Annotated in this window: 61 protein-coding genes, 1 pseudogene and 2 riboswitches (1 of these 64 only partly in view); of the genes and pseudogenes, 43 read left to right on the top strand and 19 right to left on the bottom strand. The window is 51.8% G+C overall.

Annotation, left to right across the window (positions count from 1 at the left end; translation table 11 throughout):
• A protein-coding gene (locus ACQ4N8_RS04970; protein WP_430703241.1) for a GntR family transcriptional regulator crosses the window boundary here: on the bottom strand, nucleotides 1-147 show its 5' portion. 501 nt of this gene lie to the left of the window's left edge; only the first 147 of its 648 coding nucleotides appear in the window; its start codon is at nucleotides 145-147; its stop codon lies beyond the left edge, outside the window.
• A 182-nt stretch (nucleotides 148-329) separates the two neighbouring features.
• Here ACQ4N8_RS04970 and ACQ4N8_RS04965 point away from each other — a divergent pair, with 182 nt between their 5' ends.
• From ACQ4N8_RS04965 to ACQ4N8_RS04945, 5 genes are read left to right on the top strand one after another with little or no spacing between them, the layout of a single operon-like run.
• Nucleotides 330-1262 carry a phosphate/phosphite/phosphonate ABC transporter substrate-binding protein gene (locus ACQ4N8_RS04965; protein ID WP_430703240.1) on the top strand — a complete coding sequence of 311 codons (933 nt, stop codon included), beginning with the start codon at nucleotides 330-332 and terminating at the stop codon, nucleotides 1260-1262.
• A 41-nt stretch (nucleotides 1263-1303) separates the two neighbouring features.
• A complete protein-coding gene (gene phnC / locus ACQ4N8_RS04960; protein WP_430703239.1) occupies nucleotides 1304-2104 on the top strand; it encodes a phosphonate ABC transporter ATP-binding protein in 801 nt (266 codons plus the stop codon).
• Nucleotides 2101-2898 carry a phosphonate ABC transporter, permease protein PhnE gene (phnE, locus tag ACQ4N8_RS04955; RefSeq protein WP_430703238.1) on the top strand — a complete coding sequence of 266 codons (798 nt, stop codon included), beginning with the start codon at nucleotides 2101-2103 and terminating at the stop codon, nucleotides 2896-2898. Before phnC ends, phnE (ACQ4N8_RS04955) begins: the two co-directional genes overlap by 4 nt.
• Nucleotides 2899-3732, top strand: a complete 834-nt coding sequence (gene phnE / locus ACQ4N8_RS04950) for a phosphonate ABC transporter, permease protein PhnE (RefSeq protein ID WP_430703237.1) — start codon at nucleotides 2899-2901, stop codon at nucleotides 3730-3732. It abuts the gene before it with no gap.
• Between the two features lie 32 nt (nucleotides 3733-3764).
• On the top strand, nucleotides 3765-4790 hold the full coding sequence (locus tag ACQ4N8_RS04945) for a tyrosine-protein phosphatase (RefSeq protein ID WP_430703236.1): 1026 nt from the start codon (nucleotides 3765-3767) through the stop codon (nucleotides 4788-4790).
• A gap of 125 nt (nucleotides 4791-4915) precedes the next feature.
• Here ACQ4N8_RS04945 and ACQ4N8_RS04940 read toward each other — a convergent pair whose 3' ends face one another.
• Complete coding sequence (locus tag ACQ4N8_RS04940) at nucleotides 4916-5161, bottom strand: NifU family protein (protein ID WP_155606181.1); 246 nt, start codon at nucleotides 5159-5161, stop codon at nucleotides 4916-4918.
• Between the two features lie 78 nt (nucleotides 5162-5239).
• Here ACQ4N8_RS04940 and ACQ4N8_RS04935 point away from each other — a divergent pair, with 78 nt between their 5' ends.
• Nucleotides 5240-5479 carry a YuzB family protein gene (locus ACQ4N8_RS04935; RefSeq protein WP_430703235.1) on the top strand — a complete coding sequence of 80 codons (240 nt, stop codon included), beginning with the start codon at nucleotides 5240-5242 and terminating at the stop codon, nucleotides 5477-5479.
• A gap of 27 nt (nucleotides 5480-5506) precedes the next feature.
• On the opposite strand, the gene ACQ4N8_RS04930 is transcribed toward ACQ4N8_RS04935, so the two are convergent.
• A complete protein-coding gene (locus tag ACQ4N8_RS04930) occupies nucleotides 5507-6568 on the bottom strand; it encodes an NAD(P)/FAD-dependent oxidoreductase (protein WP_430703234.1) in 1062 nt (353 codons plus the stop codon).
• Between the two features lie 57 nt (nucleotides 6569-6625).
• The gene (gene mqnE / locus ACQ4N8_RS04925; protein ID WP_430703233.1) at nucleotides 6626-7732 is read right to left on the bottom strand and encodes an aminofutalosine synthase MqnE; all 1107 of its coding nucleotides are present in this window, start codon (nucleotides 7730-7732) and stop codon (nucleotides 6626-6628) included.
• A 382-nt stretch (nucleotides 7733-8114) separates the two neighbouring features.
• Here mqnE and ACQ4N8_RS04920 point away from each other — a divergent pair, with 382 nt between their 5' ends.
• Nucleotides 8115-8471: a HesB/IscA family protein gene (locus tag ACQ4N8_RS04920; protein WP_430703232.1), complete on the top strand. Its 357-nt coding sequence runs from the start codon at nucleotides 8115-8117 to the stop codon at nucleotides 8469-8471.
• A gap of 409 nt (nucleotides 8472-8880) precedes the next feature.
• Here ACQ4N8_RS04920 and ACQ4N8_RS04915 read toward each other — a convergent pair whose 3' ends face one another.
• Nucleotides 8881-10080, bottom strand: coding sequence for an AI-2E family transporter (locus tag ACQ4N8_RS04915; protein WP_430703231.1), 1200 nt, complete (start codon nucleotides 10078-10080; stop codon nucleotides 8881-8883).
• Between the two features lie 173 nt (nucleotides 10081-10253).
• On the bottom strand, nucleotides 10254-10478 hold the full coding sequence (locus tag ACQ4N8_RS04910; RefSeq protein WP_430703230.1) for a hypothetical protein: 225 nt from the start codon (nucleotides 10476-10478) through the stop codon (nucleotides 10254-10256).
• Nucleotides 10479-10673: 195 nt separating this feature from the next.
• Between ACQ4N8_RS04910 and ACQ4N8_RS04905 the strand changes: the two genes are divergently transcribed.
• Together ACQ4N8_RS04905 and ACQ4N8_RS04900 are read left to right on the top strand one after the other, a co-directional pair.
• Entirely contained in the window at nucleotides 10674-11336 is a 663-nt protein-coding gene (locus tag ACQ4N8_RS04905; protein WP_430703229.1) for a YheC/YheD family protein, read from the top strand.
• 224 nt (nucleotides 11337-11560) lie between these two features.
• Nucleotides 11561-11704, top strand: a complete 144-nt coding sequence (locus ACQ4N8_RS04900; RefSeq protein ID WP_430703228.1) for a sporulation histidine kinase inhibitor Sda — start codon at nucleotides 11561-11563, stop codon at nucleotides 11702-11704.
• A 377-nt stretch (nucleotides 11705-12081) separates the two neighbouring features.
• Here ACQ4N8_RS04900 and ACQ4N8_RS04895 read toward each other — a convergent pair whose 3' ends face one another.
• Nucleotides 12082-13083 (bottom strand): NAD(P)/FAD-dependent oxidoreductase, encoded by a 1002-nt coding sequence (locus ACQ4N8_RS04895; RefSeq protein WP_430703227.1) that lies wholly within the window; start codon nucleotides 13081-13083, stop codon nucleotides 12082-12084.
• Between the two features lie 418 nt (nucleotides 13084-13501).
• Between ACQ4N8_RS04895 and ACQ4N8_RS04890 the strand changes: the two genes are divergently transcribed.
• Nucleotides 13502-14695 (top strand): NAD(P)/FAD-dependent oxidoreductase, encoded by a 1194-nt coding sequence (locus ACQ4N8_RS04890; RefSeq protein ID WP_430703226.1) that lies wholly within the window; start codon nucleotides 13502-13504, stop codon nucleotides 14693-14695.
• Nucleotide 14696: 1 nt separating this feature from the next.
• Nucleotides 14697-14948, top strand: a complete 252-nt coding sequence (locus tag ACQ4N8_RS04885; protein ID WP_430703225.1) for a hypothetical protein — start codon at nucleotides 14697-14699, stop codon at nucleotides 14946-14948.
• Between the two features lie 260 nt (nucleotides 14949-15208).
• Here ACQ4N8_RS04885 and hemQ read toward each other — a convergent pair whose 3' ends face one another.
• Nucleotides 15209-15955: a hydrogen peroxide-dependent heme synthase gene (gene hemQ, locus ACQ4N8_RS04880; RefSeq protein ID WP_430703224.1), complete on the bottom strand. Its 747-nt coding sequence runs from the start codon at nucleotides 15953-15955 to the stop codon at nucleotides 15209-15211.
• A gap of 781 nt (nucleotides 15956-16736) precedes the next feature.
• Here hemQ and ACQ4N8_RS04875 point away from each other — a divergent pair.
• Entirely contained in the window at nucleotides 16737-17030 is a 294-nt protein-coding gene (locus ACQ4N8_RS04875) for a YuiB family protein (RefSeq protein WP_430703223.1), read from the top strand.
• Between the two features lie 69 nt (nucleotides 17031-17099).
• Here the strand turns inward: ACQ4N8_RS04875 and ACQ4N8_RS04870 are convergent, their stop codons facing one another.
• The 4 genes from ACQ4N8_RS04870 to ACQ4N8_RS04855 form a co-directional block, all read right to left on the bottom strand.
• Nucleotides 17100-17435: a helix-turn-helix domain-containing protein gene (locus ACQ4N8_RS04870; protein ID WP_430703222.1), complete on the bottom strand. Its 336-nt coding sequence runs from the start codon at nucleotides 17433-17435 to the stop codon at nucleotides 17100-17102.
• 151 nt (nucleotides 17436-17586) lie between these two features.
• Entirely contained in the window at nucleotides 17587-18180 is a 594-nt protein-coding gene (locus ACQ4N8_RS04865; RefSeq protein ID WP_430703221.1) for a TasA family protein, read from the bottom strand.
• Between the two features lie 95 nt (nucleotides 18181-18275).
• Nucleotides 18276-18860, bottom strand: a complete 585-nt coding sequence (gene sipW, locus ACQ4N8_RS04860) for a signal peptidase I SipW (RefSeq protein ID WP_430703220.1) — start codon at nucleotides 18858-18860, stop codon at nucleotides 18276-18278.
• Between the two features lie 2 nt (nucleotides 18861-18862).
• On the bottom strand, nucleotides 18863-20344 hold the full coding sequence (locus ACQ4N8_RS04855) for a hypothetical protein (protein WP_430703219.1): 1482 nt from the start codon (nucleotides 20342-20344) through the stop codon (nucleotides 18863-18865).
• Between the two features lie 458 nt (nucleotides 20345-20802).
• Nucleotides 20803-20887: riboswitch (cyclic di-GMP riboswitch) on the top strand.
• 38 nt (nucleotides 20888-20925) lie between these two features.
• On the opposite strand from ACQ4N8_RS04855, the gene ACQ4N8_RS04850 reads away from it, so the two are divergent.
• The 3 genes from ACQ4N8_RS04850 (at nucleotide 20926) to dnaI (ending at nucleotide 23888) form a co-directional block, all read left to right on the top strand.
• Nucleotides 20926-21099, top strand: coding sequence for an anti-repressor SinI family protein (locus ACQ4N8_RS04850; RefSeq protein WP_430703218.1), 174 nt, complete (start codon nucleotides 20926-20928; stop codon nucleotides 21097-21099).
• Between the two features lie 258 nt (nucleotides 21100-21357).
• Nucleotides 21358-22884, top strand: a complete 1527-nt coding sequence (locus ACQ4N8_RS04845; RefSeq protein WP_430703346.1) for a helicase DnaB — start codon at nucleotides 21358-21360, stop codon at nucleotides 22882-22884.
• 50 nt (nucleotides 22885-22934) lie between these two features.
• Entirely contained in the window at nucleotides 22935-23888 is a 954-nt protein-coding gene (gene dnaI / locus ACQ4N8_RS04840) for a primosomal protein DnaI (protein WP_430703345.1), read from the top strand.
• Nucleotides 23889-24012: 124 nt separating this feature from the next.
• Here the strand turns inward: dnaI and ACQ4N8_RS04835 are convergent, their stop codons facing one another.
• Nucleotides 24013-24168, bottom strand: a complete 156-nt coding sequence (locus tag ACQ4N8_RS04835) for a YqzM family protein (RefSeq protein WP_430703217.1) — start codon at nucleotides 24166-24168, stop codon at nucleotides 24013-24015.
• Nucleotides 24169-24442: 274 nt separating this feature from the next.
• Between ACQ4N8_RS04835 and trxA the strand changes: the two genes are divergently transcribed.
• Together trxA and uvrC are read left to right on the top strand one after the other, a co-directional pair.
• Nucleotides 24443-24760: a thioredoxin gene (gene trxA / locus ACQ4N8_RS04830; RefSeq protein WP_430703216.1), complete on the top strand. Its 318-nt coding sequence runs from the start codon at nucleotides 24443-24445 to the stop codon at nucleotides 24758-24760.
• A 106-nt stretch (nucleotides 24761-24866) separates the two neighbouring features.
• The gene (gene uvrC / locus ACQ4N8_RS04825) at nucleotides 24867-26891 is read left to right on the top strand and encodes an excinuclease ABC subunit UvrC (RefSeq protein ID WP_430703215.1); all 2025 of its coding nucleotides are present in this window, start codon (nucleotides 24867-24869) and stop codon (nucleotides 26889-26891) included.
• On the opposite strand, the gene ACQ4N8_RS04820 is transcribed toward uvrC, so the two are convergent.
• Nucleotides 26848-28596: a CPBP family intramembrane glutamic endopeptidase gene (locus ACQ4N8_RS04820; RefSeq protein ID WP_430703214.1), complete on the bottom strand. Its 1749-nt coding sequence runs from the start codon at nucleotides 28594-28596 to the stop codon at nucleotides 26848-26850. The genes uvrC and ACQ4N8_RS04820 overlap by 44 nt on opposite strands.
• A gap of 283 nt (nucleotides 28597-28879) precedes the next feature.
• Nucleotides 28880-29044: riboswitch (cyclic di-AMP (ydaO/yuaA leader) on the top strand.
• A gap of 67 nt (nucleotides 29045-29111) precedes the next feature.
• Here ACQ4N8_RS04820 and ACQ4N8_RS04815 point away from each other — a divergent pair.
• From ACQ4N8_RS04815 to ACQ4N8_RS04805, 3 genes are read left to right on the top strand one after another with little or no spacing between them, the layout of a single operon-like run.
• Nucleotides 29112-30455 (top strand): TrkH family potassium uptake protein, encoded by a 1344-nt coding sequence (locus tag ACQ4N8_RS04815; RefSeq protein ID WP_430703213.1) that lies wholly within the window; start codon nucleotides 29112-29114, stop codon nucleotides 30453-30455.
• Nucleotides 30456-30471: 16 nt separating this feature from the next.
• Nucleotides 30472-31134, top strand: coding sequence for a potassium channel family protein (locus ACQ4N8_RS04810; RefSeq protein ID WP_430703212.1), 663 nt, complete (start codon nucleotides 30472-30474; stop codon nucleotides 31132-31134).
• Between the two features lie 33 nt (nucleotides 31135-31167).
• Entirely contained in the window at nucleotides 31168-32445 is a 1278-nt protein-coding gene (locus ACQ4N8_RS04805) for an ArsB/NhaD family transporter (protein ID WP_430703211.1), read from the top strand.
• A gap of 383 nt (nucleotides 32446-32828) precedes the next feature.
• On the opposite strand, the gene ACQ4N8_RS04800 is transcribed toward ACQ4N8_RS04805, so the two are convergent.
• Complete coding sequence (locus tag ACQ4N8_RS04800) at nucleotides 32829-33740, bottom strand: LysR family transcriptional regulator (protein WP_430703210.1); 912 nt, start codon at nucleotides 33738-33740, stop codon at nucleotides 32829-32831.
• Nucleotides 33741-34472: 732 nt separating this feature from the next.
• Between ACQ4N8_RS04800 and ACQ4N8_RS04795 the strand changes: the two genes are divergently transcribed.
• The 8 genes from ACQ4N8_RS04795 to ACQ4N8_RS04760 all read left to right on the top strand — a co-directional run bounded on the left by ACQ4N8_RS04795 (nucleotide 34473) and on the right by ACQ4N8_RS04760 (nucleotide 40414).
• Complete coding sequence (locus ACQ4N8_RS04795) at nucleotides 34473-35144, top strand: succinate dehydrogenase cytochrome b558 subunit (protein WP_430703209.1); 672 nt, start codon at nucleotides 34473-34475, stop codon at nucleotides 35142-35144.
• A 41-nt stretch (nucleotides 35145-35185) separates the two neighbouring features.
• On the top strand, nucleotides 35186-36931 hold the full coding sequence (gene sdhA, locus ACQ4N8_RS04790; protein WP_430703208.1) for a succinate dehydrogenase flavoprotein subunit: 1746 nt from the start codon (nucleotides 35186-35188) through the stop codon (nucleotides 36929-36931).
• A gap of 16 nt (nucleotides 36932-36947) precedes the next feature.
• Entirely contained in the window at nucleotides 36948-37733 is a 786-nt protein-coding gene (gene sdhB, locus ACQ4N8_RS04785; protein WP_430703207.1) for a succinate dehydrogenase iron-sulfur subunit, read from the top strand.
• A 132-nt stretch (nucleotides 37734-37865) separates the two neighbouring features.
• Nucleotides 37866-38276 carry a hypothetical protein gene (locus ACQ4N8_RS04780; RefSeq protein WP_430703206.1) on the top strand — a complete coding sequence of 137 codons (411 nt, stop codon included), beginning with the start codon at nucleotides 37866-37868 and terminating at the stop codon, nucleotides 38274-38276.
• Nucleotides 38273-38482, top strand: coding sequence for a hypothetical protein (locus tag ACQ4N8_RS04775; RefSeq protein ID WP_430703205.1), 210 nt, complete (start codon nucleotides 38273-38275; stop codon nucleotides 38480-38482). The genes ACQ4N8_RS04780 and ACQ4N8_RS04775 overlap by 4 nt, the downstream gene beginning before the upstream one ends.
• Nucleotides 38479-39006 carry a tyrosine-type recombinase/integrase gene (locus tag ACQ4N8_RS04770; RefSeq protein WP_430703204.1) on the top strand — a complete coding sequence of 176 codons (528 nt, stop codon included), beginning with the start codon at nucleotides 38479-38481 and terminating at the stop codon, nucleotides 39004-39006. Before ACQ4N8_RS04775 ends, ACQ4N8_RS04770 begins: the two co-directional genes overlap by 4 nt.
• A 253-nt stretch (nucleotides 39007-39259) precedes the next feature.
• Nucleotides 39260-39634, top strand: a complete 375-nt coding sequence (locus tag ACQ4N8_RS04765) for a hypothetical protein (RefSeq protein WP_430703203.1) — start codon at nucleotides 39260-39262, stop codon at nucleotides 39632-39634.
• Between the two features lie 276 nt (nucleotides 39635-39910).
• Nucleotides 39911-40414 (top strand): hypothetical protein, encoded by a 504-nt coding sequence (locus ACQ4N8_RS04760; protein ID WP_430703202.1) that lies wholly within the window; start codon nucleotides 39911-39913, stop codon nucleotides 40412-40414.
• A 266-nt stretch (nucleotides 40415-40680) separates the two neighbouring features.
• On the opposite strand, the gene ACQ4N8_RS04755 is transcribed toward ACQ4N8_RS04760, so the two are convergent.
• Entirely contained in the window at nucleotides 40681-40899 is a 219-nt protein-coding gene (locus ACQ4N8_RS04755; RefSeq protein WP_430703201.1) for a helix-turn-helix domain-containing protein, read from the bottom strand.
• 108 nt (nucleotides 40900-41007) lie between these two features.
• Between ACQ4N8_RS04755 and ACQ4N8_RS04750 the strand changes: the two genes are divergently transcribed.
• The 5 genes from ACQ4N8_RS04750 to ACQ4N8_RS04730 all read left to right on the top strand — a co-directional run bounded on the left by ACQ4N8_RS04750 (nucleotide 41008) and on the right by ACQ4N8_RS04730 (nucleotide 44242).
• Nucleotides 41008-41280, top strand: a complete 273-nt coding sequence (locus tag ACQ4N8_RS04750; RefSeq protein WP_430703200.1) for a DUF6809 family protein — start codon at nucleotides 41008-41010, stop codon at nucleotides 41278-41280.
• 271 nt (nucleotides 41281-41551) lie between these two features.
• Nucleotides 41552-42124: a 2-phosphoglycerate kinase gene (locus tag ACQ4N8_RS04745; protein ID WP_430703199.1), complete on the top strand. Its 573-nt coding sequence runs from the start codon at nucleotides 41552-41554 to the stop codon at nucleotides 42122-42124.
• Nucleotides 42125-42345: 221 nt separating this feature from the next.
• Complete coding sequence (locus ACQ4N8_RS04740; RefSeq protein WP_430703198.1) at nucleotides 42346-42996, top strand: lysozyme inhibitor LprI family protein; 651 nt, start codon at nucleotides 42346-42348, stop codon at nucleotides 42994-42996.
• 346 nt (nucleotides 42997-43342) lie between these two features.
• Nucleotides 43343-43438 (top strand): putative holin-like toxin, encoded by a 96-nt coding sequence (locus tag ACQ4N8_RS04735; RefSeq protein WP_430703197.1) that lies wholly within the window; start codon nucleotides 43343-43345, stop codon nucleotides 43436-43438.
• Nucleotides 43439-43819: 381 nt separating this feature from the next.
• Nucleotides 43820-44242, top strand: coding sequence for a VOC family protein (locus ACQ4N8_RS04730; RefSeq protein ID WP_430703196.1), 423 nt, complete (start codon nucleotides 43820-43822; stop codon nucleotides 44240-44242).
• Between the two features lie 11 nt (nucleotides 44243-44253).
• Here the strand turns inward: ACQ4N8_RS04730 and ACQ4N8_RS04725 are convergent, their stop codons facing one another.
• The gene (locus tag ACQ4N8_RS04725; RefSeq protein ID WP_430703195.1) at nucleotides 44254-44475 is read right to left on the bottom strand and encodes a GyrI-like domain-containing protein; all 222 of its coding nucleotides are present in this window, start codon (nucleotides 44473-44475) and stop codon (nucleotides 44254-44256) included.
• Between the two features lie 97 nt (nucleotides 44476-44572).
• Between ACQ4N8_RS04725 and gpmA the strand changes: the two genes are divergently transcribed.
• Complete coding sequence (gene gpmA / locus ACQ4N8_RS04720) at nucleotides 44573-45307, top strand: 2,3-diphosphoglycerate-dependent phosphoglycerate mutase (RefSeq protein ID WP_430703194.1); 735 nt, start codon at nucleotides 44573-44575, stop codon at nucleotides 45305-45307.
• Nucleotides 45308-45328: 21 nt separating this feature from the next.
• The gene (locus ACQ4N8_RS04715) at nucleotides 45329-45847 is read left to right on the top strand and encodes a GNAT family N-acetyltransferase (RefSeq protein WP_430703193.1); all 519 of its coding nucleotides are present in this window, start codon (nucleotides 45329-45331) and stop codon (nucleotides 45845-45847) included.
• A 1051-nt stretch (nucleotides 45848-46898) separates the two neighbouring features.
• On the opposite strand, the gene ACQ4N8_RS04710 is transcribed toward ACQ4N8_RS04715, so the two are convergent.
• On the bottom strand, nucleotides 46899-47438 hold the full coding sequence (locus ACQ4N8_RS04710; RefSeq protein ID WP_430703192.1) for a PadR family transcriptional regulator: 540 nt from the start codon (nucleotides 47436-47438) through the stop codon (nucleotides 46899-46901).
• Complete coding sequence (locus tag ACQ4N8_RS04705) at nucleotides 47435-48280, bottom strand: sialate O-acetylesterase (protein ID WP_430703191.1); 846 nt, start codon at nucleotides 48278-48280, stop codon at nucleotides 47435-47437. Before ACQ4N8_RS04705 ends, ACQ4N8_RS04710 begins: the two co-directional genes overlap by 4 nt.
• 250 nt (nucleotides 48281-48530) lie before the next feature.
• Here ACQ4N8_RS04705 and ACQ4N8_RS04700 point away from each other — a divergent pair, with 250 nt between their 5' ends.
• The 8 genes and pseudogenes from ACQ4N8_RS04700 to ACQ4N8_RS04665 form a co-directional block, all read left to right on the top strand.
• The gene (locus ACQ4N8_RS04700; RefSeq protein ID WP_430703190.1) at nucleotides 48531-49103 is read left to right on the top strand and encodes a nucleotidyltransferase family protein; all 573 of its coding nucleotides are present in this window, start codon (nucleotides 48531-48533) and stop codon (nucleotides 49101-49103) included.
• Nucleotides 49104-49193: 90 nt separating this feature from the next.
• Nucleotides 49194-49826: a pyridoxamine 5'-phosphate oxidase family protein gene (locus tag ACQ4N8_RS04695; protein WP_430703189.1), complete on the top strand. Its 633-nt coding sequence runs from the start codon at nucleotides 49194-49196 to the stop codon at nucleotides 49824-49826.
• Nucleotides 49827-49900: 74 nt separating this feature from the next.
• The gene (locus ACQ4N8_RS04690) at nucleotides 49901-50941 is read left to right on the top strand and encodes a LacI family DNA-binding transcriptional regulator (RefSeq protein ID WP_430703188.1); all 1041 of its coding nucleotides are present in this window, start codon (nucleotides 49901-49903) and stop codon (nucleotides 50939-50941) included.
• A gap of 83 nt (nucleotides 50942-51024) precedes the next feature.
• Nucleotides 51025-52275 (top strand): FAD-dependent oxidoreductase, encoded by a 1251-nt coding sequence (locus ACQ4N8_RS04685; RefSeq protein ID WP_430703187.1) that lies wholly within the window; start codon nucleotides 51025-51027, stop codon nucleotides 52273-52275.
• 458 nt (nucleotides 52276-52733) lie between these two features.
• Nucleotides 52734-53693, top strand: coding sequence for a hypothetical protein (locus ACQ4N8_RS04680; RefSeq protein ID WP_430703186.1), 960 nt, complete (start codon nucleotides 52734-52736; stop codon nucleotides 53691-53693).
• On the top strand, nucleotides 53594-54277 hold the full coding sequence (locus tag ACQ4N8_RS04675) for a DUF4038 domain-containing protein (RefSeq protein ID WP_430703185.1): 684 nt from the start codon (nucleotides 53594-53596) through the stop codon (nucleotides 54275-54277). The genes ACQ4N8_RS04680 and ACQ4N8_RS04675 overlap by 100 nt, the downstream gene beginning before the upstream one ends.
• Before the next feature lie 458 nt (nucleotides 54278-54735).
• The gene (locus ACQ4N8_RS04670) at nucleotides 54736-54948 is read left to right on the top strand and encodes a helix-turn-helix domain-containing protein (RefSeq protein WP_430703184.1); all 213 of its coding nucleotides are present in this window, start codon (nucleotides 54736-54738) and stop codon (nucleotides 54946-54948) included.
• A 99-nt stretch (nucleotides 54949-55047) separates the two neighbouring features.
• Nucleotides 55048-55191, top strand: a pseudogene (locus ACQ4N8_RS04665) (IS256 family transposase); the annotation flags it as partial.

The raw sequence follows: 55191 nt of genomic DNA, 5'->3' as shown, positions 1-55191 counted from the left end.
AATGGCGTTACGGACCGGCGTCCGGCTCATCTGCAGCTCTTCGGCCAGCTCGTTCTCGGACAGCATGGTTCCAGGCATCAGACTACCGCACACAATCCGCTCTTTTAGAACCTTGTAAGCCGTAAGGACAAGCGATTGGGAATTCATAACGAAAATTCCTTTCCAAGAGAATTAAATCGGATTCGAACAAAGTGCAACCTCATCTTAACAGCCATCCCTTTATGTCAGCAACCCCATTTACAGTTTAACAAAACTTAACATTTACGAAAACACAATTCTTACACTCAACATGTATTCTAGTTGCATACAAGTTAAAAGGAGGTTGTATTGTGTTGAAAAAAGGAAAGTGGGTCATGGTGCTGCTCATTTCGGCCGTGCTGCTGGTGCTGGCGGGATGCGGAGGCAAGGAAGGCGCAAGCGACGAAAGCGGCGATGATTTGCCTGAAGGCTGGCCGTCCGTGCTGCGCATCGGCAGCTTGCCGATGGAGGACGGTGAACTGAGCCGCACGGCGGATCAATTCGCGAACGATCTGGGCGAATATTTGGGGATTAAGATAGAGACGTTTCAAGGCGAGGATTACAATATGATGATCGAAGCGATGCGCTCGAAAAAAATCGACCTTACGACTTACGGTCCCTTCGGTTATATTATCGCGGTAGAGCGCAGCGGCGCCAAGCTGCTGGCCTCGATGGGCAACGGCCCCGGTTCGGAAGGGACAAGCGTGATCATCGTGCCGAAGGATTCCCCGGTTCAGACCGTTCAAGACTTGCAAGGGAAGGACTTCCTGTTTGCCGATCCGGCTTCGACGACCGGGCATTTGTACCCGCGGGCCACTTTAATGAAGCAGCTTGGCCTTAAAAACGATGAAATTCCGGAGTTTTTCGGGAACGTTTCTTTTTCCGGAGGGCATGACAAGTCGCTGCTGGCGATCGCCAACGGGGACGCCGACGCGGCGGCCACCTGCAACCAGTGCATCCAGATGTTTGCGGATAGCGGGCTATTCAAGGCTGAGGATATCCGCGTGATCGCCGAGTCCGATCCGATTACGGGCGGGGGAGCGTTGGCCTACCGCGGTGATCTGCCGCAGGATCTGGTGGACAAGATGCGCGAGTTCGCTTTAGGTTACGCGGAGAAGAATCCTGAATATTTCAAGGCGATGGGGGCCAAGGGCTTCTTCCCGGGGGAAGATTCCGATTTTGACGGCGTGCGCGAAGTGGCGGAGCTGCTGGAGATGTCTCCGGAGGAAATGCTGAGCCACTAAAGCGATAGAAATAAGAACCTAAGAGACGGAGGGTTGAAAAAATGCCATTGCTGCAGGTGGAAGGTTTGCGGAAAGTTTACGCGGACGGAACCGTGGGGCTGGGCGGCATCGATATCCGGGTGGAGGCGGGGGAATTCGTCACGGTCATCGGGCCGAGCGGAGCGGGCAAAAGCACGCTCCTCCGCTGCCTGAACCGGATCGTCGAGCCGACGTCGGGCAGCATCCGGTTTCAGGGAGAAGAGAGCGTGGGAACCGGCGGGCGGAAGCTGCGGCGGCTCCGCCGGGAAATCAGTATGATTTTCCAGGGCTTTAATCTGGTGGAACGCGTGTCCGTCCTGACCAATGTCCTGCACGGCCGGCTTGGATATATGAGCAGTTGGCGCGGAGCATTGGGGTTGTTCTCCAAGCAGGACGTCCAGGAGGCCGAGCGCTTGCTGGAGCGCGTCGGCTTGGGGGAGCAAATCTATAAGCGGGCCGACGAACTCAGCGGAGGTCAGCAGCAGCGGGTCGGCATCGCCCGGGCGCTCGCCCAGAAGCCAAAGCTGATTTTGGCCGACGAGCCGATCGCCAGTCTGGATCCGGCTTCCTCCGAGACGGTGATGAGCAGCTTGCACCGTTTTTGCAAGGAAGACGGCATCGCTTGCCTGTGCAATCTGCATCAGGTCGATATGGCCCGCAAGTACGCTACCCGCATCATCGGTATCCATAAGGGGACGAAAATTTTCGACGGGACGCCGGAGGAACTGACGGACGACATCATTGCCAAAATCTATGCCCGGGCACCAAGGGACGCCGTGTTTAGCGAGCCGGAGCCCCGGAAGGCGGCGGAGGCGGCCGTATGAAGCGGGATCATCGTGGGTTGCGCCATATCCGGCAAACCAAACGCAATCAGACGATTCTTTTTCTCGTCTTGCTGATCGGGCTGACCGTATGGTCGGCGATCGGCACGGGCTTTAATCCTGCGGCGGTTTGGGGCGGACTCGGCAACGGGGCGAGGTTTCTGTTCGTCGATTTGCTGCCGCCGGATACCGCCAAGTTTCCCGGCCTGATTGACCCGGCGCTCGATACGATCTACATGAGCTTCGTCGCCATGGTCATCGGCTCGCTGGTCGCCGGTTTTCTGGCGCTGTTCGCGGCGGCCACGACATCGCCGAATTCGGCGCTCCGCGTGGCTGTTCGCGGCATATCCGCCATGCTGCGCAATATTCCGGTAATGATCTGGACGATCCTGTTTGTCGCTTCCTTCGGGCTGGGCAATCTGGTGGGCATCTTGTCCCTGTTGCTCGTATCGATCGGCATGCTCGTACGCTGCTACGCCGATTCGCTGGAGGAGATCGACATGGGCCAGGTCGAGGCGCTCCGGGCAACCGGCGCGGGCTACTGGGCCGTGCTGACGCAAGCCGTGTTGCCGCAGTTTCTGCCCAGCTTTATCGGCTGGTCGCTGTTCAATCTGGAGATCAACGTGCGGGCCTCGACCATCGTTGGCATGGTCGGCGGAGGCGGGCTGGGGTTTGCGATTCAATCCGGCATCAAGCTGTTTCAATACAAGGAGGTCAGTATGGCGATCCTTCTCGTGCTGATTATTGTCCTGGGTACGGAATTTCTGACGGGCCGGATCAGAAGGAGGCTGATCTGAATGAACGAACATGCGCCAAATGTTATGGCCGCAAACGGGCGATTACGATTAGCCAAGCGGCAAGCGGCCAGGCGAAAGCTGGCGCTCGCCGGGTACGGAGCCGGGGCGGCCGCCTTTTTCGTCTTTTGCCTGATCCAGCTTGATCTAGATTACGCCAGACTGCTGGAGGGAGCGGCGAAGTTCGCCGGTACGGCAAGCAAGATGTTCCCGCCGGATGTCTCACAATGGACCTACGTGCTGTCCGCGGCGGCGGAGTCCATTCAGGTGGCCGTGCTCGGCACGGTGCTGGCGATCATCGCATCCTTCTTTCTCGCGTTTCTGGCTGCCGACAATATTACGCCGCATCCCGCAGTCGCCTGGCTTGTGCGTGGCGCCGCCTCCTTGCTGAGAGCGATTCCGACGCTGGTCTGGGCGCTGATCTTCATTGTGTCGGTCGGCATGGGGCCGCTGCCCGGCGTGCTGGCGATTATGGTTGGGGCGATCGGCAGCTTGATCAAAGTGTTCGCCCAGTCGCTGGAAGAAGTGGACAAGGGCGTGATCGAGGCGTTGCGCGCCACGGGAGCGGGCTGGTTGGCCATCGTGATCCAGGGAGTGCTGCCCTGCGCACTGTCGGCGTTGCTGTCGTGGTGCGTCATGCGGTTCGAGGGGGATTTGGCGGAATCGACGATTCTGGGCGCCGTGGGCGCGGGCGGTATCGGCTTCGAACTGTCCCATGCGATGCGGAGTTACCGGTTTGATCAGGCGTTATTCGTCGGCTTTGTCATTTTTGCTATGGTATTCAGTGTCGAGCTTATTTCCAACCGGTTGAAGCTGAGTCTCCGCAAAAAATCGTAGCAAACGTTCAAATGGGAAGGAGCCCTATTCAAATGATGAGAAAAATCGAAACGGCCGGCTTGCGGGAAGAGCGGGTCAGACTGGAGCGGACGGAAGCGGGGGAACTGCGCTTGCTCTGGTTACAGAAGGAAGCGGACCTGCCGGTGCAAATCTATTGGAGCCCACGCCCGCAATTCGCGGAACAGGAGGCCAGGCTGATCGCGGAAACATTAGGCGCATCCGCGCACGCTTTTGCCGATCCGCAGCCGGAAGGGCGCAGCTATTATCATATCCGGCTGGGCGATGAACTCCTGCCGACGGTAGCGGAGCGGATCGTTCCGTTGGAGCGTGTTCCGAACTTTCGGGATATGGGCGGTTATGCGGCGGCCGACGGCCACCGCGTACAATGGGGAAAGCTGTACCGTTCGGCCGAGCTCGCCCGCATGACGGAGCAAGATATTGAATATGCTCGCAGCCTCGGCATCGTCTGGATTTGCGACCTGCGCACGCCGGGGGAAGTCCGCCGCTATCCCAGCCCGCGCATCGGCGGCGAGCTGAACGAGAATCTCTCCTTCATGGCTTCGGCCGATCCCGGAGAGATGACCGCCGCCGGCATGGCCGGCATGACGTTGGACATGCTGGCCGATGCGAACCGGATGATGGCCGGCAATACGGAGCTGGCGGCCCGTTTCCTGCGCCGGCTGCTCGATCAGCAAGGAGCGCCGATACTCTTCCACTGCGCGGCGGGCAAGGACCGCACCGGCTTCGTCGGTTCGTTGATTTTGCAGGCGCTTGGCGTCGACCGCGAAGATATCTTAAGCGATTATGCGCTGACGAACCGGTTTGCGGAACGTCTGAAGGGCGAAGTCGGCGACGGGGGCGACCCGGCCTGGGCGGAAGCGATGAAGGGCTTGCCGGAGGAGGTGCGGTCCGGGATGCTGGAAGCCAGACCTTCCTACCTGCAGGCCGCTTTTGACGAGATCGACCGTAAGTACGGCGACTTCGAAGCGTATTGGACGAGCGGCTTGGGCCTGGGCCTGGAAGAACTCCGCCGGCTTCGCGGTTACTATTTAGAATAGCTTGGCGTACCCGGTCAAATGCCAAACAAAAACCCGGCCTTCCGGCAATGCTGCCGGCGGGCCGGGTTTACTTTAAACCCCTCTTGCTGAAGAGCGTTAAATTTCATGGATGCGAACAATCGAAATTAGAATACTTGAACGACCTCTTCAACGCCTTCTACTTCTTCGAACAGAGCGCGTTCGATCCCTGCTTTGAGGGTGATGGTGGAGCTTGGGCAGCTGCCGCAGGCACCCATCAATTTCAGCTTCACGATGCCGTCTTCCACATCGACGAGTTCAACGTCGCCACCGTCGCGCTGCAGGAAAGGACGCAGTTTGTCCAAAACTTCCAATACTTCATCATACAATTGATCTTGTACGCTTTCACTCATTGTTTTCAACTCCTTTCTTGATTTATTATATTACATAATGTCTAAAATTTAAATGCTTCTTCATGGGGAGGCGACGATTTGAAGCCCATCCTTGAATTTTGCGCGAACAACGCCGGCTTCGGTACGGCTGAAGCCATCCAAAAGGTGCGGGAACAATACGACTGCGACGTTTATGAGTACGGCTGTCTCACCAGCTGCGGGATCTGTTACCTGTTCCCCTACGTCCTGGTTGACGGGGAGCAGGTCGAAGCGGAAAATGCCGATCAGCTGGCGGAGCGGATTCTCCGGATCATCAGGGAGACGCATTCCGGGACGTAGTCCTCAAACCTCGCTCCCTCCACGAGTTTACCCAATATGATGTTTGGACATCCACAGTACGCCGCTTTTGAGCAGCCGCGGTACGCGGCCCGTCACCTGCGTCCGGCCCATGAGGCCAAAGCCGGCTTTCTTGCCAAGCGAGCCAAGCGTGCCCTTGAGCTTGATCGGCTGCAGCCGCGGCGGTTCGCCGCGCCATAAGGCGGCCGCGACCTGGCCGATGTGATGGCCTTGACCTTCGGCGGCTTGGGCGCTGGGCGAAAACGGCAGGCTGGCGCAATCGCCGCAAACGAACACCTCCGGATACTCCGGAATTTGGTAGTATTCGTTCAGCAGCACGCGGCCCTGCCGGTCCTTGGCCACGTCCATGGCCTGAACGAGCGAAGCCGGCCGGATCCCCGCCGTCCACACGGTGACATCGGAGGCGATTTCGCCTTGTTCGTGCCGGATGACCCCGGACTCGAGGGCGCCAATTGAAATGTGCGAGAGCGTTTCGATGTCATGCTCGTGGAACCATTTGGCCACGTAGCCGGACACCTTCGGCGGGAAGGCGGACAGCAATCGTGAGCCGCGGTCGACGATGGCAATGTTCAAATCGGGCCGGCTCTCCCGCAGCTCGGCGGCCAGCTCGACGCCGCTTAGTCCGCCGCCGACGATATTGATTTTGGCATACGGCCTGGCGTTGTTCAGCCGCATGTAAGTTTCCCGGACGGCCGCAAACGATTGGATGCTGCAGGAATGCTCGCCGGCGCCGGGAATATGATGATAATTATCGGTACAGCCGAGGGCAATCACCAACTGGTCATATTCCAGCGGATCCCCCTCTTCAAACAGAACCAGTCGCCGCTCCAAATCCAAAGCGGCGACTTCCCCGTATTTCATGTTCAGGCCCGGATAGGTAGGATAAGGGACCCGTAATTCGTGATCGCTGGCCGTTCCGGCCGCAAGCGCGTAATATTCGGTCTTTAAGCTTTGAAAAGGCATACGGTCTACCAATACGATTTGTACGTCCGAAGGAATATAACCTTTGAACAACTCGTGAATCACGGCCGTTCCGCCATAACCTCCACCAAGAACAACGAACTGCCTCATACGATACGATTTCCCCTTTGGCCTATTGGTTCCTTGCAATGCACGTTGATGCAGGGTTTATTCGTAAACCCGTACTTCGTTATAGAAGGTATCCCGTTCAACCGGGATGCGTCCGGCTCCTTTGACCAGCCAGATCAGTTCTTTCAATGTCAGCCCTTCCGGAGTTTGCGCGCCGGCGGCGTGGCTGATTTGCTCCTTCAGGATCGTGCCGTGCACGTCCGAAGCGCCGAAGGTCAGCGCCACTTGCGTCAGTTGCACCCCGATGTTGATGAAATAAGCTTTGATATGCGGGATGTTATCCAGCATCAGCCGGCTAATAGCAATCGCCTTGAGATCCTCGTAAGCCGAGTTGCGGCGCATGATGCTGGCGTTTTTGTTGCGCGGCTGCATCGACAATGGAATGAACACGTTAAATCCGCCGGTTTCGTCCTGCAGATCGCGGATTTGCATCATATGACGGACCCGGTCCTCATAGGATTCGACCGAGCCGTACAGCATGGTGGTCGGCGTCTTGATGCCCAGTTGGTGGGCGGTCCGGTGAACGTCGAGATATTGGTCGACATTCGCCTTTTCGACCTTCATTTTTTCCCGGTACTGGTCGGACAAGATTTCCGCGCCGCCGCCGGTCAGCGACTCCAGGCCGGCCTTTTGCAGCTCGAGCAGTACTTCCTTGGTGCTCAGACCGCTAATTCGGGTGAAAAATTCAACCTCGGCCGCCGTATATGCCTTGATCGTCACCTCGGGGAAATTTTCCTTCAGCGCTTTTAGCGAATCGACGTAATATTGGAAAGGCACATGGTTGTTATGCCCGCCCACGATATGGAACTCGCGTACGCCGGGGGTAATGTGCTGCTTGACGTAAGCCACCATTTCCTCCCCGGAAAGCGTATAAGCCCCTTCTTCTCCTTGATCCTTGCGGAAACTGCAAAACGCGCAATGCGATTCGCAGACGTTCGTGAAGTAGAGGCTCATGTTTTCGATGAAGTATACCTTTTTGCCATTCTTGCGCAAATTGGCCTCATTGGCTAATTGGCCGATGGTCAATAGATCGTTGCTTTCATATAAATAGACCCCGTCTTCGAGGGTGAGACGTTCTCCATTTCGGACTTTGTCCGCAATTTCAGCCATTCTCTTATCGGTGTCAGGGGTGACAACAGTGAACATATCGTTCCCTCCGTTTCCAAGTGCGTAAATGCCTTGTACCATACTGTATGAATTACCTTCCTATTATAAACCTCACGTCCCAAGGGGGCAATAAGCCCAAACGGAAGAAATTAGGTTTGCAACAAGAAATATCACATTTGTTGAGCGGATGGAGGAGAAGGAGTATAATTTCATTATAATTAAATTTAAGTTCAAAAAGTTAGGTTTTCAGCACCGAGAAGGTTGGATGAAGCTAGGGACCGAGTAGCGCAGCGTAGCCTCCGGCTACGTGAGCAACGGAAGGCCCGGCTGAATTCAAGATTCGATGTCGAATCCCCTTCCATGTTCTGCTTCGTGATCAAAAGATAACTTTTTGAACAACCTTAAAAGGAGTGTGACAGGGATGATTACGATTAGCGACAGCGCGATGGCGCGGATTAAAAATATGCTCGCGGAAGAGGAAACGCCAAATATGTTTCTTCGCGTCGGCGTGAATCCGGGCGGCTGCAGCGGTTTCTCATATGGCATGGGTCTCGACGATCAGGAGAGCGAAGAGGATGTATACATGGACATCCAAGGACTCAAGGTAGTCGTCGATAAGGAAAGCGTCCGTTATTTGAACGGACTGGAGATCGATTTCAAGGAATCCGGCATGAGCGGCGGGTTCACCATTCACAACCCGAACGCCATCGCCACCTGCGGCTGCGGCCAATCGTTTCGCATGAAGGACGAAGAGGGACAACCGCAAGCTTGCGATTGATTAAGGGTAAAGATGCAGGTGAATGATAATAAGTACGGCCCCCGCAGATTCTGCGGGGGCCGATTTTTTTCACAAGTCCATAATAAGGGTAAAAAAAGCCCTTATTTTCCGTAAAAATGTGCATTGCGAGATAATAGGGGACATTTATGTCCTTATTTTAGGGCGATGCGCGGAAAAAGCTCCTTTTGGAGCGAGGGGCAATAAAATAGAGGACAAAAGTTCCTTTATTTTTCGAAATAGAGCCGTAAAGAGCAAAATAAGGGCAAAAATTGCCCCTATTTTGAACAATCGTTCGTGGATCCTGGTTGACCATTTGAACCATGCGTCAATACCCGCCTTTAGCCCGATCGAGTTTCCTGATTCGCTCGAGCGTATCAATTCATTCGAACGTTTCTACGCCGGTCCGCTTTTATTCCTTAGGTCCGTCCACGTTCCCGGCGCCATTGGTTTCGGCAAGGCCGGGCGCATCTTCCTCCTCCGGATCGTACAGATGCGAACGCCGTTCAAACCATTGGAACAAGTGGGTGCAAATGACCTTCAGCACCGCGTACCCCGGCACGGCCAAAATGATGCCGATGATGCCAAACAAGTTGCCGGCGGTCAGGATCACGAAGATGATCGTGATCGGATGAACGCTTAGCGTCTTGCCCATGATTTGCGGCGAGATGAACTTGCCTTCGATCAGCTGCACGACCGTCCAGACGACGATCAGCTTCAGCAGCATGATCGGCGACGTGACGATGGCGATGATCAACGCAGGTGTGATCGCGATGGCCGGACCGAGATACGGCACGATGCTCGTAAACGAAGCGATGATCGCCAGCGTCAGCGAATAGTCGAGGCCGATGATGAGGAAGCCGACATACATCAACGCCCCGATGCAGAAGCTGACGATGATTTGTCCGCGGATATAGGAGCTGATCTGACCGTTCATTTCCGTCATCACATGATGCGTCTGCCGGCGAAAGCGCACCGGCACGAAGCGCAAGATGAAATGCGGCAGCTTTTTGCCGTCTTTTAATAGATAGAACAAAATGAACGGCACGGTGACGATGGCAAGTACGACGTTTTTGACCGCGCCCAGGAAACCGCCGAGGCCCGACCAAGCGTTGTCCAGCAGGGCTGTCCCCTGCTCCGACAGGGAGCTGGACAGATCGTCGAGATTAAAGCCCGTCGACTCCTGAATCTGATGGAAAAAGTTGCTGCCGATCAGGCTTTCGAACTGCCGTTGGACTTCCGCAGTGTATCTAGGGAAATTTTCGATCAAGCTCGTGATTTGCTCTTGCACTAACGGGATAACGGTCATGATCAGGACCGTAATGATCCCCGCGATCAGCAAGTATAAGGCGGTTATCGTATAAACCCGGCGGACCTTTTTGCTTTCCAGCCAATCCACCAGCGGGTTTAACAAATAATAAATCGCCCCGGTCAGCAGAATCGGCAGCATGACGGTTTTGAACAGTACCGTAAGCGGTTTGAACACGAACGGGATTTTGGCGAAAACCCAAATGTTCAAGCCGACCAGCAGCAAGACGAGCATAAACAGGACAAAGCGGTTATTCAGGAATATTTTTTTGAATCGGCCGCTCCATAGTTGCGAATCACCCATGCAGAATTACCCTCCAATATTTTCGTTCATGATCCGGGCAAACAATATATGTAGTTAATACGTGCAGAATCGATATGGTTTCCACTTTTTTAGGTAAAAGACTCACGCCGAACCCTCAGGTAACGGCCTGAGTCTACGAGAAGCGCAACCGGACAAGCGGCCATTAGGCCGGATCAGAAAAATTGCCGGTTTACCATCACCGCGACCATGGAGGCGGCTACTAGAGAAAAGACGATACAGCTTATGCCAAGGCCTTTGCGCGCCGTTTTGACCATTTTCAGGCCCGTAAGGAACAACGCAACGGTAATTCCCGCCAACACCAGCGACATGGCGACCATGGCGAACCAATACAGCACTTCAAAAAAGGATGCCGCGAATGAAGAATCCCCCGTATTCAAAGCTTTCGATTTCCCCTTCCTCTGCTAGGTATAGACCATTGTTCCCCATTAATATACGTTAATTTCTCAGGTTTGCATAGAAAAAGCCTTTGCGCATCGGCGGGGGAAAAGAGGCTTAAGCCTTGGACAATCATCCAAGAATATGAATCTTCAAACGAGTAATATACCGTATAGTGCGAGAAAGGGGATGGTGTCATGGCGGGAAGACAATTGGCCAACAAATGGCTGAAGACCGAGGCGCTTCTAAGCAACGCGGACGTGGCCGCCCACATACCGCAAACCCGATTGTACGGTGCCGATTCCTTGAGAGGGATGCTGCACCAGTTTGGCATGGTCGTGATCAAACCGCTCCGTGGCGGCGGGGGATACGGTGTCATCAAGGTCACTTACGCTGGCGGGGTATACGCTTTTACTTATATGTCCCGGCGGTATGCTTTTTCCGGCTTTCATGCGATGTTCCGGGCGCTGAACCGGGTAAAGGTCAGACGGAAATACATGATTCAACAAGGGATTCATCTGGCGCGCATCGCCGGTCGGCCGATCGATTACAGGGTGAAAGTCGTGAAGGATAATGGGGCCTGGGTTTATCGTTCTATGGTAGGCCGGTTGGCCCGCCCGGGGTTGTTCGTTACGAATCTGTGCAAGGGCGGCACCATGCTAAGCGCCCGCGAAGGCCTCAGCCGGTCGTTAAGCCGAAAAGTCAGCGGCCGGAAACGCGGGGAAATGCGCTCGCTGACGAATACCTGCATTCATATTCTGGAGAGCCGCTTTCCGGGGATCGGCGAGCTTGGCTTCGATTATGGAGTAGACCGGAACGGGAAGATCTGGATTTTCGAAGTGAATACGCGGCCGCAGTAAGCCCATAGCACGTGGAGACAAAAAAATTTTTGGGGAAAAATGGGAACATCTGTCCTGTGAATAACTATTGTCCACATTATCCCATTATATTTTTCAACGGTTTTCGATATTTACTAACACGTTATTCACAGGATTTCCACAAGCGATTGTGGATAACAGGAACACTTGTTCTACTAATCTTTTCCTGCTATGATAAGGAAAATACTAGAAAGGATGTGTCACCAATGGCGCTGTTAACGGATGAATTGCTTCTTGAATCCTACCAAAAGGCGACGGAATTGAACCTGGATCGGGAGTTTATCGCACTGCTGTTAGCGGAAATCCGTAAACGCGAAATAGAGCTTGCCGTACCGTCCGTAATTCACTAAACGGTGGACAACCTGTATATCCGCCCAATTATAATGAAGTTATCCACAAACCATTCAAGGCGCCTGCCAGGCGTTGACATGATATATATAAGCTTCATGACAATGTGGACACTGCACGACATGTTCGCAGCCGGAAGGAATACGTGCGGAGACCGCTGAGGTATATTGATCCGCGGAGCCGTAAGGGCTGTAGGGCCCGGCGTAATCTTCTTTTTTTCCAGCATTCTCAAGGACGTATCCGCAATCGGGGCAGGTGGCGGTCAATGCAGCCAAACCGTTGCATAACGGGCATATATAAGGCAAAGGGTATCTCTCCTTTACGGCTTAATCTTCCGTAAAGTTAAGATACCCTTTTATTTGTAATCTCATGTAAATGTTTATAGCTTAAGATTGCTGCTGTGTCCCGGGGACAACTTCGCCTCCGGATCGATGTAGACCTTGGCATTGTTGACGGCCGTAGGCGCTTCGCCGAAGCCCACCGCGATCAGGTCCAGTTTGCCCGGATAAGTCGTGATGTCGCCTGCGGCGAAAATGCCCGGAATCGAGCTCTCCATGCGGGAATCGACAACGATGGCGGTGCCTTCGATGTCGAGGCCCCATTCGGCGATCGGACCGAGCGATGAAACAAAGCCGAAATTGACGATCACGTCGTCCACCGGAAGCTCTTGCGTTTCTTGCGTTTTTACGTGGGCCAGCGTCACGCGTTCGATCCGTTCTTCGCCATGCAGCTCGGCGATTTCCGTCGGCGTGATGACCTGCACGCGGGAAGCCATCAGATTCTCGACGCTGTGCTCATGGGCCCGGAATTTGTCGCGGCGATGGATCAGCGTGACCTGTTCGGCAATCGGCTCCAGCATGAGCGCCCAGTCGACCGCAGAATCGCCGCCGCCGCTGATCAGCACCTTTTTGCCGCGGAACTTGTTCATATCGCTAACGAAATAGTGCAGGTTGGTTTTCTCGAAGCGGGAAGCGTTCTCCAGCTCCAACCGTCGGGGTTCGAAAGCGCCTACGCCGGCCGTGATGATCAAGGCGCGAGCGTGGTGAACCTCTTTATCCGTCGTCACGACGAAATGGCGTTCGTCTTTCTTCTCGATTTGCAGCACGCGTTCTTCCAACCGGACGTCCGGTTCGAACAGCTTTAGCTGTTCGTTCAAATTGTCGATCAATTCCTGACCGGTCACTTTGGGAAAGCCGGCTACATCATAAATATATTTCTCAGGGTAGAGGGCTGCGACTTGCCCCCCCAGCTGAGGCATACTTTCAACAAGCTTAACGGAAGCTTTTCTCATTCCGCCGTAAAATGCGGCAAACATGCCTGCCGGTCCGCCTCCGATAATGAGGAGATCGGTGAATTCGCCGCCGTTGTTTTGGGATGACACGGGCCAAACACCTCCAGATGGTTTCTCATTTTTATATTGTCAATTCTACTTTATTATAATCGCCCCGCACCGACTTGACAAAGGCAAGTTGAAAACTGTCGAAAATATGGAATAAAAAACGTAGAAAGTCCTACAACTACGGGTAAATAAGACTTGATCTTTTGGGCAAAAGTCGATATCATTCAAATGTATGCACTCATATTTGTGACGAAAAAAGTACATTTATGAAAATACTGCGCATTGTTTTTGATAATAATACCGATAAGGTTTAAACTGTTTGTGACAAATGTCTCAGAATCTGCATTTAAAGGTTAGGATTGGTACCGAAGACTGATTTTTTATGTGTTAATTTTCACATTAAGGTTTTTGGTTTAATTTCAAATATAGAGTGTTCAAACTTGGAAGGAGAACAAATTTCATGAGTACCATACCCAAAATTGTAATTCTCGGTGCGGGTTATGGCGGCATTCTTACCGCCCAGCGACTGCAAAAAGAGTTGAATTACAATGAAGCGGACGTCACCTTGGTGAACCGCCACGATTATCATTATTTTACGACGCATTTGCATATGCCTGCCGCAGGGACCGATTCCATCGAGCATACGCGGGTGGCCATTTCCAAACTAATCGACGAATTCAAGATCGACCTGGTGAAATCGAATGTACAGGAAATTCGTCTTGCCGACAAAAAGGTCGTGCTGCAGGACGGAACCCTTTCTTATGATTACCTGATTATCGCATTAGGCGGCGAGCCGGAATCATTTGGCATCCCGGGTTTGACGGAATATGCGATGACGATCCGCAGCATCAACTCCGTCCGCTTGATTCGCCAGCATATCGAATATCAATTTGCTCTATACAAAGCCGACGAAAGCCGTACCGACCGCTTGAATTTCGTGGTTGGCGGCGCCGGCTTCAGCGGTATCGAATTCGTGGCCGAACTGGCCGATCGTATCCCGCAGCTGTGCAAGGAATATGACGTGGATCCCAATTTCGTGAACATATATAATGTGGAAGCTGCGCCAACGGCATTGCCGGGCTTCGACCCGGAACTGGTCGAATACGCGATGGACGTGCTCAAGAAGAAGGGCGTGCAGTTCAAAATCGGCGTGGCGATCAAGGAATGCACCCCGGATGGCGTGGTTTTGGCCTCCGGCGAAGAAATCAAATCGCAAACGGTCGTCTGGACGGGCGGGATTCGCGGCAATCGGCTGATTGAAGCAGCCGGCTTCGAAACGGCTCGCGGCCGGGTCAAAATCGACGATTGTTTGCGGGCTCCGGGCCATGATAACGTGTTTATCATCGGGGACAACTCCCTGATGTTTAACCCGGAAGGCCGCCCCTATCCGCCTACGGCACAAATCGCCATGCAGCAAGGGGTGACCTGCGCGCAAAACGTGGTGGCCTCGATTCGCGGCAAAGAGCTGAAGAAGTTCGTGTTCAGCAATAAGGGTACGGTCGCTTCGCTGGGCAAAGGGGAAGCCGTCGCTACCGCTTTCGGCAAGAAATACAAGGGCTGGGTAGCCGCCCAATTAAAGAAAGTCGTCGACATTCGCTATCTGTTCACGATCGGCGGCATTCCGCTGGTGCTGAAAAAAGGAAGATTCTTCTAGGATGCGTCACTGCAGCGTACAGGTACGAGGGCTGCTGACCCGGGAGGAGCTTGACCGATATAACGCCTTGATGGAGGTCGGGTCTTACCTGGAATCGCAGGAGCGGTACGATTTGTCTTACACCGTCCAGAAGGAAGTCGACATCTTGATTCTTCCGGCGATCGAACGGTTGAAGGAGAAGAGCAGGGACCGCGACCGGGCTACGGCGGAGTACTTGGAATCGCTGCAGGCCGAGGCGGAAGAAGAGGAATGAACATAAACCTATAAGTTTGTTCCCAAAGTCGGCTTTTCAGCACCGAGAAGGTTGGATGAGGCTAGGGAGTGAGTAGCGGAGCGTAGACAAATCTACGTGAGCAACGGAAGTCCCGGCTGAATTCAAGATTCGATGTCGATTAAGCTTCATGTTCTGCTTCGTGATCCCAAGATGATTTTTTGAACAACCTCTATAAGCGAAGGGTGTGCCGCTCATCGAGCAGGCCCACCCTTCTTTGGTTTATCGTTATCCGATTGAGGTTACAGCTTCAGCATCTCGTCGATCAGCTCGGCGTTCAACAGATTGCCGACATAGAATCCGCCGAATTCCCCGTAGCGTGCGCTCACTTCGTCAAACCGCATTTCGTAGACGAGCTTCTTGAACTGCAGCGCGTCGTCGGAGAACAAGGTCACGCCCCATTCCCAATCATCCAGGCCGACGGATCCCGTAATGATCTGTTTTACCTTCCCGGCATAGCTGCGGCCGATCATCCCATGGCTCCGCATCATCGCGCGGCGCTCGTCCATCGACAGCATGTACCAGTTGTCGCCGAGGTCGCGCTTCTTGTTCATGGGATAGAAGCAGATGTGCTTGGACTTCGGCAGGATCGGTTGAAGACGGGCCAGCACTTCCGGATTCGCCTTCGGGTCGCCGTCGCCGGAGGCCAGGTAATTGCTCAGTTCGACCACGCTGACGTAGGAGTAAGCCTTGGTCGTATATTCCGCAAAGGTCGTTTTGTTAAAGGCGGTTTCCAAAGCGTTCAATTCTTCGAGTGTTTCCCGCAGATGCATGAACACGATGTCCGCTTTCTGCCCTACGATCGCGTATACCGCGGAGCTTCCCGTTTTGGACTGTTCCATCAGGTTCCACTCCTGAAGGAACATGTGCAGCTCTTCCAGGGCTCCGGCGCGTTCCTCATCGTCCGCCGCCTTCCAGGCAGTCCAATCGATGGTGCGGAAGTCGTGAAGCGCATACCACCCCTCCAGGGTCAAGGTAGCTTCGTTCATTTATAATCACTCCTATATCAAATTCGGATAATATCCATGATCAACCAGTTATGCTTCTCTATTGTAGCGCAAGGAACGTAAAGGGAGCAAATCGGTTCACCTAATTTTCATGTAAAGTTCATTGCTTCGTTACATTTTTTCTAGTAAACTTACTACTAGCTTGAGTACGTGTGATTTATTTTATAGTTCAATTTTTTGAACTACCGGTTTCAAATAAAGGTTCAAAAAGGCAGGTTTGGAGCACCGAGAAGGTTGGATGAAGCTAGGGAGTGAGTAGCGGAGCGTAGGCAGACCTACGTGAGCAACGGAAGTCCCGGCTGAATTCAAGATTCGACGCCGATTAAGCTTCTTGACCTGCTTCGTGATCCAAAGCTGAGTTTTTGAACTACCGGTTTCAAATAAAGGTTCAAAAAGGCAGGTTTGGAGCACCGAGAAGGTTGGATGAAGCTAGGGAGTGAGTAGCGCAGCGTAGGCAAACCTACGTGAGCAACGGAAGTCCCAGCTGAATTCAAGATTCGACGCCGATTAAGCTTCTTGACCTGCTTCGTGATCCAAAGCTGAGTTTTTGAACTATCGGTTCAAATAAAGGTTCAAAAAGGCAGGTTTGGAGCACCGAGAAGGTTGGATGAAGCTAGGGAGTGAGTAGCGGAGCGTAGGCAGACCTACGTGAGCAACGGAAGTCCCGGCTGAATTCAAGATTCGACGCCGATTTAAGCTTCTTGACCTGCTTCGTGATCCAAAGCTGAGTTTTTGAACTACCTTATAGAAGGGTGGGGGAGCGATGGGCTGGCTCATCGTATTGGTGCTGATGGTATTGTTCTTCGTCATGATGTTCGGCATCGGATTTATTCTTAATATGCTTATGAAAACAACCTGGTTTCCCGCGTACATCTTCATTATCGTCATCTTGCCGATCGTGGTCTATACGCTATGGAATCATGACAAGAGCTTTGGCGCCTATCTGGCCTCGTTCCGGCTGGTCGATTATTTGACGGCGGTCGCCGGGCTCGCCGGGGCTATTTTGAGCGGATGGACGATCCGCAAGCTGCGGCAAGGCGGATATAAAATGTTCTAAAAGCAGTATCAAAAAGGCGCGAGCCGCAGGGGTGCCCCTTGCGTCTCGCGCTTTTTTTCGCTGATGCCGTTATTCTTTTTGGCCCATTTTCCATTTCTGGTACTCGAGGAAGTCCTTGAACTCCTTCTTGCTGACGCCCGAGGTCATCGCTTGCTGTACCAGTTCGGACCATTCGGGATCAAGCAGATCCTCCGCAGGGCGGTCACCGTACAAAATCAAGTGGATGGAGACGTTTAAGGCATCGGCAATTTTCTCGATGAAAGAAATGGATGGATTCGACTGAATATTTCGTTCGACATTGCTCAGGTAGGATTTCGCCACATCCGCTTTTTCCGCTAGCTCCGAAAGAGAGTATCCCCGGTCCTGCCGGATTTTCTGGATGCGCTCGCCAATTTGATCTGCCATGTAGCCGTCGCCCTTCTATCAGAATAATTTGATGCCATTATATCAAAATATACGTGATCGGACAAAGGCGTTAAGTTGGATATTCCTCAAGCAAAGAACACCTTAGACCCAGGAGCGGGGTAAGGTGTTCTGCAAAGGCTAAGAGGCCTGATTATTTGATTTGGCCAGCGCCTTGTTTAGCTTCGAACGTCCAGGTGAGGCCCAGGCTGTCGCCTTGGAATTCGTTTTGATCCTGTCCGTTGTCCTTGAATTCGAAGTTCACGATCAGATTATCCGAATCGCCGGCTCTCAAGCCGCCGCGTTCTTCAAACCAGGAGGCCCATCCGTTCTCAACGGCATCCGGAGATTGGTTTTGCAGGTCGTACAACGTGGTTTGGTAAATGACAGTCTCTACCTTGTCGACGTTGGTCAAAAATTTAACGATAATATGTTTGCCGAAATCGTCGACATTTGCAGGTGCGCCAGCCTTATTATTAACCGAGTATGTCGTTTTCAGCAGCACCTTGGCGATATCGAGCGTACCGTTGTTTTTCAGTTTGAAAGTACGAGTAGCGGAATCACCCGGTTTCAGGTTGCCGACGTTAATGATCGCCGTAGGATCGGCGTTCAGGTCCAAGGTGCCTGCCGCGAAAGTGCCGGTCGTTTGGACGGAATCGCTAAAGTAAGCGAACGTGCCTCCGCCGATCAAAGTCAATCCAAGTGCTGCTGTCGCTACTCCGAAACCCAAAGTTTTTTTGATACCCATTACCAAATTCCTCCCTGATTTTAAATGATATTTTTTATATATTGCATCCCTATGAGGTCATAAGGAGAACAACCGACAATCATTTTCAAGATAAATTACGAAGCTTTGGCATCCGACTGGGAAGCGTTCGGGTCCGGCTTGTTGTCTTCCAGCCCGGCGATGGCTCTCCACAGGGATACCAGCGCATACAGGAACAGAAGGATTCCCGGGATGATGAGCAGCGTGATATTTCCCAATTTGGTCCCGGCGAAGCTGACCGCGTATCCGACATAAGGGACGGTGAAACCGGTATATACGCCCGTTACGTTCACCGGATTAACCGGCTCGGAGTCGGCGGCATTGTTATTGTCGCCTTTGGTCCGATAGAGGACTTGCCCCGTCTCTTCATGACGCGTAACCTCGACGATCCGGTGGGTAATCAGCCGATTCTCATCCGCCCGGAAGGTGATGACATCTCCTACGGCAAACCGCGTCATATCCCCGCCGGGCTTAATGGCCACGACGGAACCGGTATGAATGGAGGGCTCCATGGAACCTGACAACACCGTTTTCAACTGATAACCGTAAAAGTTCGGTTCGCTGCCGTTCATTTTGGACATGACGACCGATCCGGCTACCGTGAAAAAGGCGATCACGACGACAGCGGTTATTGCGTTGCTTATCCATTTTTTGATTCGCATGCTCATTCACCGCCGTTCGCTGGATGCAGGGGAACCGGGACCGTTTCGGAATCCGCGGGGTCCTCGTCCTCATCCTCATCTTCGTCTTCATCTTCATCTTCATCATCGTCTTCCAGCGGGAGATCCTCCTCCGGCTTGGTCAGGACGAGATTGCCCTCCGGGTTCGGCGGGAGTGTCGGCAGCTCCGGCTCCAAGGCAGGCGGAGCCTGATTTGCGGGAGCTCCCGGTTGGTGATCGGCAGGATGCTCTCCGCCGGAAGGGGCGGTTTCATCGGTAGACGGCGTGTCTCCGGGCTCCTTCGTGGCGTCGTCGCCTGTTGCGGAACCCTCCTCCGCCGGAGTTTCTTGATCGTCCGGAGTCGCTTCGTCCTCTGCCGGCACTTTGTCGTCCCCCGGTTGATCAGGCGTTTCAGGCTTCTCGGCGGGATCGCCGGGTTCGGCCGCCCCATCGTCAGTCGCTTCGTCGCCGTCAGTTTCGTTTTTAGCGGCTTCTTCTTCCGCCTTGGCCTGCTCCTCCGCCAATTGCTTAGCCCGTTCGATTTCCGCCAGCCGCTCCGCTTCCGCTTGGGCCAACAGCTGTGCCTTAAGCGATTCCAAGCTGGAGATGTCGGCCGATAAACCGGCGATCGCGGTTTCCAGGGAAGCCTGAACGCTTTCGAAGTTAGCGAGCTCTTCGGCGCTGACGGGATCGCCCCCGCCGGCTAGTCTGCCGGCAAATGGACTGGCGAAGGAAACCGCCTGGAAAGCGTCGCCCGGCTGCATCGTTAATCCGGTTTGATGAATGGATCGCAAGTAAGCCAACACGTCCTGCAGCGAACCGCTGAGAGGACCGGAGAGAAGTCCGTGCAGCTGCAGCATGTCGCCGATGCGGTCAATCCACGTCGTTTGCGAAAGCTCGGCGCAATTCGGCTCCAAATCGTTCAACGTGGCGAGCAGCTCGTGAATGACCGATGCCGCGGCGGCAAGCTCCTGCAGCAACTGCTGCCAAATGGCCAGATTGGAGGCCTTTTGTTGTTCGAGCTGCTGAATCATGGCGTTGATCCCGCTGATTTGTGCCGCAATGCCGGCGGCCTGAGCTTCCAGTTCGCCGCCGGGATCGGCTTGGACGGGACTTCCTTCGCCGTATACCGCTTCCGTGGCCGATGGGGCCGCTGAAGCGGGCTCGCTAGAGGAAGCTGCGGGCCGAGGTGCAGCGGAAGCAGCCAGATTGCTCATATCATAAGTGGCTGGGATTGCGGTAGCGCCCATCAGTCGGCCTTTTAAGGAAGCAGCCCGTTCCAGGTGATCCGCCAGCTGCGAAAGCAAGCTTTCAATCTGGCTTGGGAAGACCCGGCAGGCCTTGATTTCGGAATTATCCTCGCGTACACTGGTGAATTCCCCGTAGGTCGTGCCGACCTGCTGGGATGTCCATAGCAACAGGGTGGACAGGATGAGTCCGGATTGCAGCGATTTGACCATCGTTTGCTTTTTGCGTTTTTTGCGCATTTTACGGATCACTTCAGCTCGAGTTCTTCGCAGAAAAAGTCTCTCCTTTCCAAGCATGATTCCGTCCGTTCGTTAATATGTTCTTTATTAAGAACGAATTCCGTGATTTGAATATACACGAATCCCCTGGAAAAAGGAAAACGGCAAATTCAGTGAAAAATTCTCAATAGAGAACAACTATCTTGAAATTGCTTTATTTTACGCTGTTTATTGCCCGATATGAGTCGTTACGTTCTTTATAAAGAACGAAGACCCGATCCTCGGCTATTGTCAGAAATTTTTTGATGCCAACTGACAAGAACGTAAGCGATCAAACAAAATAAGCTAACCTTTTCCGATAATTCCGCCGTGCTTCCTTACGCGGAGCGACATACTTTTCAAAACGGAGCCTATATAATAGGAGTCAGGAAATAGCTTTCTGGCTGAAAGCGCCCGTTATCCGTTGGCGAAACAGTAGTTCCAGTAAAGGGTAAACTTGCTGAAAAGCAGGGGCACAAAGTCTCAGATCTAAGGTAGAAATACTAAGATGGCTGGACTGCCTGGGGACAAACCTAAATAATGATCTTAGGAGGAGATTGTTGTTGAAAAAGTCCGCCCAGGTTATTGTTCATGATTACTACTCCGGAGATATCGACCCGGAGTGGGTGGTTTTACTCGCCATGGCCAAGGAAGCCGGGATATCCATTGAGGAAGTTCGCCGGTTCCTGACAAGGGAACGGTCAAATCTTACGCACTTGCATTTACATACGGATTAGTAAGCGAATAGAGGGAGTCGGATGGGATCGTCTTGCGCAGGGGCAGGACGGTCCTTTTTTGTCGCTGTTTTCGGCCGGCGGGGGGAGGGAGAGCCCAACAGGAGGTTCGCTAGGCAAAAACGGCCGTAAAAAGAGCTGCCGGCACGAAGCGGGGTGGAAATCAGCGATTTTTGTAAAACTGGGGCGATTCAGGACGAAGGCTTTTGTGCTAAAATAGAGGAAGTCTATTTGAGCGTGATAGGGAGGAGCGAGGAAGCCGTGCGCATGAACAATATGCTGCATTTTACTGAAAATCACCGTTATTGCGTATACCGTGACTTCAGTCTCAGTCCCGTGGACGGCAAAATGCTAGGTTTGGTCTATCAACCGATGGTAGGGGCGTTCGCCGTTTCGCTATACCGGCTGCTCGCGGAACAGGTTCCGCTGGAGCAGGTAGGTTATTCGGCCGCGGAGCAGCAACGCAAGCTGTTCCTGACGTTAGGGGTCGATCCGAGCGAAAAGGGACGGAAATATTTGATGGAACAGGCTTCGCGCCTCGAGGCGGTGGGCCTCCTCCAGACGAGCCGTTTGTACGTTCCCGACAGCGATGATTATATGTACGAATACGAGCTGCAGCCGCCGCTGGCGCCTGCGGAATTTTTCCGGACCCAGCATTTAACCTTGCTGCTGCGCGACAAGATCGGCAAATTCGCGGTTCTGGCGCTGCGGGAGCAACTGTTCAGCAAGGAACCCGAGGCTTGGGCGGGGCTTACCTATAATAAGGAAAATATTTCGGTGCCCTTCTATGACATTTTCGAGCTGAATGCGCATTCCATCGATTACGAGCTGGAGCAGGCGATCGCGGAAACGTCGATAGCCCGTCAGCAGGGCTTCAAGCCCGCTCCGGAGGAGGAAGCGATGAATTATGCGGACATTATTCTCCGGTTTCCGCGGGAATCGCGGAATCGCGCCTTCGTCGAAGCGCTGCGCTTTGATCCGGAAGGGATGGGCGTGGTCAATTATGTCGCCCGCAAATACGATATGACCGTTCAGGATATGTGCCGGCTGCTGGATGAAGACGGCGTGTTCGATCCGGGGGGCGGCCTGTTGCTGGACGAGCTCCAGCACAAAGCCAACCTGCAATTCCGGCAAGGGAAACGGCGCAAGGAGGAGCGCGAGGTCGCATACGGCAAAATCGTCTCGCTGCGCGGACAAGAGCATCCATCGCCTCCTGCGGCGGTCCATGCGGAAGAGGTTGCGGTGCAGATGGAATTTTACGTGGACGTGCCTCCTCAGTTCCAGAGCAAATGCGATATTCACCAATATAATATGATGTTGCGCAACGAACCGTATACCCGGCTGCTCAAGACGTTTTTTCCGGGGACGGTACCCGACAATTTGCTCGATATCTTCGAAAAAGTAGACCTGAACTACAAGCTGCCCGGCGAGGTGATCAATGTGCTGATCCATTATTTGATGGCGCTTCTGACCTCTGGCGGGGAGCAGCGGATCAACCGCAATTTCGTCGATGCGATTGCCGCGAACATGCTGCTGAAGCAGGTGAATACGTATGAGCAAGCCGTTCAATATATCCGGGACCAGGCGAAGGTGAAGGAGAAGGCGACCGGGGGGGGAGCCGGCAGCGGCCGGCCGCGGACCTACGGCAGCCGGGCGGCCAAGCCCAAGCCGGAAATTCCGATCGTGCAGAAAACCGGCGGAGAGCCGGCGGTTTCGGAAGAGGAATTTGCCGAATTGGTCAAGATGGCGGAACGGATGAAGGCGAGTAAACAAAAGAAGGAAATCTGACCCGTCATGGATGGGCTAGGGGCAAAGGAAGGTGAAAGACCGTTATGGCTATGGAATCACTCGGGGAGCTGCTGACCCAAATGAAAAGCTCGCAGCTGAAACAGCGCTCGGAAGAGCTGACCGCCCGGCTGATGAATGACCCGCTGGTCTGGGAGCTGCGGAGCAAGCATCCGGAGCTCGGGCAGGAGGAGCTGACTCGCGGGATGGCCAAATTATACCAATACGTGAACGATAACCGGCATTGCGCGAATTGTCCCGGGCTGGACCGCTGCCCGAACGATTTTCCCGGCCACTATACGAAGCTGACGGTGGAGCAGCTCGGAGGCGGGCCGCAGCTGGTCGACCGTCAGGTTCCTTGTCCGAAGCAGCTGCAATACGAGCGAGAGGTGTCCGTGAAGAAACGGATCCACAGCTTTTACGTGGACGAACGCGCGCTTGAGGCGGGGTATGACGAAGTCGAGATCATGACCAAGGATGCCGCCCGCGCGCCGGCTGTGAGCCAGGTATACCGTTTTATCAATGAAACGAAGGAGCAAGGACTTAAAGCGAAGGGGCTTTATCTGGAAGGGCATTTTGGCACCGGCAAAACGTTCCTGATGTGCTACATGCTGCACGAGCTGGCCAAGGAAGGGTATTCCGGGGCGATCGTCTACATGCCGGAGTTCGTGGAGGAGCTCAAGTCCATGCTGCAGGACAGCGACAAGCTGCGCGAAACCGTAGAAACGATGAAGCAGGTGGACCTGTTGATCTTTGACGATATCGGCGCGGAAAATTTGAATCCTTGGGTGCGCGACCACGTTATGGGGTCGATTTTGAATTACCGGATGAACCGCAGACCTACCTTTTATACCTCGAATTATTCCTTGAACATGCTGGAGAAGCACTTGAGCTTTACGAGCAAAGACGGGGAAGAGGCGCATAAAGGACAACGGCTGATGGACCGGATCGCTCCGTTCGTCGACGTGGTCCAGGTTAGCGGAACGAACAAACGCGGCCGGGACTAAGGAATTGCGGCTTTCGCCATCGCGCGCATGAAAAAGGGCAGTTCCCGATAAGCAGAGATGATCAGCTTATTAGGAACTGCCCTTTTTGCAAGCAACGGCCGTGCCGTTAGGGTACCGCCGGCGGTTAGCTGGCGATGAATTTGATGATGACCATGCCGAAGAAAATGACGGCCATCAGCGTCAGCATGCCGAAAAAGCCGTTCATCAAATCGAACAAATCGTTGCGCGGTTCTTCATTAATATGCTGCCGCGGGTCGTTCGCATGCGCATTTGCATCCATAGCGACGGGCCTCCTCAGGGAATAATTGTCTCGTCAATGAAATAAGTCATAGACAATCCGCTTTCAGGTTATTCTTAGTATAACCAATCCTTTTTCACTTTGTAAAGAAGGCGTTATCATGCACTTTCTTTTTCTCAGTGGTGTGTGGTATAATTGGTTCGGCAGCTGTTTTCTGGGCTGTCTGCATCATTTTTTACGTTTGAAAATCCGTTGTCCGGGATACCCGTGAATCTTGTCACCAGCGCTCGGGCAAAAACATAAGGAGGAAATTGTCATGGCCATCGTTAATGTATCCGATCAGTCTTTCAATAACGAAATTGAAGGGCAAGGTCCGGTTCTTGTTGATTTCTGGGCTCCGTGGTGCGGTCCTTGCAAAATGATCGCTCCGATCCTGGAAGAGCTGTCGTCGGAAGTAGGGGATGCGGTGAAAATCGCCAAGCTGAACGTGGACGATAATCCGGAAACGGCTTCCCGTTTCGGCGTAATGAGCATTCCTACATTGATCCTGTTCAAAGACGGTCAACCGGTCGACAAAATCGTCGGTTTGAACTCGAAGGACACGCTGAAAAACCTGATCGCCAAACATCAATAAGCCAGGCTGTCAGGCGCGTCGTCTTACGCCTTGGATTACGCCTCCGGTTTGGGCCGGGGGCGTTTTCTGCGTTAAGGAATGAAAGCGGGAGAAGGGAGGAGAAGGCATGGATTCCTTTGCCGAGAAAGTGCAGGAGCAGGAGAAAGCGCTGGAGGCGATCCGCCATAAACTGGCGCTGCTGCCCGATTTGCCGGGCTGTTACCTGATGAAGAACAAGGAAGGCACGATCATTTACGTCGGAAAGGCCAAGGTGCTGAAAAACCGGGTCCGATCCTATTTTACGGGCAGCCATGACGGCAAAACCCAGCGGCTCGTATCCGAGATCCGCGACTTTGAGTACATCGTGACCGGCAGCAATATGGAAGCGCTCATTTTGGAGTGCAACCTGATCAAGAAACATCATCCGCGCTTTAATGTACTCTTAAAGGACGATAAAACCTTTCCTTATATCAAAATTACGAATGAACCGCATCCCCGGCTCGAAGTGACCCGGCGGGTGCTTAAAGATAAAGCGAAATATTTCGGCCCGTACCCGAACGCCTATGCGGCGCAGCAGACGAAAAAGCTGCTCGACCGCATGTATCCGCTGCGCAAGTGCAACGTAATGCCGAAGGAGGTGTGCCTGTATTACCACATCGGCCAGTGCCTGGCCCCGTGCGTGCAGGAGGTGCCCCAGGAGACGTACGACGCGATGACGCAGGAAATCACTTCCTTCCTCAGCGGCGGGCATGAGGAGATCAAGAAGGAGCTCCAGCGCAAAATGCACGAAGCAGCCGAGGAGCTGCAATTCGAGCGGGCCAAGGAGCTGCGCGACCAGATCATCAACATCGATGCGCTGATGGAGAAGCAGAAGATTACGATGAACGACGCCAAGGACCGCGACGTCTTCGGCTATGCCGTGGACAAGGGCTGGATGTGCGTGCAAATCCTGTACATGCGCCAGGGGAAAATGATCGAGCGCCATGCGTCCGTGTTCCCGTTTTACGGCGATGCCTACGGCGATTTCCTGTCGTACGTGACGCAGTACTACAGCGAGAACCCGGCGCTGCCGCAGGAGATTCTGCTGCCGGAGCTGAAGGAGGCACCGTCGGCGGAGGACGGCGTTCCGGCCGGCGAGGAGGATGCGGACGCGCCGGCAGCTGCGACGCCGCCGGGCGTGGCAGCTGAGCCGCTCGAGCCTGCGCTGGCGTCCGGCTCCGGCGCAGCGCAGGCCGGCGAGGACGCGCCCGAGGACGCGCAAGCCGCCGAAGCGTCCGCGCTGGACTCGGCGTCCGGCGCCGCCGCCTTGCAGCAGTGGCTCGGCGTCAAGACGCTCGTGCCGCAGCGCGGTTTGAAGCGGCAGATGGTGACGATGGCCGCGGAGAACGCCCGGGTCTCGCTGGACGAGAAGTTCCGCCTCATCGAACGCGATGAGGAGCGGACCTCGAAGGCGGCGGAGAACCTCGGCAAGGCCATCGGTCTGGAGTCGGTGTCGCGCATCGAAGCGTTCGACAACTCCAATATCCAGGGGACGAATCCGGTCTCGGCGATGGTCGTCTTTATCGACGGTAAGCCGGCGAAGAAGGAGTACCGCAAATATAAGGTCAAAACCGTCCAGGGGCCCGACGATTACGAGACGATGCGCGAGGTCATCCGCCGCCGCTATGAGCGCGTACTGAAGGAGGAACTGCCGCGCCCCGACCTGATCGTGGTCGACGGGGGCAAAGGGCAGATTTCCGCCGCCACCGATGTGCTGGAGAATGAATTGGGGCTATATATCCCGGTATGCGGTCTCGTGAAGGACGCCAAGCACAAAACGGCGCAGCTGATGGCCTATGATCCGCCGGAGCCGATTCACCTGCCCCGCGACAGCCAGGAGTTCTATCTGCTGCAGCGCATTCAGGACGAGGTGCACCGCTTCGCCATTACGTTCCACCGCGAGCAGCGCGGCAAATCAATGGTCACTTCGCGGCTGGATGCGATCCCCGGCATCGGGGAGAAACGCCGCAAAGCGCTGCTTAAACATTTCGGCTCGCTGAAAAAAATAAAAGAGGCCTCCGTCGAAGACTTTCGGCCTCTTTCAATCGGGGATAAGTTAGCCCGCGAAATTATAAATGCCCTTCGGGATGAGGATGAACCAGAGGAGTCGTGAGAAGCGGCTCCTCTTTTTGCTGCGGCGGAGGGCTCTTCCGCTCCCGGCTGGGCGGATTGAACAGGTAAATCACATAAGCGACGATCGCCGGCAGGGCAATGTAGAACAGTCCGGCGCCGATATTCAGCGCTCCGCCCATAAACATCAGGCTAAGCGCCATCAGGATGCTGTCGAAGATAACATGCGAGAACACGACGGCCACGAAGCCGTAACGCAGGAACACGAAGCTGAACAATAGCCCGATGAAGGTCAACTCGATCGGCCGGGAAATGACCGGATAAATCGGATACAGCGTATGGCCGAACGCCCAGATCAAGGTTGACAACAGGCTGGCGACGAAGGTGCTGCGGAACATTTTTTTCAGCATCGGAATGCCGAACAGGCGATACACCGCTTCTTCCCCGATCCCGGCCACCCAGGCCAGCAGCGGGAACAGCGCCGGAAACACCATATTGTACGGCGATTGCGTGGCGTCCGTCGTCGACCAGGTGTGGATCGTATGCTCCAGGATGAAGAACAGGACGGATTGCACCCCCAGCAAAATGAGCGCCCACGCATAACCGTCGGCCATCGAGGTTAGCACATGACGGCCGTATCCCTCTTCCCGGGCCCGTGCCCATAAATTGATTCCGTTCTTCCGCCACAATCCGTCGCCGCCGACCAGGGAGAAGTACACGGAAGCGGCGAGGAACAAGGTCAGCAAACCTTGGATGATGAAGCCGAAAATCAGCACGCCGGGCTCGATGCCGTCTTTCTGGAATACCGGCAGCATGTTGATCGTCCCGATCGTGGACAGGATGAAATAAGCGGAAGCGAGAAAAATCCCGCGTTTAAACGACGTATGCGCCCGCATCAGCGCGCTGTACACGATGGCAAGAATGCCGAGTACGAACGTGAACAGGGCGTAACCCGCGAAGGTGAGCCAATTGGCGATGGTCGTTTGGCCGTCCACGTAATCCGTATGGGACTCAGGCACGGTAAAATAGCTTTCCAGCGAGGAGACGGCGCCGTATTCGAAGCCGAATACGATTTGCGCCTGCGCCTCACCGACCTGATAGCCCTTGACTTGATAAGTCAGGCCAACATCCCCTTCTCCGGATACCAGTTCGAGATCGTCCCGGTTATATCCGAATAACGTTATATAACGAGCGGCGATCAGCTCTTTTTCCGCCAACGTCAGCTCGCCTTCCCAGGAACGCAGGGAGTCGACCGATTCCGAACCCAGGTCCAGCATCATTTGCTTATTCGCATTGCTCGTCGAGGCGATTTGCTCGAAGCCGACCACCTTGCCGCTCGTCATATGGACATCGACGGTCAAAGCGCTCAGCACCTCGTTCGGATCGGTGAAGCGGACGCGGAACACGTCATAAGGAAATTGTTTGTCATACGTTTTTAAGTACGGGGCGAGCAAATCTTCCTTGGATAAATAGCCAAACAGATCAGCGCGCGTTTCATATGTAATAAGCGCGTTATCCCGGACTTCCCCGGGCAGGTCCGTATTCAGGGTCGATTTGGCGAACTCGGCGGCTTTCGCGCCGGCCTCCTGCTTGGAGATCACTTTGTCCGATTGTTCCATTTGCAGCGATTCCGAGTCGTTCGTCGGAATGAGTTGGACGATCATAAATACGATGAATCCGAGGACGGCCAGCAGCCAGAGGTTTTTCGTCTTCATCCTGCGGCCGGCAGGTTTCACGGAGGAATTCACAAGCAAAACTCCTTTTTAAATTGGTGTAAGTGGTATGATTTGGCTCCAATTGCGTCAAAGTAAAGATAACACAGGTGAATGCCCTTCGCCAGACAACAAGCAAAAATGCTGAGAAACGGCAATAACTCCGGCAAGCGTTCGCATGGCTCAGATTCGGGGCGGCCCTGGTCAAAGGTTAACCGCTTTTCGTCCTTTTTTCGCCTTTTTCCTGAAAATAGGACTTTGTAGTCGGGCCGAATAAGGATTATAATCCATTTGACGAAAATGAAAGTAAGCAACTGAAAAAGAATATCGGCCGAATTTCGTTTGAAAACGGGGGAACCGAGTTTTTTTGGGGTGAATTTCGCGTCGCTTCGCGCAGGCAGCATGTCGGCGAAGGGAGGCGATTAGGGCAACTGTGCATGCCCGAATCCGTCAGCTAACCTCGTAGGCCTTTGCAGCAGGAGCCAAACACCGAAAGGCATTGGATTTCCAGTGCTTTTTTTCTTTTGTGCTTTTTTGATAACAACAATGAGGTGAATGTATTGCTATTCAAGAAGATCAGCCTTTCCCCGCCGCAGATTTTGGTCATCGGGTTTGCGCTCATTATCCTCCTGGGATCGGTGCTGCTTATGCTGCCGATTTCCAGCACGACCGGGGAATCGCTGCCGTTTATCGATGCCTTGTTCACGGCAACTTCGGCCACTTGCGTGACCGGGCTGGTCGTCGTGGATACCGGCACTTATTTCTCCACCTTCGGGCAGGTTGTCATCATGCTGCTCATCCAGGTCGGAGGCCTCGGATTCATGACCATGGCGACTTTGTTTTCGCTCGTATTGAAACGGAAAATATCGCTGAAAGACCGCTTGCTGCTGCAGGAGGCGATGAACCAGAACTCGGTGGAAGGCATCGTTCGGCTGATCCGTAAGGTGCTGATGTATTCGGTCATCATAGAAAGCTGTGCGGCCGTCATTTTTGCCATCCGTTTGGCGTTCGACATGCCGTTCGGCCGCGCCGTTTATTTCGGCATTTTCCATGCGGTGTCCTTATTTAACAATGCCGGCTTTGACCTGTTTGGCGAATACCGCAGTTTGACGCAGTATGTCGGTGATCCGGTGATGAATTTGGTCTCCCTAATCCTGATCGTATCCGGGGGGCTTGGTTTTATCGTTCTTTCCGATTTGATCGACTACCGGAAACATCGCAAAATTTCCCTCCACTCCAAGGTCGTGCTGTCCATGACGGCGGCGCTGATCGTGGTTGGTGCGGTTGTCATATTCATTTTTGAATTCACGAATTCCAGATCGTTGCAGCCCCTGGACTGGGGAGCGAAAATCTGGGGAGCCGTATTTCAGTCCATTACCCCGAGAACAGCTGGAGCCAATACGCTGGATATCGGCGCATTGCGGCAGGCGACGCAGTTTTTCATCATCATTCTGATGTTTATCGGAGCATCGCCAAGTTCAACGGGGGGCGGCATCAAAACGACGACGTTTACGATCCTCGTTGGCGCGGTCATCTCGATGATTCGCGGGCGTTCGGATCTCGTGCTATTCCGCTATCGCCTTGCCCAAGAACGGATTTTCAAAGCGGTCACGATTACGATGCTGGCTTTGTTCCTCGTCATTGCGGTCGCGATGGTGCTTTCCACTACGGAAGACGCCAGTTTCCTAACGATCCTGTTTGAAACGACCTCTGCCTTCGGGACTGTGGGGCTGTCGATGGGATTGACGGGCAAACTGACATTAGTCGGCAAAATCATTATCAGCTTTACGATGTTCGCCGGCCGCTTGGGAATGTTGACCCTGGCTTATGCGTTAGGACCGAAGAAAGGCAAAGACTTATATCGCCATCCAGAGGGTAAAATTATTATTGGATAAGGGGAATTAATCAACGATGAAAACACAGCAGTTTGTAGTGATTGGGCTGGGACGATTCGGTTCCAGTCTGGCACTGGAGCTTATGGATCAGGGCTACGAGGTTCTGGGGATCGACCGGAATGAAGAACTGGTCAATGAAATGAGCGACCATTTGACGCACGCCGTCGTCGCGGACGCATCGGATGAGGAGGTGCTGAAATCGCTAGGGGTACGCAACTTCGATTGCGGCATCGTGGCGATCGGCAACGATATTCAGATGAGCATCCTTTCGGCGATCCTGCTCAAGGATCTGGGCATTAAAACCGTGGTAGCCAAAGCGATCTCCATGTTGCACGGCCGTGCGCTGGAGAAACTGGGCGTGGACCGGGTTATTTTTCCGGAACGAGACATGGGGATTCGCGTCGCCCACCAATTGGTAACTCCCAATCTGCTGGATTACATCGAATTGTCCAAGGAATACAGTATCGTGGAGATGAACGTGCCCGCTTGCCTGAACAGCAAAAGCGTAGGCGAGTTGAATCCGCGTGCCCGGTTCGGCTGCAGCATTGTGGCCATTCATCGCGACAGCGGCATTCTCGTGGCTCCGACCGCCATGGATCAACTGAATGAAGGCGATATTATGGTCATTATTGGCTCGAAGAAAAATATCGAGCAGTTTGAGACGATTATTAACGATTAACCGAAGCTTTCTTGCATCAGACTGGAGACGACCATGGAACAACAAGCGATTTGGGCGCTTGGCATATTTCTGCTGACCTACGCGCTTATTATTTCGGAAAAAATTCATCGAACGCTTCTGGCGATGGCTGGCGCGGTATTGATGATCATGCTGGGAATTCTTGATCAGGAAAGCGCCATTCATCACATCGATTTCAATACGCTGGGCCTTTTGATCGGAATGATGATGATCGTGAATATAACGGCTGAGACGGGACTGTTCACTTACATCGGAATTCGGACCGCCAAGCTTGCCAAAGGCAATCCCATCACCATTCTTTGGTTGTTGGCGTTAATCACCGCCATCGGCTCGGCGTTTCTGGATAACGTGACGACCATCATTCTGATGGTCCCGGTGGCCTTCAGCATCATTCGTCGCTTGAGGGTGCATTCGTTCCCGTATCTTTTTGCGATGATCATGGCCACGAATATCGGCGGGACGGCGACGCTGATCGGCGATCCCCCGAATATTATGATCGGAAGCGCGGTCAAAGAATTGACCTTCGTTGCTTTTCTGGAAAATCTGGCCCCGGTGGCTCTGCTGATTCTGGCGGTGATTCTTCCGTTGGTTATCGTGATATTCCGCAAAAGCCTGAGAGGTGCCTTCGCCAACCGGCAAAGCATCATGGAAATAAGGGTAGAGGGGATCATTTCGGATAAAAAGCTGCTGATGAAGTGTCTGATTGCATTGGGAATTACCTTGCTCGGCTTCTTCCTGCATCAATACATACACTTGGAAACGGCCACGGTGGCGTTGGCCGGTGCGTTCTTGTTGCTACTCATGACCGGCGAACGCGTAATGGAAAGAGCATTCCATTCCGTGGAATGGCCTACGATCTTTTTCTTTATCGGACTGTTTGTCTTGGTTGGCGGTTTGGTGGAGACGGGGCTCATTACCATGGTAGCCGAATGGGTGGTTCAACTTACGGGCGGCGATCCTTTGTCCACCTCGATGTTGATCCTATGGCTAAGTGCCTTTGCGTCCGCTTTTATCGACAATATTCCGTTGGTCGCTACGATGATCCCGATGATCCAGGACATGGGTAGTTTGGGCATCGGCAATCTGGAACCGCTTTGGTGGAGCCTGGCGCTCGGGGCATGTTTGGGCGGGAACGGAACCTTGATCGGAGCCAGCGCCAACTTGATCGGTGCCGGGATGTCGGCGAAAGAAGGCGAGCCCATCAGCTTTATTCGGTACCTGAAATATGGGCTGCCGTTAATGACGGTGACGATCATCATCTCAAGCATCTATATCTACCTTCGGTATTTTTGAGTAGGAAGCTGCCGCTTCCGCAGGCTTTGGCTTGCGGGACGGCAGCTTTTTTTCTTTCTTGCGGGTATAGAAGAACGTGCGTTTACGCGGAGTGAGTCGCAAAGACGAATTGCAGGACGAGGACGAGGCCCCATCAACAGGCTGTCCCAGTGCTTAACGGACTCCAGGGGCGCTAAATGCTCGATTATAGCTGCCTCAAAGCTATGACGGACCCAGGAGACCTTATTCATCTGTAATCTGCCCCCCGAGGCCTTATATTAAGTCGAATAGCGTCTCCTGTGTCCGTTACATCGGGAAATAACGGGGAAATGAGGCGAATAACGTCCTTGCGGTCCGTTACGGGACGGAAGCCAGATCAAGGTTAGCCCGAACGCGCATCCCGGTTACAGCGACATCTCCTTCACCAGGCTTTCGCGGATTTGCGCGATCCATTCCTTCGTTTCGCTCGTGAGCTCCGATTTGTCTCCGTAAATCAGGCAGGTTTCCCGCCGGGTCTGCTCCAGCTCCGAGATCGGTACGGTCACCAGCCCGTTATCCCGCAGCAGCGGCATGCGCAGGTAGGATTTCGGCAGCAGCGCCGCCGCTTTGCAAATCGGCAGCAGGCGGACGATCGCTTCGAACGAATCGATTTCCATGCGGATATCGGGGATGATGCTGTAACGGCCGAACAGGTCGTCGATCAGCTTGCGGTACCAGGTGCCTTTGGAAAAAACGATCATCGGCCGGCCGTTCAAATCTTCCATGAATGTACGGCGATTTTGGCTGCCGGCGGCGAGCTCATGTCCCTTGGGGACGACGAGCTCCAGATGGTCCTGAAACAGCGGAATGCATTTCAGGCCGGTTTCGCTGATGGAGGAAGCGACGACGCCGATGTCTACTTTTTTCTCCCGGACGTAGGAGACGATTTCATGGGTTTTGCCGGTGACGAGCTTGAGCTCGATCTCCGGGAACTTATCCATCAGCGCCGTAACGAGCGGAGGGAGCGTCGTCTGAATCGTCGTCAGACTGGCGCCGAGCGTGACGACGCTGCGCTCTGCGGCCTTAAAGCGCGAGACGGCCTGCAGAAAGTTCTGGTGGCGCTGCCGCTGCTCAAGCGCGTATACATAAGCCTCCTGGCCGACTCGGGTAAGCTCCAGTCGTTTGCCTTTGCGGTGAAAGAGCGCGATGCCCCACTCTTCCTCCAGCTTGGCGATTTTTCGGGAAAGGGCCGGTTGGGACAGATTCAGCAGCTTGGATGCCTTGTTCAAACTGGACTGCTCTACGACGGTCGTGAACACCAGCAATTCTTCCAGCATGGGGTTGACCTCCTTTTGAAAGATTGTTCAAAAAGTCCGCTTTTGATCACGAAGTGAATTCAAGAAGTAGCTCGGCGTCGAATCTTGAATTCAGCCGGGCCTAAGCGGATGCTTTCGAAGCATGTTTCCTACGGAAACATTTCAGGTGCTCACGTAGGCTCCAGCAAGCTAACGGACACCAGAAACGCTATTGACCCCACTTTGGGGCAGTTCCCGATTCTAACGGACCGAGTAGACCTTATTTCGGTCAAAAGCGGCGAAATGACCACCCTGAGAGCCCAATAAGGTCTCTGGAGTCCGTTACAGTGGGAAATAGCCGGGAAATGGGCCAATAAGGTCATTACGGTCCGTTACGTTCTGTCGCGCCACTCACTCCCTAGCTTCATCCAACTCAAGTGTTTTTGAAAAAACGCACATCGGAAGCATACTCTTCGGTGCTAAAAACCGACCTTTTTGAACTCGCACTTATATTGGCGGCGACAGGATTCGACAGTTTTGCATATGTGAATTCGTTATAATGATTAATAAATATATTGCAATTCCATTATAAGATAAAAAGGAGTAACATGAAAAGTGACACAAGATGTTCACATGTTACTTTTGTTACAAAGTAATTTTGCGGCCCGGGTGTAGTAATTATCATATACAAGACAGGCGCCCGGACCCGTCGATTCTTGTTGAAATGGCGAAAGTTGAAATGGACGATGGAACGAGAAAGGGGTACACGCACTTATGAAAGGGTTTTATTCCAGAAAACTGCATTCGCTTCTGGGCGTCATTCCGCTGGGATTTTTCCTTCTGGAGCACATGATCACCAACTTTTCTGCGGTGGAGGGCGGAAGCGAGGGCTTCAAGGAGGCCGTTGCGTTTCTGAACAGCCTGCCGCTCGTGCTGGCATTGGAAATCTTCGGGATTTGGCTGCCGCTCTTGTATCATGGCGTTTACGGTTTGTATATCGCGTTTCAGGCCAAGCCGAATAACGGACGGTTCCAGACGGAGCGGAATCTGCGCTATTTGCTGCAGCGGATTACCGGCGTGATCGCTTTTGTCTTCGTCATTTGGCATGTGGTGGAGACCCGCGTGCAGGTGGCCTTGGGCAATGTGACGCATGAGGAGCTGGGCGGCGTGATGCATGACATCGTCAACCAGCCGGTATTTTTCGTGCTGTATTTGATCGGCGTCGTGTCCGCGGCCTTCCACTTCACTAACGGATTGTGGTCGTTCCTCGTCAGCTGGGGCGTAACGGTCGGCCCGCGTGCGCAGCGCGTCTCTTCTTATATTTGCATGGGCTTGTTCGCGATCGTGTCGGTCATGTTCGTCTGGTCGCTGATTGCGTTCCGCGGGGCGGAGTTCCAGGCGGAAAGCGCGGCATTGCTGGAGACGGTTAAGGCCTTTGTGGCTTAAGGTGCTTATAAAACTAGAATCCTTTAGGAGTTGAAATAGAGATGGCTAAACAAAGCTTAATTGTCGTTGGCGGCGGCCTGGCCGGCCTGATGGCTACGATCAAATCGGCCGAAGCGGGCGTGCCGGTGCATCTGTTTTCGCTCGTACCGGTGAAACGCTCCCACTCGGTGTGCGCTCAAGGCGGCATTAACGGAGCCGTGAATACGAAAGGGGAAGGCGATTCCCCGTGGGAACACTTTGACGATACGGTGTACGGCGGGGATTTCCTGGCCAACCAGCCGCCGGTCAAGGCGATGTGCGAAGCGGCGCCCGGCATCATTCACCTGATGGACCGGATGGGCGTCATGTTCAACCGTACGCCGGAGGGCTTGCTCGATTTCCGCCGGTTTGGGGGGACGAAACACCATCGTACGGCGTTTGCCGGGGCGACGACCGGTCAGCAACTGCTGTATGCGCTTGACGAGCAGGTGCGCCGCCATGAAGCGGCCGGACTGGTGACGAAATACGAAAACTGGGAATTCCTCTCCGTGGTGCTGGACGACGAAGGAGCATGCCGCGGCATTACGGCTCAAAACCTGCGATCCATGGAAATCGTCACGTTCGCTTCCGATGCGGTTATTTTGGCGACGGGCGGACCGGGGATCATTTTCGGCAAAACGACCAACTCCGTGATCAATACGGGAACCGCGGCCAGCGCGGTGTACCAACAAGGCGTGAATTACGCCAACGGCGAGTTCATCCAAATCCACCCGACGGCGATTCCGGGAGACGACAAGCTGCGGCTGATGTCCGAATCGGCGCGCGGGGAAGGCGGACGGATCTGGACGTACAAGGACGGCAAACCGTGGTACTTCCTTGAGGAAAAATACCCGGCTTACGGCAACCTGGTGCCTCGGGATATCGCGACGCGCGAGATTTTCCACGTCTGCGTTGATCAAAAGCTGGGCGTTAACGGCGAGAACATGGTCTATCTGGACTTGTCCCATAAGGACCCGAAGGAGCTGGACGTGAAGCTTGGCGGGATTATCGAGATCTACGAGAAATTCATGGGCGACGATCCGCGCAAAATTCCGATGAAGATCTTCCCGGCGGTCCATTATTCGATGGGCGGCATGTGGGTCGATTACAACCAAATGACCAATATTCCCGGCCTGTTTGCGGCGGGCGAATGCGAGTACCAATATCACGGCGCGAACCGGCTGGGCGCGAACTCGCTCGTCTCGGCCATCTACGGCGGGATGGTCTCCGGACCAAAGGCGGTCGAATATATCCGCGGCCTGAAAAAATCGGCGGAGGACATCAGCCCGGCGGTATTCGAAAGCAACCGCAAAGCGCAGGAGGACAAATATGAAGGCATCCTGGCCATGAACGGCACGGAAAACGCCTATGTCATTCATAAGGAGCTCGGCGAATGGATGACGGCCAATATGACGGTGGTGCGCTACAACGACAAGCTGGAAGCGACGATCGGCAAAATCAAGGAACTGAAGCAGCGCTACAAAAAGATCAATATCAACGATACGTCCCGCTGGAACAATACCGGGGCCGCGTTCACCCGTCAGCTGTGGAACATGCTGGAGCTGGCCGAAGCGATGACGCTGGGCGCGCTGCTGCGCAACGAAAGCCGGGGGGCGCACTACAAACCGGATTTCCCGACGCGGAACGACGGGGATTTCCTGAAAACGACGAAAGCGGCATGGACGCCGGACGGTCCGCAAATTTCGTACGAAGCTGTGGACGTCTCGCTGATCCAGCCGCGGATTCGCGATTACTCGAAGGATAAATAAGGAGGGGACAGCAGCTATGGCTATGGCGGAAACGGATGTATCGGCAAGAAAAATGACGGCTAAAAAAGTCAAATTCATCATCACTCGTCAGGACGATCCTGGCTCGAAGTCCTATACGGAAGAGTTCGAGCTGGACTACCGCCCCGGCATGAACGTGATCAGCGCCTTGATGGAAATTCAACGGAACCCGGTGAATACGAAGGGCGACAACACCGCCCCGGTTTGCTGGGAATCCAACTGTCTGGAAGAAGTCTGCGGGGCCTGCTCGATGGTGATCAACGGCAAACCGCGCCAAGCGTGCGCCGCGCTGATCGATAACCTGGAGCAGCCGGTTCGCGTGGAACCGATGAAGACGTTCCCGGTCGTGCGCGACCTGGTCATCGACCGCAGCCGCATGTTTAATGCGCTGAAGCGGGTCAAAGCGTGGATCCCGATCGACGGTACGTACGATTTGGGTCCCGGCCCCCGCATGGCGGAGAAGAAGCGCCAATGGGCGTATGAGCTCTCCAAATGCATGACCTGCGGCGTCTGCCTCGAAGCTTGCCCGAACGTCAACGAGAAGACGGACTTCATCGGCCCGGCGGCCATTTCCCAAGTGCGACTGTTCAACGCGCATCCGACCGGCGAAATGAACGCCGAAGAGCGCCTTGAAGCGCTGATGGAAGAGGGCGGCATCGAAGGCTGCGGCAACTCGCAAAACTGCGTCCGCGCCTGCCCGAAAGGCATTCCGCTGACCACCTCCATCGCCGAAATGAACAAAGCGACCACGAAGCATATGTTTAAAACGTGGTTCACGCAGTAATATAGGCCATATCGATTAAAACCGAAAACGGTTCACCGTTCATCCGAAAGCATCGGAGACAGACCCCGAGGGGGCTGTCTCTTTTTTATTTTATGGAGCGGCGAACTCATGGAATAGAAGGAGGGACTAGGGATGAACATTCAGATTCACGGGATTGAGCACGATCAGATGTCCGTGAAACTAACGAATTTTTCGAGAGAGGATGTAGGTAAGCTACGTGCGGTTGGGGGAGGAAAGTGGGATCCTATCGGGAAATTCTGGCGATTTCCTTGGACGGAGGAGAAACTTCGGCAATTCGCCGAATGCTTTCCGGGAGTGGAGATAACATTGGACGGACTAACCTTGTCTCCCAAGTTATCCAACGATGAACAAAATATTGTCGCCCTGGAACAGAAGCTACTCACCGCGCTCAAACTGAAAGGATATAGCCTCAAAACGAGCAAGGCCTACCGGGGGCATGTCCGGCGATTTTTGCAGAGCCAAGCTGATCTCTCGGAGATGACAAGATCAGGAGCCCACAAGGATGAGATTCCAAATCCATGATGATCGATTCGGCCCATGCCCAACAATATACTTTGCAGCTACTTGAGCAGGGACATTCTTCTGCCTATGTGAACCAAGCCCTCAGCGCCCTGCGTTTTCTTGCCGCCGAAGTGTTCAAAAACCCACCGAACAAACAAACTATATTCGACCGAAAAAAGAAAAAAAACTGCCCTATGTCCTATCGGAGGAGGAAGTGCTTCGCGTGATCCAAGCGCCGACGAATTTAAAGCACCGCACGATGCTGTATCTGGCTTACGCCTCAGGGCTGCGAGTGAGCGAGGTCATTCGGCTGAAATTCACGGATATCGACCCGGAACGCGGCATCCTTCGAGTCCAACAAGGAAAGGGCAAAAAGGACAGACACACGCTATTGTCGCAAACGGCATGGGAGATGATCAGAAAATATGTGGAAGCGGAGCGACTCTCAAGTTCGATGTGGTTGTTTCCGGGGCAGCATCCGGGAAGCCATTTGCATGAGCGTTCATTGCAAAAAGTCTTTAAGGAAGCCTTGCAAACCTCCGGCGTCCGTAAGCAGGTTGGCATTCATATCCTGCGGCATTCCTTTGCCACCCATTTGCTCGAGAACGGCACCGATCTTCGTTATATCCAGGAGCTGCTGGGCCACGCCAATCCTTCTACCACCGAACGCTACACCCATGTCAGCACCAGGAATCTAAAACGGATCCAAAGCCCGCTCGACCGCATTTTACGTGATCGGAGAGGGGAATAGCAGATTCCAAAGGGAGGATAGAATCTGACTTACATAATCAAGAAACGGAGGTATAATTAAGGGGGGTGAACAATTACGCAAATCCCCGGGGCAAGATGGAATTTGTGACGTGCAGAGATATGGGAGTTATAGGAAATCAGCGCAAGTAATGAAAAAATAAACTACGATAAGTCAGAGAATTTTGAAACATATATTCAGCAATATGTGTTTGTTATATAGAGTGGATATTTTTAAGTGTGGGAGGTTAGTTTAATTGAAAAAAATTATGATATTCATTTCCATGATCCTAACTCTATGTAGTTGTTCAAACAATTCCTCTATAGTTTTTAAAGGTGAGAGTAAAAACTGGTCATCAACATATACAATAGAAAATCCAAATGGTGAGTATCATAATACAATATTAAAAATTAAGTACAAAGGAAAAAATCTAAAAGATATAGCTGGAATTAAATATACATATAAAGGTGTCAGTGTTGGTGGTAGTGGAGAACAACCGAAATTATCAGTAGATGGTGTTATAAGTTCCAAAACAGGGGGGAATGGAGCCATTCCACCTAAAGATTCAATAATCAATGTAACTGTTGAATGGAATAATAATAAAGAGGAGTTACGACTTACATCAAAATAATTATGAAAGAAATGGTAATGTATTCGACTCTTCGTTATTTAGGAACCATAGTAAAATGACTAGAATATGAATTTCGAAGAAGGCACTGACTTCCTATAACACCGTATTCACGCATCGGGGCTAACGCCCCACGGTTGTCCAGATGTATAATCATGGAAGATGCTCAGACAACAAATGACCCAGCCTAAGATAAGAGCTATCTAAGGCTGGGTCATTTCGTGAATACAATACGTTATATGCAATCGTGGCAAAAAATAAAAACAAAGAGAGGTAACCATGCGATCAATACTTTTTATATTGTTGACTACTGTTTTACTTCTTTCAGGATGTAGTCAAAGCAAACAACTCTCCAGTCGAGCTCCTACAAAAGCAGAGTTAAAAAATTTTATAGAATCTATGAATATAGAGGTTCTTACAAAAAAAGTTTATTCCGACTATGCAGTTATTTTAGGAGTAAACTCCATTTATAGTCTTGCAATATTGAATGATGGAAAACCGCAGTTTTTGGGAAGCTCTTGGGGTGGTGGCAATGCAGATAGGATCGATGTTTCTGCTGTGACACAACAATCACCCTTTATCGGCGTAATCATTTATCAAAATGACATTATTAGTCAGGGATCAAAGTTGGAAGTAGTATTTGAGGATAAGAGCACAGTGAAAATGTCAATGAACCGTGAAAAAGCATATATTATTGAACATCCATCAGGAAAGGTAACAAACATTGATAATGCAATAGTTAATATTTTCAATAGTAAAGATGAACTGATTTGGACGAGATAAAACAATAATGAGGGTTTTTCAAGAAGGCCACGACAGCATATAACACCATGTTCACGCATCGGGCCATTCGGCCCTCGGTCCGGCAGATGTTAGAAGTGGACTCGGTGATGCATATCAGTAGCAGGGAAGTGGAATCAGCCGGACACAGCCAACTCCCTAACCGCATCGCGGCCGCCCCTGACGGGGCTTAAGTCAGTGGGACGTCGTGAATACAAGAACGTTAACTGAAATCAACGATAATGAAATAAGAACCTCCAAAATCTTTTTCAATCCTTGGGATAAGCTTGTTTAATATTAGTTCTATTTAGAAGATAATCGGTGCTGGTTTGGTGGAAGTCGGCAAGTTTAATAAGTATGGCGGTTGGAATATCAACTTCCCCGCGTTCATAATTGCTGTATATACGTTGACTACAGTTGAGATATGTAGCAATTTGTGATTGAGTTAAATCCTTATCTTCACGCAAGCTTCTAATTCTTGGGTACATTACAAACACCTCCAACATAAAAATACTCTAGCGAGTAATTCGCTATTGAGATTTAGCGATAAAATCGCTAAAATATTCTTATGAGAAATACATTGGAGGGAATGTAGGATGAGTAGCTTATTAGAGCAATTGTATTTTGGAGAAATTAGACCAGAAGAAAAGATTATACCAAAGAATCCAAAGTATAAATTGTTGAATAGCGAAATTTCAAACTTCAAGGAGAGGTTAATAACGAGCCTGACGGAGGATGAGGTAGAGCTTCTTGAAAAAATATATGATCTGTTGGCAAAGTCTTCTTCGATATACTCAACCGAAGTATTCATCTATGGTTTCAAAATGGGTGTTCAAATTGTAACAGAGGCTTATGCTGATGGAAATTAAAGAAGAATATTTAAAGACTGATGATACATAGAAGGTAAAGTAGCTCGAGTAAGTCGTTGACTTCAGTTAACACCGTATTCACGCATCAGGGCTTTCGCCCCTTGGTTATCCAGGTGTACAATCATGGAAGACGCTCAGACAACAAACGCCGCAGCCTAAGATAAGAGCTATCTAAGGCTGGGGCGTTTCGTGAATACAAAACGTTATGTGAAATCATCGCAATGACAAAATAAAAAATCAAAGATATTCTCCATGGAAGGAGAAAGAAGAAATGATTATTTTGATCAGTGGAAATGGTTGTACTGGAAAAACTCTGATGGCACAAAAATTACTTGAGAAATATAAAATTTCTTACCTTTCAATAGATCATTTAAAGATGGGTTTATACAGAGGAGATAATAATTGTGGGTTTACACCACTTGATAGTTCAGAAGCAATTGGCGAAAGATTATGGCCGATCCTCAAGGGAATTATTATGACAAACATTGAGAATAATCAAAGCTTAATAATAGAAGGTTGTTACATAATGCCTCACCATGTTAAGGACTTTGAAAAATCGTATTCTGACAATATCATTTCAGTATTTCTTGGTTTTTCAACTAAGTATATTGTTGATAATTTTGTATCAAAAATCATAACCCATAGGAACGCTATTGAAACCCGTTTGTATTCTGAAGATAGAACTCTTGAAGAATATGAGTTAGAGCATGATGAAATTAGAAGAAGTTGTTTAAGGTATGGTGTCGACTATTTTGAGATTAATGAAGATTATGAACAAGAAATCAATAAAGTATATGATTTCATTGAAACTAAGAAACAGTTGATCGAAGCTAATTCAAAGTAGGCGATGACATCCGATAACAATGTGTTCACGCATCGGCGGACAAGCCGCCTCGGTCCCGGAAGAGAAGTCGAGGAAGCAACTGCCGGAACACATCCATTCACCTAACCGCATCGCGGCCGGACCTAAAGGTCCTTAAGGTGAATGGCCGTCGTGAATGCAACAACGTTATGCGCCATTACCGGTAAATATTAAAGATAATATTATATTTAAGGAGATAATTTATGAAAGGTAAGATACTCTTATTATTTTTTATTACGATAGTGTTTTCATCTTGTCAAAATATTAGTCAATCGACTACCTTGAACAGCGAAACTAAATCAATAATGAATTCTGAAATGACTTCTGATGTAGTGAGTACAGGTAATGGAACAGAATCGAAAGAAATAACTGAAGGTCGATCAGATGCTTCTAACAATCAAGTGTTATCCATGAGCATTGGGAACTATGATTTGACTGGAGAATTTTATGATGAAATGCTTCGAAATCCTATAGATCATGATTATGAGGTGGAATTTAATGAATTTCAAAATTCCAAAGAGTTTTCAACATTTGGATGGAGGGCGTTGGAAAGCAAATATACAGAGATTTGGGATAAAGAGTTGAATCAAATATATAAAAAGCTTCTTTCTAAGTTGGATAGAGAACCAAGAGAAGCACTAATTGAATCGCAGAAAGAATGGTTACAGTATCACTTAAGGGAAACAGAATTTGTAGAGAAGACATTTATTAATAATGGTTACCTTGGATCACAAGGATTGGTAAGCCTAGACACGGTTATAATGGAGAGAATCAGGGAAAGAACAATGCAATTATTTGAATATCGATATTTGCTAGATGGTGAAGTTGAGTTTTTATACCAAAGCAAAAAATAGAGTTGGAATCTTGATCAAAGGTTTTTAGGTGATGCTTCGTAGACAGTAACGGCGCATAACACTGTATTCACGCTGCGGGAGCTTAGGCTCCCGTGGTCCGGGCCGAGGAACTTCGGAGAAGCATAGTCAGCCGGACAACCCTGCGAGCCTAAGTCTGACGACCCGTTCCCTGCAGTCACTTAAGGCTCTCGGGTTCGTGAATACAAGAATGTTATATGAAAGGGATGCAAGATAAAGAATCCGAAAACAAATTGAGAACACTTGTACGCAGAAATAGATAAAGGTAAAATATAACTACAATTGAATCTTGGGTGGGCATGGTTTCCCTTCGAAAGGAGGTGAAGCTATGGAAGTAAAAGATGCGATTCTCATCATGATTGCTTTTGGTACATTAATCGTTGCACTTTTAACATACATCGGGAATAACTACAAGAGAAAGTAAAAACCCACCCTAAGGTTGCACGCCGAAGGTGGGTCTTTGTCTTTTGAGAACTCAGAAGGGAATCCCATCCAAGCCAATTGTCGAGGCCAAGTGTTCGCAGCACTTGGTCTTGTTACATAAATAATACCATACAGGAAAGTGATCAACAAGAATAAGGACAGAATAGAAACATCATCTTGGGTGGGCATGGTTTCCCTTCGAAAGGAGGTGAAGCCTTGGGATTAGAAGAATGGTTAATAAATTCAACAAAACAAAGAAAGCTATACAATAATTAGTAAGACTTTATCCTTATATCATTATTTTGACTTAGCGACGGGTCCATTCAAAAATCTATCAAGTTTAAGTATGGATGAGGTTATATTTGAATTAGGAGATGAGATCATGATACAATCCATCGTTCATATCGCTCTTGTCGTGAAGGATTATGATGAGGCCATCGAGTTTTATACAAAGAAGCTTCATTTTACATTGGTGGAAGACACTTACCAGCCTGAACAAGATAAGTGGTGGGTCGTCGTTTCCCCTCCTGGCTCCGTAGGCACGACCCTCTTGCTGGCAAGGGCATCGCAACCGGAGCAGGAAGCGTTTATCGGCAATCAGGCTGGCGGGAGAGTGTTTTTATTCCTTAACACGGACGATTTTTGGAGAGATTATCACGATATGCTTTCAAAAGGAATCGAATTTGTCAGAGAACCCAAAGAACAGCCTTATGGGACCGTTGCCGTATTTAAGGACCTCTATGGGAATCTATGGGACCTGCTGCAGTTGAAAGACGATCATCCTATGATGAAACGAATGAAGTAGATTAGCTTCATCTACAATGGGATTACAGGTATGCATATTTCGCAATAGCCGCGGTTCAGCATATCCCCCGTGTATCTTTCCAAGACCGGAGCGTGGGCCATTTGATATCCACTGCTTTGGATCACTTGAAAAATTTCAGCCCAAGCTTGTTGAAGGTCTTCGGACGTATGTTTGACTTTGCAAACTGCATATTTTCCGCCGGAAAGCTCGCCATCGCAAATGGATTCGTCCATTTGATTTTGTCGATAACTCCGGGACTAACACTCCAGGTTTGTCCGGATGTATAATCATGGAAAAGGAAATGCTTTTAGCAGAAAGGGGAGGAATCCAATGAAGAAAATCGTACTTATTCGCCATGGTCAAAGCATTTGGAATCTTGAAAACCGATTTACAGGATGGACGGATGTTGACTTAACGGAAGCCGGTTTACATGAGGCAAGAAACGCGGGGATCATTTTGAAGAAACATGGCTATGTTTTTGACCGCGCCTTTACGTCCGTACTCAAGAGAGCTATTCGAACTTTAGATATTATCCTTGATGAAATGGATTTAATGTGGATCCCTGTAACGAAATCATGGAAATTGAATGAACGGCATTATGGCGCATTACAAGGCTTGAATAAGGCGGAAACCGCTCAAAAATACGGGGAAGAGCAGGTTTATCTATGGAGAAGATCCGCAACGGTGAAACCGCCGGAGCTTGATCCGAGTGATAGTAGATATGCTGCAAATGATCCTAGGTATAGAGATTTGGCTAAAGCGGATATCCCGCTAACTGAAAACCTTGAGGATACGGAGAAACGCGTGATTGAATACTGGAAAAACACCATTGTGCCGGTCATCGACGAGAACAAGAAAATCATCGTTTCCGCCCATGGCAACACGATTAGAGCGCTCATCCAATACTTGGACCGGATTCCGAATGACGGAATCGTAAATTTGAATATTCCGACCGGTGTTCCGCTGGTTTATGAATTCGATGATCATTTAAGGGTTACAAGACGCTATTATTTAGGCATTGAGGGCGAAATCCCCGATGGCGTAATCCCAGAAAGTTTAGGCTAACATACGAAAAGAGGCGGAAGCGTGAAAAAAGTCATTCAGCTAAGACAGCTATCAAGTTTGGATGAAGCTAACTTACTAGACCGCGAATTTTCTAAACGTTATGGATGGTATTGTCAAGGCGACTATTATCATAAATGTCTGAAAGAAAATATGGAGGGCAAACGAATATCTTTAATGGCTTTTTATGAAGGTAATTTAGCGGGATGCTGCCATTTATTATACGAATCGCAATATTCTATCTTCCGCGACGAGAATATCCCGGAGATCAATGATTTGAATGTATTCCCGGAATACAGAAGAAAGACAATAGCGAGCAGACTTTTTGATGAGCTCGAGATGATCGCATCCAAGACATTCGGATCTATTGGTCTTGGTGTAGGTCTATACACGGATTATGGAAACGCTCAAGTCATGTATGGGAAACGCGGTTACGTGATGGACGGAAGAGGCCTTACCTACCAGAACATGCAAGTACAACCTGGCCAGTCCGTAGTGGTTAATGACGATTTACTGATTTATTTAGTGAAAGAACTGCATTAGCGAGAAGGTTGTCGAGACCAAGTGCTTCCGGCGCTTGCAGGCTGAATCAGGTGGACACATCGATCCCCCTAAGATAAGAGCTATCTAAGGCCGGGTCGCGTCGTAGATGCGGGATGCTATTCGAAATAATCTAAAATTAATCGAAAAGTGAGGTACAGGGATGAGTTATAAATCTATTCTCATAGACCAATTAAACGCCTGTTATAACGATAAGAGCTGGTTTGTTCCGCTTGACGAGATTTTAATGGATTTAAATGCTACACAAGCTGGATGGGAGAATGAAAGCAAACAATCCATTTGGTCGATCGTGAATCACCTCATTTTTTTGGAATGAGAAGTGGCTTGAGAGATACAACGCTGAAGATTTTGATCTAGAAAGTTCAGTAAACAATAATGATACTTTTTACGTGAATCCACATACAATAAATGATTTTGAGTGGAAGAAGACCTTACAGAGACTTGAAACAGTCTTTATTAGTTGGAATCGGGTACTTGAGGAGAGCAAAGATCTCAAACTTATTAAAGAAATCCCTACCTATTTCAATGCTCCTTGGTGGGGAGTCGTATCAAATTTATGTATTCATAATGCATATCATATTGGACAGATTATGCTGCTAAAAAAACAGTTGATACGTACAGGTTGAAAGACGACTAGTAAGGATTTCAGAGGAATCGGTTACTTCGGATAACGCCGTATTCACGCGTCGGGCCGGCAGAGGAATTTTGATGAGGCGGCGTTGCGGCCGCCCCGTGGAACTATATTTTGTAAAAGGAGATGAACCTGCTCTTTATCTATTTACCTGGAGAGCACAGAAAATTCGTGTTACTTATTCCCATCGTATTCTGGGCGACCTATTATATCTGGAAGTATATGGGGAAAACTCGCCATTCAAAAGGTAACAACCATCCACAGTAACAAAGTACGGCACTTAATCATTAGGGTGATCGCCGAGCCACATCCAGTCCCCTGATCCATCTCGGCCAAGAACCCCAGAGGCATAGATAGATGTCATCTAAGCCTCTGGGGTTCATTTAAGGAGGGACGAGTTTACTAGGCGACGGTTCCTTCTATTTCTGCTTTTAATTGTTCAAACCACGCTAAGTTAACCAAGTGATGGGAACGGGAATTTTCATTCATGCGGCGGTAGTAATCAATGGTGCCGGGAATTTCCTGCGTGTTGGACAGGTATTCATCAAGGAGAGCAATTCGGGTTTTAGTCTGATCGATTTGCGATTGGATCAGCTCCAGCAACTTGCTCGTGTCATATTCATCGGCAAAAAGCAGCGCTCCATAAAATTGCAGGTTCACATACTCCGATTTAGTGCCGTATTTGACCATTAATTTCTCGAATTCAACCCTTCCGGATTCGGTAATTTTGAAGTTCCGGGTTTCGCGTCCGCTGGCTGAAGATTCCTGTTGAATTTGTTCAATCCAACCTTTCTCTTCAAGTTGCTGCAGATTGTAATAAAACGAGCCTTTCGTGAAGTTTACAATGTACTTGTAATGGCGTTGTTCCATTAAGGCTAAAAGTTCGTAGCCGTGGGCGCCGGGGTTTTGGATCAGTAAGCCAAGAATGAGTAAGGGGATCAAGTCTGCATCACCTTCGCCATCTGTGCCTCGAATTCCGCGTACATGATTTTACCCAAAGCCAAATCCATGCTATGGAGGTAAATCTGTTCTGTTTTTGAGTAGTCGCGCTCCACTTTCAGCGACTGCTCCTCCTCCGGGAGGGGCTCCAGGACATGACACTTTTTCGAGAACGCCTCGAAATAACGGTAGCCGAACTTGCGCTGCGAAACCGCGTCGATATGAATGCCATCCGCATTTGCGGTCAAATTTGCCGCCGTGACAAAATAACAATTCGGATGTTCATGGGCAAAACGCTGCAATTGTTCGTTAACCTGTCGATATTCTGTCGCGTGCTGTCCAAAACCGGTTTTTCCCAGGAAATCACCAAGTCCGCCAATGATCAGCGGCACTTTATCATCAAGATTCAATTCGTGTCTCAGGGTCTCGATGATCAAAGCGAATTTCTCGTAATAAGTTTCATGCAGCGAACCATAACTGTCGCTTTCCCCTTGGTGCCAAAGGATTCCGCAGATTTGACTGGACCGCAGGGCGAAGCGGGCTTCGGATAAAGCATGCTGAAACAGGATGCCTTCCGGATGCCAGTCATTTAAGGAGCTGCCACCTTCCGCACAAGGAATCAACCCAATTTCCTCATCGGGATGGGTTTTCGACCAGGCATCGGCAAAAGACGCCGCCAGGCTTACGCCCGAAACGGGACGGTCATAATTGATCGGCTCTGTCATCATCTGCCACTGTCCGTTACGCAGCATTTTTATTTTTTCATTATAGATCGGATCAACTTCATGCAAAAATCCACGGCCCGCCATATTCGACTGACCCAACATTAAAAATGACTTGATCATCAGCTTAACTCCCTTACATCAAAGCTATAGTCTAATTAGACTATATTTAGCTTAGTACATGCTTAGGCAATAGTCAAATGAATGTGGTTGGTATAATATGGAGAAGATACCTCCGGGAAGGGGTCAGGTAACACCGTTTTCGTGTAAGCGAGGCACATTAATTGTGGATTCGAAGATTAAGAGGAAGAGGTTGAGTCACATTCACTTTAGGATAAAATGGAAGAATCATAGGATCCAGGGGGACGATCGTTTGGAACCGCAAGAGAGACTGATCCAAATCATCGAGAAAAACGATATGCTGATGCAAGTTTTCGATAGGGTAAGCGGTTTGGGTTTGGAGTCCTATTATGTCGGCGCCGGTTGCATTGTCCAGACCGTTTGGAACGCGTTGACGCATCGCCCTCTCAACTATGGAATCGGCGATATCGATCTCGTTTATTTCGACGACCGGGATTTAAGCTATGAAGCGGAGGACCAGGTGATCGGCAAAATTCAACGGCGGCTCGCCGATCTCCCGATCGCCATGGATATCAAAAATCAGGCAAGGGTGCATCTATGGTACAAAGATAAATACGGGATCGAGTTGGCCCCGTATCCAACGCTTGAGCGGGCCATCGATACTTGGCCTACGACGGCCACGGCCATTGCAGCAAGAAAGAATGAGCAAGGGATTTGGCAAGTGTATGCGCCGTTTGGGTTTGAGGATCTTTTTTCGTTGACGGTAAGGGCGAACAAGAAAATGATTACGAAAGAGATTTATCTGAAGAAAGCCGACAAATGGAAGGCAAAGTGGCCGGAATTGAACGTTATCCCGTGGGCTTAGGGCTTGGCCTTGAGGCTCTAGCTATCCCCCCTCGATGTTCGGATGTATAATCAGAGGCAACAGACAAAACCAGAAGAACGGAGGAGCTAGATGACGAATCCATTTGCAGAAATTTTGTCGTCCGAAGAAGAGATTAGAGAGCTCTTGGGTTATCCGAGCGAGGTGGTTCGGAAGAAAACCGTGCATACCTTGGATGTTCATTGCCGGCGTTTTATTTCGATGTCGCCCTTGCTATTTTTATCTACCTCCGATGATGAAGGGTTTTGCGACGTGTCCCCGCGAGGAGATGCGTCAGGCTCCGTTTTGGTGCTGGACGAAAAGCATTTAGTGATTCCGGAAAGGCCGGGCAACCGCAGGTTCGATTCCTTAAGGAATATCCTATCGAATCCGCGGGTAGGCATGATATTTATCATCCCCGGCTTGGAAGAAACGCTTAGGGTTAACGGCAAAGCCTATATCATTAAGGATGAGCCCATTTTAGAGCGGATGAAGGCGAGAGAGAAAAGACCTGTCTTAGGCATCGGGGTAGAGGTCGAGGAATGCTTTATCCATTGCGCCAAAGCTTTTAAGCGGTCCGGAGTATGGAATAGCGAGTCATGGGCGGAGGCCGGTACGCTTCCCTCGATCCCGACCATCCTAACGGCTCATGTGCGTTCTTCCGAATACACGGAAGAAGTGATCCGGAAAGGTTTGGAGGAAAGCTACGAGAAAAGGCTGTATTAAAGAATAGCACGGAACGGGGTAGGCTTTGTATCGCGAAGCTTGATTTTGTTGATTTCATCGATGGAGGGGCCGGAATGAGCCGAAAAAAAGAGGTTACGCTGCAGGATTTGGCCGATCGGCTGGGATTAACCGTACATACCGTCTCCAAGGCGCTCCGGGGGAAGCCGGGGATGTCGGAGGAAACGCGAAGAAGGGTGTTCCGCACGGCGCGGGAAATGGGTTATCGTACGCGGGCCCAGGAGGAGGCGTTGCTGGCGGACAAGCTGGCACCCTTGGCGCAGAAGGCGCACCGGTTCGCCTTTGTGGCTGGCTGGAGCGGCGAGGTGACGAACCTGTTGTTTGCCGCGATCCAGGACCGCCTGCTGGAGTTTGGCCATCAGGTGGATTTGACCCTGTTTCCCGGCAAAATCACGCGGCCGGGACCGATGCGGGAGTGGATCGAACGGACCGGCCTGCCGTATGCATCCGGCGTATTCCTAGCGCCGGCGCTGCAGTCCGTGCTGGAACGCCAGCTTATGGCGCTGCCGCTCCCCAAGATTATGCTCAACTACCCCGAACCGGGCATGCACGTAGACAGCGTCATTTGGGACGTCAACGACGCCATGGCCCAAACGGTCAACGCCCTTGTCGCAGCGGGGCATAACCGGATAATGTACGTCGGCGATATCGAGGCCCAGCGCGGGTTCAGACAGAGGTGGCAAGCGTTTGGGGAAGCCTTGAAAGTAGGCGGCATTACGCGTCCGGCCGAGGAGCTTCTGCTCAAGCCGGCGGGGACGCAGGAGCAATGGACGCAGGCCTTCATGGAGAAATGGGAGGCGCTTCGTCCGACGGCCGTCCTTTGCGCTATCGAATACCTGTTGCCGTGGATCTATTACACCTGCAGCCGGATGGGGCTGTCCATTCCCGACGACGTCTCGCTGGTCAACCTGGAAACGTCGGAAAACGCTTTTCTCCCGGTGCTCACCAGGCCGGAACTCCCCGTCCGGGAGACGGGAATCCGCGCGGCGGACCGGATGCTGTGGCGGCTGGCCAATCCGCATCTGCCGTTTGAGCATTCGCGGCTGCAGTGCCGCTGGCATGCGGGAAATACCATTCGCCGCCTCGACCCCCGATAAGCGATAAATGAAACTAAAATGGAACTAGCCCACGCCTCCGTCCCGGACTAAGATGAAATCAAAAATGGATGGAGGCGTGTTCAATGGCAAGTTATGCGTTTGAACGGAAGGTTCCGGTATATGACCGGGCGGATATCGTCGTCGTCGGTGGCGGCCCGGCGGGCGTCGCGTCGGCGATCGCAGCGGCCCGCAGCGGGAAAAGGGTCATCCTCGCCGAACATTCCGGCCAGCTCGGGGGGATGGGGACGTTGGCCAATGTCAGCATTTTCATGGGGGTCGGCAACGTGACGGGGATCTATCGGGAAATCGTGTCCGAAGTTCTTCCCGCGCAAGGGCTGCCGGATCATCATGAAGGTTCCATTTGGCCGCAGTTCAATCCGTTCCGCTTGCGCCATTACCTGAACGAGAAGCTGGAAAAGGAAGGGGTCGAGGTGCTGTTTCACGCCGGCTTTTGCGGAACGGTCATGGAAAGCGACCAGGTGAAGGCCGTGGTTTTGAACACGCGGGAAGGGCTGCTCGCCCTGGAAGCCCAGGTCTTCATCGACTGCACGGGCGACGGCCGGGTTGCGATCGACGCGGGGGCTAGCTACACGACGGGAAGGGAAGCCGACGGCATGACGCAGCCGATGACGCTGATGTTCATGATGCAAAACACCGGGCGGCCCGTCCGGCGGGAACTGCCCGAAGGGGGTTACCGCTATGAAGACGTTTCGGAGCTGCCGCAAGGGAGGCTGCTGCATTGGGAGCAAGGCGACGAAGGGACGCTGCTGGTCAACATGACCCGCGTTAAAGGAAACGGCGCGAGCGTAAAGGACGTAAGCCGAGCGGAGAAGGAAGCGTTGCGGCAGGTGTTTTCGGTCGCGGACTATTTGCAGCGCAACGGATTCGAAAATTACATTCTCTCTCATGTACCGGGACAGACCGGCGTACGGGAAACGAACCAGATTCATGGAGAATACGTATTGGCCGAAGAGGACGTCGTGTCCGGCCGCAGGTTTCCGGATGTCGTAGCCCAGACCAATTACGAAATCGATATCCATAACCCGGACGGGCGGGGCGGGACCGACGAACGCAAAGTCAGCGGTTACGATATTCCGTACCGCTGCCTGCTGCCGAAAGGAATCCGCGGCCTGCTCGTGGCCGGCCGGGCGATTTCCGCCACCCATGTGGCGATGTCCTCGATGCGCGTGCAGGCTACCTGCTATGCCTTGGGGCAGTCGGCCGGCATCGCCGCTTCGTTGGCGGCGGAGCACGGCCTTCCGCTTAGCGAGATCAACATCGATGAGCTGCACCGGGAGCTGGAGCGTCAGGATGTCCGTTTTTTGAAAGGGTAGCCTGGTCTATGCAGCCGGGTTGCGCTGAAGAAGGCGCAAAAGGGCGCCGTGACTGTTGAAATTATTAAACCGCCAAACCGTCAGGTTCGTTGAACTTGGCGGTTTTATTGGCCTTCGTCGTGCGGGGAGGGGCGTGAATCGGATGGCTACGCTGCTAACGGACTCCAGAGACGCTATTTTCCCCAAAAAAAGTGGCTCCTAAATTTTAACGGACCCAGGGGACGTTATTCGCGCTAAATCTTCAAAAAAACCTTGCTTGGGGCCGAATAACGTCTTTTGAGTCCGTTAGCTTGGGAAATGGCCGGGAAATGGGCGATTAGCGTCATTACGGTCCGTTACAGGAGCGGAGTCGTGTTATCGTCATGCGCCAGCCATGTCCCCTTCCTGCCCAAGAAGTCATCAAACTCCCGAAAAGGTCATCGTCATCGCCTTACCTTGCTCTATGGGAAGCGATTACAATGAAATTGTCCCGTACGGCGGACAAGCTGCTGAAGCCTGCCGGCGACGACGAGATCTTGAACGCCGTACTCGCGGCGGCCGAGGAGATCCGCCGGGAACTGGCGGAGAAGCACAATCTGGCGGAGCTGCAGCGGAAATGGCGGGTAAGGCTTCCCCGGCTGCAGGCGGATTTTTGCCGCAACTGGATGTCGGATCGTTATGCCGAATGGGAGCTGCACAAGCATATGCGGGAGCTGAACATGGAGCTGGAGGGGTATTCCCATTTTGCCGTGACGGTATGCAAGATCGATCCGTTGCTCGCGGAGGAGTCGCGTTTTACGGCGGCGGATCTGCCTTTGTTGCAATTTTCGCTGGAATGCATCGCCGGCGAATTTGCCGACGGGCAGGACTGCCGGGTTTTTGCCGATGCCGACGGCGCCACGGCGCTGCTGTTCTTTGAGCGTGGGGAAGGCGCGGAGCAGGCTTTGGCCAAACGCGTGAACCTGCAGGTCCCCCGCCTGCTGCACTTAAGCAGCGTGTTTACGCGAATAATCCAGTCCCGCGGCTGGTCCATGCCAAAGGTGCTGCAGGACGCTTACCGGCGATTCCTCTCCTTCGAATCCTTGTTGTCCAAGGACCAGATCGTCGAGTGGGCCAAGCGGGCCGCGGGCTACATTGCCTCTTATCGGGAAAATGAACGCCGAAGCTCCACCCACCGGCTGGTCAAACAAATGATGGAAGCCGTCGAACAGATGCTGAGCGAAGAGGATTTAAGCCTGCATACCTTGGCCGAGCGACTGTACGTCAATCCGTCTTACTTAAGCCGCTTGTTCAAGCGGGAAACGGGAACCGCTTTTTCGGGATACGTGCTGAAGCGACCTTGCCGGAGCGCCTTGAGCGGCATCCGGGGCTGGACTTCTATGCCTATCAATCGGGGCATGCCTTGGCGGACCAGCCGGAAGCCTACGGGCTGGCTATGAGCTTCGCGTTCCAGCCGAACGGCCGCCCGGTCGTCAACGCGGAGCCCTGCTACGAAGGGCACGGCCACCACGGGGCGTATGGCCGTTTCGATGCCTTCGCGGTGCGTAGGGCGTTCTGGTCCAGCGTGCTCTCCGGGGCCTCGGCCGGCTTTGCTTACGGCGCCCACGGCCTCTGGTCCTGGCACAGGCGCGGACAGCTTTTCACGAAAGCGCACGCCTCGCAGGTTCCGTTCGATTGGCGGACAGCGCTGCGGTTTCCCGGCGCGTTGGACGCGGCTCTGGGCCGCTGGCTGATGGAACGGTATGGCATGCTTGGCTGCCGCCCGGCCCAGGAGCTGCTGATCGACGCGCCGTCCGGCATCCGCGCTGCCGTAAGCCGGGACGGGAACACGCTAATGGCGTACGTTCCTTTTAGCCATGCCGTCCATTTTCGGCTAGCGCCGGATGAGTTTTCGTTTGAATTGTTTGACCTGGAAGCCCGGTGCCCGATGTGGCCGGAGGTTCGCGAGACGGACGAAGGGGTCGGCATCGAAATGGCGGACGTTAACTCCGATGTGTTGGTGATTGGGAGGAGAAAGCAGTAGCGGAGCGGAGAACGTGGCTGGGAGGACTAACTTTTGAAGAGTAAGAGACCGGACCTTAAGTGTCCGGTCTCTTTTTTGCTGAGAATCTGGCTTTTTGATTCGCGACGACTCCTAACGGACCTGAGGGACGTTATATTGTTCTAATTGGATGCTCCGAAATTGTAACGGACTCAGAGGACCTTATTTGCTGAAAAACGGACTAAAAGGCCTGATTTGGAGCCGAATAGCGGCATCTGGGTCCGTTACTTCGGGAAATGTCCGGGAAATGAGCGAAATAAGGTCATTACGGTCCGTTACGGGAATGACAAAAGTAGAAACGGCTTGTTATGGGCAAGCATTAATTCGTAAACGTATAGAAACATTGCACTCAGATGTTAACTTTATAAGGCGAAATGATGACTTCTAATTGAAAAAAGTGATTCTGAGAGATAATATATTGAGAATAGGAGGGAGTCTGTTTGATAAAGTGTAATATTAGAGTTCTGATGGCTGAGCACCGGATTGACGATATAACTGAGTTGATGGAAAGATCAGGGCTAAGCAGGAATTCAATTAACAAGTTGTATAGAGAGACAAGTATTGAAACCACAAAGCTAGAAACATTGTTGAAGCTTTGCGATACATTTGAGTGCAAACTATCGGATTTAATTGAGTATACACCTGGTAATTAAAACGATTAAATGATTAGGGGATGTGCAGAGTCTGTAAAATAAATTGTGTAAACTCCTAAACCCAGTAAAATGGAAGTAATAGAAAGGTTGGGAGAACACATGGGACTTTGGTCAAAGGAACAATTACGAGCATTCATCAGGGAGAATAAGCTGGTTACTGCACAGGATGCGCAGAATGCCCTGAAAGAGCTGTTTGCAGAGACGCTCCAAGAAATGCTGGAGGCCGAGATGGACACACACTTG

This window comes from Paenibacillus macerans, from assembly GCF_050565405.1.
Taxonomy (GTDB): Bacteria; Bacillota; Bacilli; order Paenibacillales; family Paenibacillaceae; genus Fontibacillus; species Fontibacillus macerans_B.
Note: the sequence above shows the minus strand (reverse complement) of the source record. Positions and strands in the feature narration are given on the sequence as shown.

What these genes read in the sequence shown, in the direction of transcription:
- phnC (WP_430703239.1), top strand. Translation starts at nt 1,304, where the DNA reads ATGCCATTGCTGCAGGTGGAAGGTTTGCGGAAAGTTTACGCGGACGGA.
- trxA (WP_430703216.1), top strand. Translation starts at nt 24,443, where the DNA reads ATGGCCATCGTTAATGTATCCGATCAGTCTTTCAATAACGAAATTGAA.
- ACQ4N8_RS04745 (WP_430703199.1), top strand. Translation starts at nt 41,552, where the DNA reads ATGATTATTTTGATCAGTGGAAATGGTTGTACTGGAAAAACTCTGATG.
- ACQ4N8_RS04800 (WP_430703210.1), bottom strand. Translation starts at nt 33,740, where the DNA reads ATGCTGGAAGAATTGCTGGTGTTCACGACCGTCGTAGAGCAGTCCAGT.
- ACQ4N8_RS04870 (WP_430703222.1), bottom strand. Translation starts at nt 17,435, where the DNA reads ATGGCAGATCAAATTGGCGAGCGCATCCAGAAAATCCGGCAGGACCGG.
- sipW (WP_430703220.1), bottom strand. Translation starts at nt 18,860, where the DNA reads ATGCGAATCAAAAAATGGATAAGCAACGCAATAACCGCTGTCGTCGTG.
- mqnE (WP_430703233.1), bottom strand. Translation starts at nt 7,732, where the DNA reads ATGTTCACTGTTGTCACCCCTGACACCGATAAGAGAATGGCTGAAATT.
- gpmA (WP_430703194.1), top strand. Translation starts at nt 44,573, where the DNA reads ATGAAGAAAATCGTACTTATTCGCCATGGTCAAAGCATTTGGAATCTT.
- ACQ4N8_RS04915 (WP_430703231.1), bottom strand. Translation starts at nt 10,080, where the DNA reads ATGGGTGATTCGCAACTATGGAGCGGCCGATTCAAAAAAATATTCCTG.
- uvrC (WP_430703215.1), top strand. Translation starts at nt 24,867, where the DNA reads ATGGATTCCTTTGCCGAGAAAGTGCAGGAGCAGGAGAAAGCGCTGGAG.
- ACQ4N8_RS04680 (WP_430703186.1), top strand. Translation starts at nt 52,734, where the DNA reads ATGAAATTGTCCCGTACGGCGGACAAGCTGCTGAAGCCTGCCGGCGAC.
- ACQ4N8_RS04835 (WP_430703217.1), bottom strand. Translation starts at nt 24,168, where the DNA reads ATGGATGCAAATGCGCATGCGAACGACCCGCGGCAGCATATTAATGAA.
- ACQ4N8_RS04945 (WP_430703236.1), top strand. Translation starts at nt 3,765, where the DNA reads ATGATGAGAAAAATCGAAACGGCCGGCTTGCGGGAAGAGCGGGTCAGA.
- ACQ4N8_RS04725 (WP_430703195.1), bottom strand. Translation starts at nt 44,475, where the DNA reads ATGGACGAATCCATTTGCGATGGCGAGCTTTCCGGCGGAAAATATGCA.
- sdhA (WP_430703208.1), top strand. Translation starts at nt 35,186, where the DNA reads ATGGCTAAACAAAGCTTAATTGTCGTTGGCGGCGGCCTGGCCGGCCTG.
- dnaI (WP_430703345.1), top strand. Translation starts at nt 22,935, where the DNA reads ATGGAATCACTCGGGGAGCTGCTGACCCAAATGAAAAGCTCGCAGCTG.
- phnE (WP_430703237.1), top strand. Translation starts at nt 2,899, where the DNA reads ATGAACGAACATGCGCCAAATGTTATGGCCGCAAACGGGCGATTACGA.
- ACQ4N8_RS04750 (WP_430703200.1), top strand. Translation starts at nt 41,008, where the DNA reads ATGAGTAGCTTATTAGAGCAATTGTATTTTGGAGAAATTAGACCAGAA.
- ACQ4N8_RS04875 (WP_430703223.1), top strand. Translation starts at nt 16,737, where the DNA reads ATGGGCTGGCTCATCGTATTGGTGCTGATGGTATTGTTCTTCGTCATG.
- ACQ4N8_RS04890 (WP_430703226.1), top strand. Translation starts at nt 13,502, where the DNA reads ATGAGTACCATACCCAAAATTGTAATTCTCGGTGCGGGTTATGGCGGC.
- ACQ4N8_RS04885 (WP_430703225.1), top strand. Translation starts at nt 14,697, where the DNA reads ATGCGTCACTGCAGCGTACAGGTACGAGGGCTGCTGACCCGGGAGGAG.
- ACQ4N8_RS04900 (WP_430703228.1), top strand. Translation starts at nt 11,561, where the DNA reads ATGGCGCTGTTAACGGATGAATTGCTTCTTGAATCCTACCAAAAGGCG.
- ACQ4N8_RS04795 (WP_430703209.1), top strand. Translation starts at nt 34,473, where the DNA reads ATGAAAGGGTTTTATTCCAGAAAACTGCATTCGCTTCTGGGCGTCATT.
- ACQ4N8_RS04695 (WP_430703189.1), top strand. Translation starts at nt 49,194, where the DNA reads ATGACGAATCCATTTGCAGAAATTTTGTCGTCCGAAGAAGAGATTAGA.
- ACQ4N8_RS04735 (WP_430703197.1), top strand. Translation starts at nt 43,343, where the DNA reads ATGGAAGTAAAAGATGCGATTCTCATCATGATTGCTTTTGGTACATTA.
- sdhB (WP_430703207.1), top strand. Translation starts at nt 36,948, where the DNA reads ATGGCTATGGCGGAAACGGATGTATCGGCAAGAAAAATGACGGCTAAA.
- ACQ4N8_RS04730 (WP_430703196.1), top strand. Translation starts at nt 43,820, where the DNA reads ATGATACAATCCATCGTTCATATCGCTCTTGTCGTGAAGGATTATGAT.
- ACQ4N8_RS04685 (WP_430703187.1), top strand. Translation starts at nt 51,025, where the DNA reads ATGGCAAGTTATGCGTTTGAACGGAAGGTTCCGGTATATGACCGGGCG.
- ACQ4N8_RS04855 (WP_430703219.1), bottom strand. Translation starts at nt 20,344, where the DNA reads ATGCGCAAAAAACGCAAAAAGCAAACGATGGTCAAATCGCTGCAATCC.
- phnE (WP_430703238.1), top strand. Translation starts at nt 2,101, where the DNA reads ATGAAGCGGGATCATCGTGGGTTGCGCCATATCCGGCAAACCAAACGC.
- ACQ4N8_RS04940 (WP_155606181.1), bottom strand. Translation starts at nt 5,161, where the DNA reads ATGAGTGAAAGCGTACAAGATCAATTGTATGATGAAGTATTGGAAGTT.
- ACQ4N8_RS04805 (WP_430703211.1), top strand. Translation starts at nt 31,168, where the DNA reads ATGGAACAACAAGCGATTTGGGCGCTTGGCATATTTCTGCTGACCTAC.
- ACQ4N8_RS04905 (WP_430703229.1), top strand. Translation starts at nt 10,674, where the DNA reads ATGGCGGGAAGACAATTGGCCAACAAATGGCTGAAGACCGAGGCGCTT.
- ACQ4N8_RS04690 (WP_430703188.1), top strand. Translation starts at nt 49,901, where the DNA reads ATGAGCCGAAAAAAAGAGGTTACGCTGCAGGATTTGGCCGATCGGCTG.
- ACQ4N8_RS04920 (WP_430703232.1), top strand. Translation starts at nt 8,115, where the DNA reads ATGATTACGATTAGCGACAGCGCGATGGCGCGGATTAAAAATATGCTC.
- ACQ4N8_RS04810 (WP_430703212.1), top strand. Translation starts at nt 30,472, where the DNA reads ATGAAAACACAGCAGTTTGTAGTGATTGGGCTGGGACGATTCGGTTCC.
- ACQ4N8_RS04740 (WP_430703198.1), top strand. Translation starts at nt 42,346, where the DNA reads ATGAAAGGTAAGATACTCTTATTATTTTTTATTACGATAGTGTTTTCA.
- ACQ4N8_RS04865 (WP_430703221.1), bottom strand. Translation starts at nt 18,180, where the DNA reads ATGGGTATCAAAAAAACTTTGGGTTTCGGAGTAGCGACAGCAGCACTT.
- ACQ4N8_RS04780 (WP_430703206.1), top strand. Translation starts at nt 37,866, where the DNA reads ATGAACATTCAGATTCACGGGATTGAGCACGATCAGATGTCCGTGAAA.
- ACQ4N8_RS04760 (WP_430703202.1), top strand. Translation starts at nt 39,911, where the DNA reads ATGCGATCAATACTTTTTATATTGTTGACTACTGTTTTACTTCTTTCA.
- ACQ4N8_RS04930 (WP_430703234.1), bottom strand. Translation starts at nt 6,568, where the DNA reads ATGAGGCAGTTCGTTGTTCTTGGTGGAGGTTATGGCGGAACGGCCGTG.
- hemQ (WP_430703224.1), bottom strand. Translation starts at nt 15,955, where the DNA reads ATGAACGAAGCTACCTTGACCCTGGAGGGGTGGTATGCGCTTCACGAC.
- ACQ4N8_RS04755 (WP_430703201.1), bottom strand. Translation starts at nt 40,899, where the DNA reads ATGTACCCAAGAATTAGAAGCTTGCGTGAAGATAAGGATTTAACTCAA.
- ACQ4N8_RS04705 (WP_430703191.1), bottom strand. Translation starts at nt 48,280, where the DNA reads ATGATCAAGTCATTTTTAATGTTGGGTCAGTCGAATATGGCGGGCCGT.
- ACQ4N8_RS04775 (WP_430703205.1), top strand. Translation starts at nt 38,273, where the DNA reads ATGATGATCGATTCGGCCCATGCCCAACAATATACTTTGCAGCTACTT.